The sequence below is a fragment of the Frigoribacterium faeni genome, from assembly GCF_007988805.1.
Classification (GTDB): domain Bacteria; phylum Actinomycetota; class Actinomycetes; order Actinomycetales; family Microbacteriaceae; genus Frigoribacterium; species Frigoribacterium faeni.
In genome coordinates this window covers 1-57,671 of record NZ_BJUV01000003.1, presented here as the reverse complement: position 1 = coordinate 57,671, position 57,671 = coordinate 1, and the positions used below count along the sequence as shown (strand labels likewise).

The 57,671-nt window shown below is 72.7% G+C and carries 49 protein-coding genes, 1 tRNA gene and 1 riboswitch (1 of these 51 running past the window's edge); of the genes, 23 read left to right on the top strand and 27 right to left on the bottom strand.

Features of this window, described 5'->3' with window-relative positions:
* Positions 1–754 carry the 5' portion of a DsbA family protein gene (locus FFA01_RS02155; protein ID WP_146852521.1) on the bottom strand. It extends 233 nt beyond the left edge of the window, so 754 of the gene's 987 nt are visible here — the first part of the coding sequence; its start codon is at positions 752–754; its stop codon lies off the left edge, out of view.
* Between the two features lie 280 nt (positions 755–1,034).
* Here FFA01_RS02155 and FFA01_RS02150 point away from each other — a divergent pair, with 280 nt between their 5' ends.
* Positions 1,035–2,135: an ABC transporter ATP-binding protein gene (locus FFA01_RS02150; protein ID WP_146852519.1), complete on the top strand. Its 1,101-nt coding sequence runs from the start codon at positions 1,035–1,037 to the stop codon at positions 2,133–2,135.
* A 137-nt stretch (positions 2,136–2,272) separates the two neighbouring features.
* Positions 2,273–3,559 (top strand): DUF4032 domain-containing protein, encoded by a 1,287-nt coding sequence (locus FFA01_RS02145; RefSeq protein WP_146852517.1) that lies wholly within the window; start codon positions 2,273–2,275, stop codon positions 3,557–3,559.
* Between the two features lie 66 nt (positions 3,560–3,625).
* Here the strand turns inward: FFA01_RS02145 and rlmB are convergent, their stop codons facing one another.
* The 4 genes from rlmB to FFA01_RS02125 are packed head-to-tail and all read right to left on the bottom strand — an operon-like array spanning position 3,626 to position 7,894.
* Positions 3,626–4,669, bottom strand: coding sequence for a 23S rRNA (guanosine(2251)-2'-O)-methyltransferase RlmB (gene rlmB, locus FFA01_RS02140; RefSeq protein WP_146852515.1), 1,044 nt, complete (start codon positions 4,667–4,669; stop codon positions 3,626–3,628).
* Complete coding sequence (gene cysS, locus FFA01_RS02135) at positions 4,666–6,084, bottom strand: cysteine--tRNA ligase (protein ID WP_146852513.1); 1,419 nt, start codon at positions 6,082–6,084, stop codon at positions 4,666–4,668. Before cysS ends, rlmB begins: the two co-directional genes overlap by 4 nt.
* Before the next feature lie 9 nt (positions 6,085–6,093).
* Positions 6,094–7,422 (bottom strand): 2-C-methyl-D-erythritol 4-phosphate cytidylyltransferase, encoded by a 1,329-nt coding sequence (gene ispD / locus FFA01_RS02130; protein ID WP_146852511.1) that lies wholly within the window; start codon positions 7,420–7,422, stop codon positions 6,094–6,096.
* Entirely contained in the window at positions 7,412–7,894 is a 483-nt protein-coding gene (locus FFA01_RS02125) for a CarD family transcriptional regulator (RefSeq protein ID WP_146852509.1), read from the bottom strand. The genes ispD and FFA01_RS02125 overlap by 11 nt, the downstream gene beginning before the upstream one ends.
* A 134-nt stretch (positions 7,895–8,028) precedes the next feature.
* On the opposite strand from FFA01_RS02125, the gene FFA01_RS02120 reads away from it, so the two are divergent.
* A complete protein-coding gene (locus tag FFA01_RS02120; RefSeq protein WP_146852506.1) occupies positions 8,029–8,673 on the top strand; it encodes a hypothetical protein in 645 nt (214 codons plus the stop codon).
* Between the two features lie 109 nt (positions 8,674–8,782).
* Here FFA01_RS02120 and FFA01_RS02115 read toward each other — a convergent pair whose 3' ends face one another.
* Together FFA01_RS02115 and FFA01_RS02110 are read right to left on the bottom strand one after the other, a co-directional pair.
* Positions 8,783–9,466, bottom strand: coding sequence for a winged helix-turn-helix domain-containing protein (locus FFA01_RS02115; protein WP_146852504.1), 684 nt, complete (start codon positions 9,464–9,466; stop codon positions 8,783–8,785).
* Positions 9,463–10,653: a sensor histidine kinase gene (locus tag FFA01_RS02110; RefSeq protein WP_146852502.1), complete on the bottom strand. Its 1,191-nt coding sequence runs from the start codon at positions 10,651–10,653 to the stop codon at positions 9,463–9,465. Before FFA01_RS02110 ends, FFA01_RS02115 begins: the two co-directional genes overlap by 4 nt.
* Positions 10,654–10,847: 194 nt before the next feature.
* Here FFA01_RS02110 and phoU point away from each other — a divergent pair, with 194 nt between their 5' ends.
* The gene (gene phoU / locus FFA01_RS02105; protein ID WP_146852500.1) at positions 10,848–11,501 is read left to right on the top strand and encodes a phosphate signaling complex protein PhoU; all 654 of its coding nucleotides are present in this window, start codon (positions 10,848–10,850) and stop codon (positions 11,499–11,501) included.
* Between the two features lie 76 nt (positions 11,502–11,577).
* Positions 11,578–12,111: a P-loop nucleotide/nucleoside kinase family protein gene (locus tag FFA01_RS02100; RefSeq protein ID WP_146852497.1), complete on the top strand. Its 534-nt coding sequence runs from the start codon at positions 11,578–11,580 to the stop codon at positions 12,109–12,111.
* A gap of 195 nt (positions 12,112–12,306) precedes the next feature.
* Here the strand turns inward: FFA01_RS02100 and FFA01_RS02095 are convergent, their stop codons facing one another.
* Entirely contained in the window at positions 12,307–13,050 is a 744-nt protein-coding gene (locus tag FFA01_RS02095; RefSeq protein ID WP_146852496.1) for a phosphoglyceromutase, read from the bottom strand.
* A 41-nt stretch (positions 13,051–13,091) separates the two neighbouring features.
* Between FFA01_RS02095 and FFA01_RS02090 the strand changes: the two genes are divergently transcribed.
* Positions 13,092–13,868 (top strand): class I SAM-dependent methyltransferase, encoded by a 777-nt coding sequence (locus tag FFA01_RS02090; RefSeq protein WP_146852493.1) that lies wholly within the window; start codon positions 13,092–13,094, stop codon positions 13,866–13,868.
* A 51-nt stretch (positions 13,869–13,919) separates the two neighbouring features.
* Here the strand turns inward: FFA01_RS02090 and FFA01_RS02085 are convergent, their stop codons facing one another.
* From FFA01_RS02085 to FFA01_RS02070, 4 genes are all read right to left on the bottom strand, one after another.
* The gene (locus tag FFA01_RS02085; RefSeq protein WP_146852491.1) at positions 13,920–15,050 is read right to left on the bottom strand and encodes an FUSC family protein; all 1,131 of its coding nucleotides are present in this window, start codon (positions 15,048–15,050) and stop codon (positions 13,920–13,922) included.
* Positions 15,051–15,057: 7 nt separating this feature from the next.
* Positions 15,058–16,227, bottom strand: a complete 1,170-nt coding sequence (gene ygfZ / locus FFA01_RS02080) for a CAF17-like 4Fe-4S cluster assembly/insertion protein YgfZ (protein WP_146852716.1) — start codon at positions 16,225–16,227, stop codon at positions 15,058–15,060.
* 67 nt (positions 16,228–16,294) lie between these two features.
* A complete protein-coding gene (locus FFA01_RS02075) occupies positions 16,295–16,930 on the bottom strand; it encodes a heme-binding beta-barrel domain-containing protein (RefSeq protein WP_146852489.1) in 636 nt (211 codons plus the stop codon).
* A 181-nt stretch (positions 16,931–17,111) separates the two neighbouring features.
* Complete coding sequence (locus tag FFA01_RS02070) at positions 17,112–17,405, bottom strand: hypothetical protein (protein ID WP_146852487.1); 294 nt, start codon at positions 17,403–17,405, stop codon at positions 17,112–17,114.
* 100 nt (positions 17,406–17,505) lie between these two features.
* Here FFA01_RS02070 and FFA01_RS02065 point away from each other — a divergent pair, with 100 nt between their 5' ends.
* Together FFA01_RS02065 and mshD are read left to right on the top strand one after the other, a co-directional pair.
* Positions 17,506–18,186, top strand: coding sequence for a winged helix-turn-helix domain-containing protein (locus FFA01_RS02065; RefSeq protein ID WP_146852485.1), 681 nt, complete (start codon positions 17,506–17,508; stop codon positions 18,184–18,186).
* Between the two features lie 2 nt (positions 18,187–18,188).
* Positions 18,189–19,031, top strand: a complete 843-nt coding sequence (gene mshD, locus FFA01_RS02060) for a mycothiol synthase (protein ID WP_146852483.1) — start codon at positions 18,189–18,191, stop codon at positions 19,029–19,031.
* On the opposite strand, the gene FFA01_RS16180 is transcribed toward mshD, so the two are convergent.
* The 3 genes from FFA01_RS16180 to FFA01_RS02040 are packed head-to-tail and all read right to left on the bottom strand — an operon-like array spanning position 19,032 to position 23,328.
* Positions 19,032–20,978 carry a glycosyltransferase gene (locus FFA01_RS16180; RefSeq protein ID WP_244289656.1) on the bottom strand — a complete coding sequence of 649 codons (1,947 nt, stop codon included), beginning with the start codon at positions 20,976–20,978 and terminating at the stop codon, positions 19,032–19,034.
* Positions 20,975–22,165, bottom strand: a complete 1,191-nt coding sequence (locus FFA01_RS02045; RefSeq protein ID WP_146852481.1) for a glycosyltransferase — start codon at positions 22,163–22,165, stop codon at positions 20,975–20,977. The genes FFA01_RS16180 and FFA01_RS02045 overlap by 4 nt, the downstream gene beginning before the upstream one ends.
* The gene (locus FFA01_RS02040; RefSeq protein ID WP_146852479.1) at positions 22,162–23,328 is read right to left on the bottom strand and encodes a glycosyltransferase; all 1,167 of its coding nucleotides are present in this window, start codon (positions 23,326–23,328) and stop codon (positions 22,162–22,164) included. The genes FFA01_RS02045 and FFA01_RS02040 overlap by 4 nt, the downstream gene beginning before the upstream one ends.
* Positions 23,329–23,461: 133 nt before the next feature.
* On the opposite strand from FFA01_RS02040, the gene FFA01_RS02035 reads away from it, so the two are divergent.
* The 9 genes from FFA01_RS02035 to pstB all read left to right on the top strand — a co-directional run bounded on the left by FFA01_RS02035 (position 23,462) and on the right by pstB (position 33,851).
* Positions 23,462–24,541, top strand: a complete 1,080-nt coding sequence (locus tag FFA01_RS02035; RefSeq protein ID WP_146852477.1) for a glycosyltransferase family protein — start codon at positions 23,462–23,464, stop codon at positions 24,539–24,541.
* Entirely contained in the window at positions 24,538–25,857 is a 1,320-nt protein-coding gene (locus FFA01_RS02030; RefSeq protein WP_146852476.1) for a glycosyltransferase family 2 protein, read from the top strand. Before FFA01_RS02035 ends, FFA01_RS02030 begins: the two co-directional genes overlap by 4 nt.
* A gap of 179 nt (positions 25,858–26,036) precedes the next feature.
* On the top strand, positions 26,037–26,255 hold the full coding sequence (locus FFA01_RS02025) for a hypothetical protein (protein WP_146852475.1): 219 nt from the start codon (positions 26,037–26,039) through the stop codon (positions 26,253–26,255).
* Between the two features lie 118 nt (positions 26,256–26,373).
* Positions 26,374–28,542, top strand: coding sequence for an RNA degradosome polyphosphate kinase (locus FFA01_RS02020; protein ID WP_146852474.1), 2,169 nt, complete (start codon positions 26,374–26,376; stop codon positions 28,540–28,542).
* Positions 28,539–29,480 (top strand): NUDIX hydrolase, encoded by a 942-nt coding sequence (locus FFA01_RS02015; protein ID WP_146852473.1) that lies wholly within the window; start codon positions 28,539–28,541, stop codon positions 29,478–29,480. Before FFA01_RS02020 ends, FFA01_RS02015 begins: the two co-directional genes overlap by 4 nt.
* Before the next feature lie 242 nt (positions 29,481–29,722).
* Entirely contained in the window at positions 29,723–30,820 is a 1,098-nt protein-coding gene (locus FFA01_RS02010) for a phosphate ABC transporter substrate-binding protein PstS (RefSeq protein WP_371859157.1), read from the top strand.
* Between the two features lie 163 nt (positions 30,821–30,983).
* Positions 30,984–31,946 carry a phosphate ABC transporter permease subunit PstC gene (gene pstC, locus FFA01_RS02005; RefSeq protein WP_146852471.1) on the top strand — a complete coding sequence of 321 codons (963 nt, stop codon included), beginning with the start codon at positions 30,984–30,986 and terminating at the stop codon, positions 31,944–31,946.
* Complete coding sequence (pstA, locus tag FFA01_RS02000) at positions 31,946–33,046, top strand: phosphate ABC transporter permease PstA (protein WP_146852469.1); 1,101 nt, start codon at positions 31,946–31,948, stop codon at positions 33,044–33,046. The genes pstC and pstA overlap by 1 nt, the downstream gene beginning before the upstream one ends.
* Positions 33,047–33,071: 25 nt before the next feature.
* Positions 33,072–33,851 carry a phosphate ABC transporter ATP-binding protein PstB gene (gene pstB / locus FFA01_RS01995; RefSeq protein WP_146852467.1) on the top strand — a complete coding sequence of 260 codons (780 nt, stop codon included), beginning with the start codon at positions 33,072–33,074 and terminating at the stop codon, positions 33,849–33,851.
* Positions 33,852–33,984: 133 nt separating this feature from the next.
* Here pstB and FFA01_RS01990 read toward each other — a convergent pair whose 3' ends face one another.
* From FFA01_RS01990 to FFA01_RS01980, 3 genes are all read right to left on the bottom strand, one after another.
* Positions 33,985–34,875, bottom strand: a complete 891-nt coding sequence (locus tag FFA01_RS01990; RefSeq protein ID WP_146852465.1) for an anti-sigma factor — start codon at positions 34,873–34,875, stop codon at positions 33,985–33,987.
* Positions 34,872–35,468: a sigma-70 family RNA polymerase sigma factor gene (locus tag FFA01_RS01985; RefSeq protein ID WP_146852710.1), complete on the bottom strand. Its 597-nt coding sequence runs from the start codon at positions 35,466–35,468 to the stop codon at positions 34,872–34,874. Before FFA01_RS01985 ends, FFA01_RS01990 begins: the two co-directional genes overlap by 4 nt.
* Positions 35,469–36,021: 553 nt before the next feature.
* The gene (locus FFA01_RS01980) at positions 36,022–36,651 is read right to left on the bottom strand and encodes a DNA-directed RNA polymerase subunit beta (protein ID WP_146852463.1); all 630 of its coding nucleotides are present in this window, start codon (positions 36,649–36,651) and stop codon (positions 36,022–36,024) included.
* A gap of 113 nt (positions 36,652–36,764) precedes the next feature.
* Here FFA01_RS01980 and FFA01_RS01975 point away from each other — a divergent pair.
* Positions 36,765–36,837: transfer RNA gene (locus FFA01_RS01975), tRNA-Lys, on the top strand.
* A gap of 310 nt (positions 36,838–37,147) precedes the next feature.
* Here the strand turns inward: FFA01_RS01975 and FFA01_RS01970 are convergent.
* On the bottom strand, positions 37,148–38,080 hold the full coding sequence (locus FFA01_RS01970) for an aldose 1-epimerase family protein (RefSeq protein WP_146852461.1): 933 nt from the start codon (positions 38,078–38,080) through the stop codon (positions 37,148–37,150).
* Positions 38,077–39,036, bottom strand: coding sequence for a DeoR/GlpR family DNA-binding transcription regulator (locus tag FFA01_RS01965; protein ID WP_244289655.1), 960 nt, complete (start codon positions 39,034–39,036; stop codon positions 38,077–38,079). Before FFA01_RS01965 ends, FFA01_RS01970 begins: the two co-directional genes overlap by 4 nt.
* Before the next feature lie 79 nt (positions 39,037–39,115).
* Here FFA01_RS01965 and galT point away from each other — a divergent pair, with 79 nt between their 5' ends.
* Positions 39,116–40,219, top strand: a complete 1,104-nt coding sequence (galT, locus tag FFA01_RS01960; protein WP_146852459.1) for a galactose-1-phosphate uridylyltransferase — start codon at positions 39,116–39,118, stop codon at positions 40,217–40,219.
* The gene (gene galK, locus FFA01_RS01955; RefSeq protein WP_146852457.1) at positions 40,216–41,421 is read left to right on the top strand and encodes a galactokinase; all 1,206 of its coding nucleotides are present in this window, start codon (positions 40,216–40,218) and stop codon (positions 41,419–41,421) included. The genes galT and galK overlap by 4 nt, the downstream gene beginning before the upstream one ends.
* Before the next feature lie 259 nt (positions 41,422–41,680).
* Here the strand turns inward: galK and FFA01_RS01950 are convergent, their stop codons facing one another.
* Both FFA01_RS01950 and glyA read right to left on the bottom strand, forming a co-directional pair.
* On the bottom strand, positions 41,681–42,592 hold the full coding sequence (locus FFA01_RS01950) for a bifunctional methylenetetrahydrofolate dehydrogenase/methenyltetrahydrofolate cyclohydrolase (protein WP_146852706.1): 912 nt from the start codon (positions 42,590–42,592) through the stop codon (positions 41,681–41,683).
* 86 nt (positions 42,593–42,678) lie between these two features.
* Entirely contained in the window at positions 42,679–43,956 is a 1,278-nt protein-coding gene (gene glyA / locus FFA01_RS01945; protein ID WP_146852455.1) for a serine hydroxymethyltransferase, read from the bottom strand.
* 38 nt (positions 43,957–43,994) lie between these two features.
* Positions 43,995–44,080, bottom strand: a riboswitch (ZMP/ZTP riboswitch).
* Between the two features lie 70 nt (positions 44,081–44,150).
* Here glyA and clpS point away from each other — a divergent pair.
* Both clpS and FFA01_RS01935 read left to right on the top strand, forming a co-directional pair.
* Positions 44,151–44,459: an ATP-dependent Clp protease adapter ClpS gene (gene clpS / locus FFA01_RS01940; RefSeq protein ID WP_146852453.1), complete on the top strand. Its 309-nt coding sequence runs from the start codon at positions 44,151–44,153 to the stop codon at positions 44,457–44,459.
* Positions 44,456–44,986: a DUF2017 family protein gene (locus tag FFA01_RS01935; RefSeq protein WP_146852451.1), complete on the top strand. Its 531-nt coding sequence runs from the start codon at positions 44,456–44,458 to the stop codon at positions 44,984–44,986. The genes clpS and FFA01_RS01935 overlap by 4 nt, the downstream gene beginning before the upstream one ends.
* Positions 44,987–45,028: 42 nt before the next feature.
* On the opposite strand, the gene FFA01_RS01930 is transcribed toward FFA01_RS01935, so the two are convergent.
* Positions 45,029–45,211 (bottom strand): PspC domain-containing protein, encoded by a 183-nt coding sequence (locus tag FFA01_RS01930; RefSeq protein WP_146852449.1) that lies wholly within the window; start codon positions 45,209–45,211, stop codon positions 45,029–45,031.
* Positions 45,212–45,349: 138 nt separating this feature from the next.
* Between FFA01_RS01930 and FFA01_RS01925 the strand changes: the two genes are divergently transcribed.
* A complete protein-coding gene (locus tag FFA01_RS01925) occupies positions 45,350–47,404 on the top strand; it encodes a serine/threonine-protein kinase (protein WP_146852447.1) in 2,055 nt (684 codons plus the stop codon).
* A gap of 163 nt (positions 47,405–47,567) precedes the next feature.
* Here the strand turns inward: FFA01_RS01925 and FFA01_RS01920 are convergent, their stop codons facing one another.
* The 4 genes from FFA01_RS01920 to FFA01_RS01905 form a co-directional block, all read right to left on the bottom strand.
* Positions 47,568–51,914: a type VII secretion EssC family protein gene (locus tag FFA01_RS01920; RefSeq protein WP_146852444.1), complete on the bottom strand. Its 4,347-nt coding sequence runs from the start codon at positions 51,912–51,914 to the stop codon at positions 47,568–47,570.
* An 11-nt stretch (positions 51,915–51,925) separates the two neighbouring features.
* A complete protein-coding gene (locus tag FFA01_RS01915) occupies positions 51,926–53,356 on the bottom strand; it encodes a type 1 periplasmic-binding domain-containing protein (protein ID WP_146852442.1) in 1,431 nt (476 codons plus the stop codon).
* Positions 53,353–56,328 (bottom strand): autotransporter outer membrane beta-barrel domain-containing protein, encoded by a 2,976-nt coding sequence (locus FFA01_RS01910; protein ID WP_146852440.1) that lies wholly within the window; start codon positions 56,326–56,328, stop codon positions 53,353–53,355. Before FFA01_RS01910 ends, FFA01_RS01915 begins: the two co-directional genes overlap by 4 nt.
* Before the next feature lie 174 nt (positions 56,329–56,502).
* Positions 56,503–57,381: a hypothetical protein gene (locus FFA01_RS01905; protein ID WP_146852438.1), complete on the bottom strand. Its 879-nt coding sequence runs from the start codon at positions 57,379–57,381 to the stop codon at positions 56,503–56,505.
* Positions 57,382–57,671: the final 290 nt, after the last annotated feature.

Genomic DNA, 57,671 nt, shown 5'->3' with positions numbered 1-57,671 from the left:
TGCTGTTCGGGATCGGCCCGTCGACCGCCCGCTGGGTGGCGGCCGTCACCCACGACGCGAACTCCTCGTCGTCGATGCAGGTCGTGATCCGGGCGGGGTCGGTCACGCCGTCGATGCCGGTGGCGATGCCCGCGAGGGCGGCGTCGTCGAGGCCGCGGGTGCCCTCCTCGGGCTGCTGCTCGAACATCGCCGTGTTGAAGTCGAAGTACGAGTCGGGCGAGTAGTTCGCCACGCAGGCCGCGGCGTTCGCCGCCCGGTTCGAGTACCGGGTGCCGACCGACGAGTTCGTGAGGATCGCCACCGGGTGGTACTCGACGGTGGCCGCGCCGGAGTCGACCAGGCCGGCGATGTAGTCGTTGTTGGCCGCCTCGAACTGGCCGCAGATCGGGCAGAGGTAGTCGAGGTAGACGACGATGTCGACCGTGTCGCTGGCCGCCGTCGTCTCGGACGCGACGGGCTCGTCGTCGGCCGCGAGGGCGGGCGTCGTCTCGGCGACGAAGCCCTGGCCGATGCGGATGCCGTCGCTGGCCATGTTGGCGGGGCCCGGGCCCGCCGGCCGGATGCTGTTGGTGATCACGAGCACGACCGCCACGACGACCGCGACGAGGACGAGCGCGAGGCCGCCCTGGATGAGCAGGCGACCGGTCTTCTGACGACGCTTCTGCTTCTTGCGCGCGAGCTGGGCCTTCTCGCGGGCCGCCGCGCGCCGCTGGTTCTTGCTGAGGCTCTTCTCGCCGGGGGCGTTGTCAGTCATGGAACGGGTTCTCCGATGCGCGACGGGAACACGACGTCGCGTCGTGGGGTGTGGGGAGGGGCTGCCGAGTTGCAGCACCCAGGAGATGGTACGAGGCGGGCCGTGGGGTTGTCCAAGCGCCCGTGTCGAAAACGATACCTTCCCCACCCCTGACCGGGGGTGAGAGGGACTCGTTTCAGTGCCATACTGTTCGGTGGTGGTCATCGCGGACCTCTTGGTCTGATCACCATCCATCACAACGGATCGTCCGGCACGTACCTGCCGGTGAAGGAGAAACATCATGGCGTCAGTCACGTTCAGCAAGGCCACCCGCCTCTACCCCGGCTCGACCCGAGCAGCGGTCGACGGCATCGACCTCGAGGTCGCCGACGGCGAGTTCCTCGTCCTGGTCGGCCCGTCCGGTTGCGGGAAGTCCACCACCCTGCGCATGCTCGCCGGCCTCGAAGAGGTCAACAGCGGCGACATCTTCATCGGCGACCGCAACGTCACCGACGTGCCGCCGAAGGACCGCGACATCGCGATGGTGTTCCAGAACTACGCGCTCTACCCGCACATGACCGTCGCCGAGAACATGGGCTTCGCGCTCAAGATCGCGGGCGTCGGCAAGGAGGAGCGCGCCAGCCGCGTGCTCGAGGCCGCCAAGCTGCTCGACCTCGAGCCCTACCTGGCCCGCAAGCCCAAGGCCCTCTCGGGTGGTCAGCGCCAGCGCGTCGCCATGGGCCGCGCCATCGTGCGTCAGCCCCAGGTGTTCCTCATGGACGAGCCCCTCTCGAACCTCGATGCCAAGCTCCGCGTGCAGACGCGCACTCAGATCGCATCGCTGCAGCGTCGACTCGGCGTCACCACCGTCTACGTCACCCACGACCAGACCGAGGCCCTCACCATGGGCGACCGGATCGCCGTGCTGAAGGACGGCATCCTGCAGCAGGTCGGCACCCCCCGCGACCTGTACGAGAAGCCGCAGAACGTCTTCGTCGCCGGCTTCATCGGCTCGCCCGCCATGAACCTGCTGCCCGCCGACGTCGTCGACGGCGGCATCCAGTTCGGCACCGCGGTCACCTCGGTCGACCGCGACACCGTGGGCCAGGCCACCGGCAAGAGCGTCACCGTGGGCGTCCGCCCCGAAGACGTCGTCGTCAACACGACCGGCGAGGGCCTGGCCGTCACGGTCGACGTCGTCGAGGAGCTCGGCGCCGACGGCTACCTCTACGGCCACACCGAGGTGAACGGCCAGCGCGTCGACATCGTCGTGCGGGTCGACGGTCGCAACCACCCCAAGCTGGGCGAGACCATCCACATCACCCCGCAGGCGCACCACGTGCACGTCTTCGACACCGAGAGCGGCGAGCGTCTCGGCGACAAGGCCGTCGTCAGCGCGTAGCAGCACCCCAGGTCGGCCCGTCGAGTCCGCTCGGAGCACGTCTCCGAACGACCGGCGGGCCGTCCGTCTTTTCCGCCCACCGCGCCTCCTCGGCTCGCCCTCCCCGCGACCCGAACGCCCCTGCCCCGGAAGGCCCCATGCCCGACTCCCTCAACATCACGTCCGCGACGGCCGACCCGGCGCTTCTCGACCTGCCGTGGTCGCTGCCCCTCGAGGAGTGGCCCGACGAGGCCATCGCGACGCTGCCGAAGGGCATCTCGCGCCACCTCGTGCGGTTCGCGCACCTGAGCGGATTCGTCATCGCGATCAAGGAGACCTCGGGCGAGATGGCGCGGGGCGAGTACGAGATGCTCCGCACCCTGCAGCGCATGGACATCCCGTGCGTCGATCCGCTGGCCGTCATCACCAACCGGCAGGACGCCGACGGCAGCCCGCTGAACCCCGTGCTGGTCACCCGGCATCTCAAGTTCTCGCTGCCGTACCGGGCGCTCTACTCGCAGACGCTCCGCCCCGACACGGCCAAGCGACTGGTCGACGCGCTCGCGCTGCTTCTCGTCCGGCTGCACATCATCGGCTTCTACTGGGGCGACGTCTCGCTGTCGAACACCCTGTTCCGTCGGGACGCCGGCGCGTTCGCCGCCTATCTGGTCGACGCCGAGACGGGCAAGCTCTACCCCGGCGGCCTGTCGAACGGACAGCGCGAGAACGACCTCGAGGTGGCCCGGGTCAACATCGCGGGCGAGCTGCTCGACCTCGAGGCCGGCGGCCGGCTCGACGACAACCTCGACGCCGTCGACGTCAGCAACGGCATCGTCGCCAAGTACCGCAGCCTCTGGACGGAGCTCACCGGCAGCGAGACCTTCTCGAGCTCGGAGCGCTGGCGCATCAACGACCGCGTCGAGCGCCTCAATGACCTCGGCTTCGACATCGAGGAGCTCGCCATCAAGACCGCCGAGGGCGGCACGCAGGTGAAGATCCAGCCCAAGGTCGTCGACGCCGGGCACCACTCGCGCCGGCTCCTCCGCCTGACCGGGCTCGACGTGGAGGAGAACCAGGCCCGCCGTCTGCTCAACGATCTCGACGCCTACCGGATGCGCACCGACCAGCTCGACAGCGACGAGGAGATGGCCGCCCACGAGTGGGCCGCCCGCGTCTTCGAGCCGGTCGTCCGTTCGATCCCCCGCGACCTGAGGGGACGGCTCGAGCCTGCCGAGGTGTTCCACCAGCTCCTCGAGCACCGCTGGTACCGGTCGCAGCAGGAGGACCGCGACGTGCCGATCGCCGAGGCGCTCACCTCGTACATCAACGAGGTGCTGCGCCACCGCCGCGACGAGCAGATGGTGATCGAGCCGCCCACCGAGTCGATCACGCTGCCCGAGGCCGCGCTGCTCGACGACGAGGACGACTGGCGCACGAAGGTCTGAGGCCGGACACGGAGGAGGCGCGGGTCGGGCTGGCAGCCGACCCGCGCCTCCTGATGGCCGTGCGCCCTACTTCTTGCGCTCCGCGCGCAGCTTCGAGATCTCGTAGAGGGTGACCGACGCCGCGATGCCGGCGTTCAGCGACTCGACGGCGCCGGTGATCGGCACCGAGACGATCGCGTCGCAGGTCTCGGCGACGATGCGGGACAGTCCCTTGCCCTCGCTGCCGACCACGACGACGATCGGGCGGTCCGCCAGCTCGAGGCCCGGCAGCATGACGTCGCCGTCGCCGTCGAGTCCGACGACGAAGACGCCCTGCTCCTTGAACGCCTTGAGGGTCTGGGTCAGGTTCGACGCCATCGCGACGGGGATGCGGGCCGCGGCGCCGGCCGAGGTCTTCCAGGCGGAGGCGGTCAGACCGACCGAGCGACGCTGGGGGACGATGACGCCCTGTCCGCCGAAGGCCGCGACCGAGCGGATGATCGCGCCCAGGTTGCGGGGGTCGGTGATCCCGTCGAGCGCGACGAAGAGCGGCTTCTGCTGACGCTTGACCGCGGCCTCGAGCATGTCGACCGGGTGCGCGTACTCGTACGGCGGCACCTTGAGCGCGACGCCCTGGTGCACGGAGTCGTGTCCGGTGATGCGGTCGAGCTCGGGTCGCATCACCTCGAGGATCGGCAGGCCGCGGCGGGTGGCGAGCTGCAGGATCTCCTTGGTGCGCTCGTCCATCTCGATGCGGGCCGCGATGTAGAGGGTCGTCGCCGGGATGCGCGTGCGCAGGGCCTCGACGACCGAGTTGCGCCCGGTGACCATCTCGTGGTCGTCGGACGACTTGGGGCGGCGGCGCTGCTCGCCGGCACCGCCGCGACCGGCGATCGGCGATCCGGCGCGGGGTCCGTTGCCGCCGCGACCGCGGGCGGCCTCCAGTCGCTCGCGCGCCGCCTTCGCCTTGCCGGCGGGGTGGTACGGACGGTCCTCTGCGGCGGGGGTGGGCTTCTTGCCCTCGAGGGCCTGTCGACCCTGCCCGCCGCTGCCGACCTGCTTGCCCTTGCTGCCCTGTCGGACGGCGCTGCCGCCGGGACGGCCCTTGCGTGCTCCGCTGGTGTTCTTCACTGTTCGAGGCTCCAATGCGACCCGCTGGGGGTGTCTTCGATGGTGATCCCGGCGCCCGAGAGGGTCGCGCGGATCTGGTCGGCCCGCGCGAAGTCGCGATCGGCCCGGGCGTGCTGGCGTTCGGCCAAGAGTACGTCGACCACGGCTCCGAGCGCGCGGTGCGCCGCGCCCTCGTCGTCGTCGCGCCACTCGGGGGCGAGCGGATCGATGCCGAGGACGGCGACCATGGCGGCCACGTGCTGCCACTCGCGGGCCGCCGTGTCGAGGTCGCCGTCGTCGAGCGCCGAGTTGCCGGAGCGCACGGCGTCGTGCAGCACGGCGATGGCCTGGGGGACGTTGAGGTCGTCGTCCATGGCGGCGGCGAAGTCGTCGGGGACGACCCGCGAGCCGACCGAGGCGAACCGGGTGTCGGCGAGCCGGCGCTCGGCGCGCGAGAGGAAGGTTTCGACCCGGTCGAGCGCCGCATCGGCCTCGGCGAGGGCGCCCTCGTGGTAGTCGATCGTCGAGCGGTAGTGCGCCGCGCTGAGGAAGTACCGGACCACGACGGGCCGGGCCTTCTCGAGGAACTCGGCGGCGAAGATCGAGTTGCCGAGCGACTTCGACATCTTCTGCCCGTCGACGTTGACGATGCCGTTGTGCAGCCAGTGGCGGGCGAAGGCGTCGCCCGCGGCGGTGGACTGCGCCAGCTCGTTCTCGTGGTGCGGGAACCGCAGGTCGAGTCCGCCGCCGTGGATGTCGAACTCCGACCCCAGGTAGCGCTTCGACATGGCCGAGCACTCGATGTGCCAGCCGGGCCGCCCGTCGCCCCAGGGCGACGGCCAGGCCGCCGAGGCGGGCTCGTCGGCCTTCGCGCCCTTCCACAGGGCGAAGTCGCGGGCCTCGCGCTTGCCGCGCGGGTCGGCGTCGGCGGCCGGTGCCATGTCGGCGATGTCCTGTCGCGTGAGGGCGCCGTAGGCGGGCCAGCTCGCGGTGTCGAAGTAGACGTCGCCCGAGTCGTCGGGGGCGGCGTAGGCGTGACCCCGCTCGATGAGCGACGCGATGATCTGCTGCATCTCGGCGATGCTCGCGGTCGCCCGCGGCTCGTAGGTCGGCGCGAGGATGCCCAGCGCCTGGTAGCCGGCGGTGAACTCGAGCTCGTAGCGGTAGGCCCTCGCCCACCACTCCTCGGCGGTGCCCGAGGCGAGAGCGAGGATCTTGTCGTCGATGTCGGTGACGTTGCGGACGAGCGTGACGTCGAGCCCGCGGTAGGTGAACCAGCGGCGCCAGAGATCGTAGACGAGCGCGGACCGCAGGTGCCCGACGTGCGGCGACGACTGCACGGTGGGCCCGCAGACGTACAGCCCCACCCGGCCGGGGACGAGGGGTTCGAAGTCGACGAGCGCCTGCGCGCGGGAGTCGTAGAGACGGATGGTCACGCGGTCAGCCTATTCAGTGGGGTCGGTGGTCGGAGGCAGATGACGAGGAGGCACGGAGCGCTCCCCCGGGTCGACCACGGCCACCAGCGCGGTCGCGATCGCCGTCACGCCCTCGCCCCGCCCGGTGAAGCCGAGCCCGTCCGTGGTGGTCGCCGAGACGCTCACCGGGGCGCCGACGACCTCGATGAGCCGCGCCTCCATCTGGAGACGACGGCGGGCCAGACGCGGGCGGTTGCCGATCACCTGCACGGCGACCGACACGACGTCGAAGCCGGCGTGGCTGAGACGCTCGAGGGTCGCGGTGAGGAACACCTCGCCGGAGGCACCGGCGAAGCGGGGGTCGTCGGTGCCGAACACCGTGCCGATGTCGCCGAGGCCGGCCGCCGAGAGGAGGGCGTCGACCACGGCGTGCGCGACGGCGTCGCCGTCGCTGTGCCCGGCGAGGCCGGGCTCGTCGGCGAAGTGCAGGAGGCCGAGGTGGAGCGGCTGACCGGCGTCGAAGCCGTGGACGTCGACACCGAGACCGGTGCGGAGCCGACGCGCGTCGGTCGACGCCGGGCGGGGCCGCCCGGCCTCGCCGTCGCCGCGGGAGTCGGCGTCGGCCCGGGCGATGGTCTCGGCGCGCCGGAGGTCCCACGGGGTGGTGATCTTGAAGGCCACGGGATCGCCCTCGACGACGATGACCCGGTGACCCCGTGCCGCGAAGAGCGCGGCGTCGTCGGTGTGCTCGGCCTCGGCGGCCGAGTAGGCCGCGTCGAGCGCGGCGCGCGGGAACCCCTGCGGGGTCTGCATCGCCACCAGCTCGGAGCGGTCGACGGTCTCGACGACCTCGGCGGTCGCGCTCACGCGCTTGATGGTGTCACTGACGGGCAGACCCGGGACGACGCCGTGCCCCGTCCGCTCGACCGTCGACGCGACGAGCTCGAACTGGGCGGCCGGGGTGAACGGACGAGCGCAGTCGTGCACGAGCACGGTCTCGACCGAGGGGACGATCTCGCGGAGACCGGCGGCCACCGACGCCTGTCGGGACGCCCCGCCGACGACGACCGCGACGTGGTCGCGGGCGGGTCCGGCGACGCGGGAGACGAGCAGGCGCGAGGGCGCGAGCATCGCCAGGGGGACGACCACGACGACCTGCATGGGCTCGGAGGTCGCGAAGATCGAGTCGAGCGAGCGTTCGAGGATGCTGCGGCCGGCTACCTCGACGAACGCCTTCGGCGCGCCCTGGGCGAGCCGGGTGCCGCTGCCGGCCGCGACGACGACGACCGCTCGAGCGACTCCGTCGAGCGGATCGCTCGGGGTGCCGGACGGGCGGTCGTCGGTGGCGTCAGGACGCAAGGACCTCGTCGAGCACGCTCGACGCCTTCTCTTCGTCGGTCTTCTCGGCGAGCGCCAGCTCGGACACGAGGATCTGACGGGCTTTGGCGAGCATGCGCTTCTCGCCGGCGGAGAGGCCGCGGTCCTGGTCGCGGCGCCAGAGGTCGCGGACGACCTCGGAGACCTTGATGACGTCGCCCGAGGCGAGCTTCTCGAGGTTGGCCTTGTACCGGCGCGACCAGTTGGTGGGCTCTTCGGTGAAGGGAGCGCGGAGGACGTCGAACACGCGGTCGAGGCCTTCTCGGCCGATCACGTCGCGGACGCCGACGAGGTCGACGTTGTCCGCCGGGACCTCGATGGTCAGATCGCCCTGAGTGACGCGGAGCGTGAGGTACAGCTTCTCTTCGCCCTTGACGATCCGCTTCTTGACCTCTGAGATGGTCGCTGCCCCGTGGTGCGGGTATACAACGGTCTCGCCTACCTCGAACTGCATGAATCAGGCTCCATTCTGCGACACCCAGGATACCATAGGGAGTTCTTGGTAAGGCTTCCCTTACACTCCCCTCCGCCCTGGCATCGCTAGGCTGGGGTAGACCTTTGCTCTGAACTGGATCCTGGAGGACACCCGTGCGAGACGGATCTGTGCTGAACCTTCGATCGGCGCTCGGTCGTCGCACCGTGGCGGCCACCGCCGTCGCCGTCGGCGTCGTGCTCGCCGCCGCCGGCTGCAACTTCATCAGCCCGCAGGCCACCCTCAAGCAGTACGACGCCAGCGACGGCACGAGCGTCAACGTCGGTGACATCGCGGTGCGCAACGCGATCGCCCTCACCGAGGACGGCACCGAGGCCAGCCTCAGCATGGTCGTCCTGAACACCGGCGACGACGCCGTCGACGTGTCGTTCCAGTACCCGACCGAGGCCGGTCAGCAGACCGAGACCGTCACGGTCGACGGCGACTCGCAGGTCCGCCGCGGCACGACCGAGGGCGACGACCAGCTGCTCATGACGGGCCTCGACGTCACGGTCGGCTCGCTCATCCCCGTCTACGTCCAGTACGGCACCGAGACCGGCAAGACCCTGCAGGTGCCCGTGCTCAACGGCGATCTGCCCGAGTACGCCACCCTGCTGCCCTCCCCCGCCACCAGCGACGAGCCGGGCACCGACTCGACGCCGCTGCCCGAGTCGAGCGCGAACCCCGAGGGCAACGACCGCCAGTCGGACGACGGCGCCACCCAGGAGGGCGCGACGCCGAGCGCCACGACGGCTCCGTAGACCGCACGCACCACCCCGAGAGGCCCGGTCCGCATCCGCGGTGCCGGGCCTCTCGTCGTCCCCGGCCGCGCCGCGCCTCCTCGGCTCTCTCCACGGCGGAGGGTCGGGGCTACGCCTCGATGCGGTAGCCGAGCCCCCGCACGGTGACGAGCGCCTTCGGCTCGGACGGCACGGCCTCGATCTTCGAGCGGATCCGTTTGATGTGCACGTCGAGCGTCTTGGTGTCGCCGAAGTAGTCGGCACCCCAGACCCGGTCGATCAGCTGCCCGCGGGTCAGCACCCGGCCGGCGTTGCGCATCAGCAGCTCGAGCAGCTCGAACTCCTTCAGCGGCATCGCGATGTCCTCGCCCCGCACGGTGACGACGTGGCGCTCGACGTCCATGCGGATGTCACCGGCCTCGAGCATCGTGTCGGAGAGGTCGTCGGTGTCGACCCGACGGCGGAGCACCGCCCGGATGCGCGCCAGCAGCTCGCGCGTCGAGTACGGCTTCGTGACGTAGTCGTCGGCGCCGAGCTCGAGCCCGACGACGATGTCGACCTCGCTGTCCTTCGCGGTCAGCATGACGATCGGCACCTGCGACTTCGTGCGCAGCACGCGGCAGACCTCGGTGCCCGGGATCCCCGGCAGCATCAGGTCGAGCAGCACCAGGTCCGCGCCGCCCTTGTCGAACGCGGCGACGGCGGCGAGACCGTCCTCGGCCACGGTCGTCGTGTAGCCCTCGCGCTCGAGGATGAACGCCAGCGGTTCGCTGAGCGACTCTTCGTCTTCGACGATCAGGATGTGGGTCGTCATCGTGCCTCTGTGTCTTGTCGGGTGGTGACCGGGATGGGGACGGACCGCGTGTCGGGCGCCGTGTGCGCCTCGGGCAGTCGGATGGTGAAGGTGGAGCCGTTGCCGACCTGCGACCAGACGCGCACGTCGCCGCCGTGGTTCTGCACCACGTGCTTGACGATGGCGAGGCCGAGGCCGGTGCCGCCGGTGCGACGCGACCGCGCCGGGTCGACCCGGTAGAAGCGCTCGAAGACGCGGTCGAGCTCGTCGTCGGGGATCCCGTAGCCCTGGTCGGTCACCGCGACCTCGACCGTCCCGGAGTCGTCGACGGTGGCCCCGATGCCGACCCGCGATCCGTCGGGCGAGTAGTTGATGGCGTTGGCGACGAGGTTGTCGACGGCGGTGACCAGCATCTGCTCGTCGCCGTGGACCGACGCGTGCCGGCCGCCCCGGACGACCAGCGAGATGCCGCGTGCGTCGGCCACGACGCGGTTGCGGTCGACGGCCGCGTCGACGACGTGCCGGACGTCGACGGGCTCGCTCGACTCGAGCGCGTCGGTGGCCTGCAGTCGCGACAGCTCGATGATGTCCTGGGTCAGACGCCCCAGCCGTCCGGCCTCGCGCGTGAGGCTCTTCGCGAAGTGCCGCACCTGCTCCGGATCCGCCGAGGCCGCCTCGAGGGCCTCGGCCAGGAGGCCGACGGCCCCGATCGGCGTCTTGAGCTCGTGGCTGATGTTGGCGACGAAGTCCCGGCGCATGTCGTCGAGACGCCGACCCTCGCTGCGGTCCTCCGCGAGCACGAGCACGTAGCGGCTGCCGAGCGGCGCCGCGCGCACGCCGAGCACGAAGGTCGCCTCGCTGCCGGGGAGGCGCGCCAGTGTCAGCTCGCCGGCCTGCGGTTCGCCCTCCCGCCGCGCCTCGGCCACGAGCGCCTCGATCTCGGGGTGGACGAGGTGCTGCTGCGCGGAGATCAGCCCCAGCTGGAGCGCGCCCTGCGACGCCTTCAGCACGTTGCCGGACGGGTCGACCACGACGCCCGCGGACTCGAGCGCGTCGAGCACGGCGTCGATCCCGTCGGGGAGGGACACCTCGACGAGCCGCGCCACCCGGACCGATCGCGAGTGCGCCGCCACCACGACGATGACGATCGCGGCGCCGACCACGGCCCCGAAGGCCAGCGAGACGGGCACCAACCAGGCGGAGTCCATGACCATCACGATAGTGACCCCCGAGGAGCAGGATGAACGGGAGGGGCCGGGACGGCCTGTACTTTGGTCAGTGTTCAGGCCGACGGCACCAGCCGTTAACCTTCACCCGTGAGGCTGGCCTGGACTGTGCGGGCGACTGTGCCCCGCTGCCGGGCGTCCACGCCGCCGCGAGCTACGAGAGGGTCGACAACGACATGCGCGAGGTATTCCAGCAAGAGCTGCAAGAGGTGCAAGAGCGTCTCGTCGAGATCTCGGGCATGGTCGCGGTCTCCATCCGCAACGCGACCACCGCCTTCAACGAGTCGAACGTGTCGCTCGCCGAGCAGGTCATCGCCGACGACGACGCCATCGACGAGCGAGCCATCGCCCTCGACGAGCTCGCCATCGACATCCTGGCCCGACAGAACCCCGTCGCCCGCGACCTCCGCATCGTGGTGAGCGCGCTGCGCATCAGCGCGTCGCTCGAGCGCATGGGCGACATGGCCGAGCACATCGCCCAGCTCGCCCGCTACCGGTTCCCCGAGAAGGTCGTGCCGAAGTCGCTGCGCCCCACCTTCAAGGAGCTCGGCGAGCTCGACGTCGCGATCGCCGAGAAGCTGACCGAGCTGCTGACCACGGAGGACGTCCGCCTGGCGGAGGAGATCCGCAACGACGACGACCGCATCGACGAGCTGCACCTCAGCGTCTTCGACAAGGTGCTCGGCGAGACCTGGAAGGGCGCGGCCGTCGACACGGTCGACTCCACCCTCGCCTCGCGCTACCACGAGCGCTTCGCCGACCACGCGGTGTCCATCGCCAAGAAGGTCCAGTACCTCGCCACCGGCGATTGGGTCGCCCCCGAGGTGTGATCCCTCCGGTGCCGAGGAGGCGCGGTGTCCGTTCGACGGGCACCGCGCCTCCCTCGTTCTCCGACAGGATGGGGGCATGGCTTCAGTCGCGATCCTCGTCAACGGTCTGCCCGGTTCGGGCAAGACCACCCTCTCGGCCACGCTCGCCGGCGTGCTCGGCTGCCCGCTGCTGGCCAAGGACCCGATCACGGAGGCGCTGGTCGACCTGGCCGGGCCGATGATCGACCCGCACGCCCTCGGCGGCATCGCGATGGACACCGTCTGGGCGATGGCGGGCGAGGTCGAGGCCGGCGTGGTCGTCGACTCGTTCTGGCACCGGGAGCGCGACCTCGAGTCCGCCCGGGCCGGCGTCGAGCGCGCCGGGTCGCCGCGCACGGTCGAGGTGTGGTGCGACGTCGACCCCGAGGTGGCCCTGCAGCGCGTCGTCGACCGGCTCGCGGCCGGCGGCCGACACCCGGCTCACGGCACCGTCGAGTCGGCCCGCGCGTCGTGGCCCGAGTGGGCCGGGGCGGCCGAGCCGCTCGGGCTGTGGCCGGTCATCCGCATCGACACGAGCACGCCGGTCGACATCGACGACCTGGTGATGCAGATCAGCGCTCAGTTCGTCTGAGCGCGGCGCTCGGACCGTGTCGGCGGGTTCTCCGCACCGGCGGCGGGTCAGCGCTGACCCGCCACCGGTGACGGGAACCCGCCGCCTCCACGGTTCTGGCACCGCGAACGCGAACGCGCCCCGCGGCCCGGGCTCGGGGCGCGGGGCGCGGGGCGTGCAGGTCAGAGCCCTGGGCGCGGAGCTCGGAGCTCGGAGCTACTTCTTGCCCTGGTTCGCGACGGCGGCGGCACCGGCGGCGGCGGCCTCGGGGTCGAGGTAGCGGCCCGGGCCGGTCGGCGAGAAGTCGTCGTCGAGCTCGTAGACGAGCGGGATCCCGGTGGGGATGTTCAGCTCGGCGATCTCGTCGTCGCTGATGCCGTCGAGGTGCTTGACCAGGGCGCGCAGCGAGTTGCCGTGCGCGACGACGAGGGTGACGTCGCCCGCGGCGAGGCTCTCGGTGATGTCGCTGTGCCAGTAGGGCAGCATGCGCTCGATCACGAGGGCGAGCGACTCGGTGCGCGGGGCGTCGACACCCAGCTCGGCGTAGCGCTTGTCGTGCGCCTGCGAGAACTCGCTGTCGTCGTCGAGCGGGGGCGGCGGCACGTCGAACGAACGACGCCAGGTCTGGAACTGCTCGGGACCGTACTGCTCGAGCGTCTGCGCTTTGTCCTTGCCCTGCAGCGCACCGTAGTGGCGCTCGTTGAGACGCCACGAGCGCTTGACGTCGATCCAGAGGCGGTCGGCCTCTTCGAGGGCGATGTCGGCGGTCTGGATCGCGCGGGTGAGACGCGACGTGTAGAGGATGTCGGGAAGCAGGTCGTGCTCGAGGAGCAGCTCGCCCGCGCGCTTGGCCTCGGCACGGCCCTGCTCGGTGAGCCGCACGTCGACCCATCCCGTGAACAGGTTCTTCGCGTTCCATTCGCTGTTGCCGTGACGCAGGAGGATGAGGGTCGAAGTCATGCCACCAGCGTATCGCTGCCCGCCGGTGTCAGACTTGGCGCATGCCCATCGGTTCGATCACGCGCGGCACGACCGGTGCCAACCGCCTCCGCCGCGTCGACCGGTGGATCGCCGCGCACCCGTCGTTCCGCCGAGCGGACGACCCGCTGGTGGTCGATCTGGGGTACGGGGCGAGCGCGACCACTCCCCTCGAACTGCACCAGCGCCTCCTGAAGGTCCGGTCCGACGTCGAGGTGATCGGCATCGAGATCGACCCGGAGCGCGTGCGCGTCGCGAACCTCTCGGCGCGGCCGGGCGTCGCCTTCCGACGCGGCGGGTTCGAGGTGCCGCTCGACGGCGACCGGCGACCGGCCGTGATCAGGGCGTTCAACGTGCTGCGTCAGTACGACGAGTCCCAGGTCGCCGACGCCTGGGCTCTCATGACGTCGCGGCTGCAGCCCGGCGGCGTGCTCATCGAGGGCACCTGCAACGAGGTCGGACGCGTGGCGAGCTGGGCGGACGTGACGCCCGAGGGCGCGCAGTCGTTCACGATCTCGTTGCGGCTGGCCGATCTCGACGTGCCGTCGATCGTGGCGGAACGACTGCCCAAGGCGCTGATCCATCGCAACGTGCCGGGCGAGCGGGTGCACGCGCTGCTCGTCGACCTCGACCGCCAGTGGGCCGTGGCGGCGCCCCTGTCGGTCTACGGGCCGGTGCAGCGATGGATCGCCACCGTGCAGGGGCTGCGCGACGCCGGATGGCCGGTGCGGCACGGGCGGTCGCGCTGGCGGCTCGGCGAGCTCTCGCTGCCGTGGGAGGCCGTGGCGCCTCGCGCCTGACCGGTCGCGGTGTGCCGTCGGGTCGGACCGGGCGGTAGGGCTCCCCGGCGATCAGACGGGCGCGAGCAGGGCGCGGGCCTCGTCGTGGTCGAGGCCGGTCGCCATCAGCAGGTCGACGAGCAGGGGCCGCATCATCAGGACGATCATCGCCTCGGTGACGGGAGCACCCGGCACGACGAGGGTCGGGTCGAGACGCCGGGCCACCGCGGTCAGGGCCTCGCGGGCGACGGGTCTCCTCTCGACGTCGTGCAGCGACTCGCCCAGCACGGCGACCGCCCGCGACGTGCTCTCGAGCAGATCGCCGACGGGGCGCCGGTCGACGCCGTCGCCGAGCGAGGTGTCGAGTCGCCGGGCGATGACCCGGAGGTTCCGGACGGCGAGGTCGACGTAGCGCCGCACCGCGGCCTGCTGCCGCAGGTGCGGCAGCCGCGAGCGGAGGAACGGCGAGAGACGCGCGATCGACTGCGCCGACTCGAGCGTCGACGCCCAGTCGTCGAGCAGCGGCTGGGTCGACCGCAGGCGACGCAGGGCGTCGTCGGCCCGGCGGACGTCGTCGGTGCGCACCGCGACGATGAGCGACGCGAACGCCCGCTCGACCTCGGCGAAGAGCTGGCGGGCGTCGGCTCGCGCCAGCCCGATCGGGTCGCGGGGCACGACCGCGGTGACGATGAGCGCGATGACACCGCCCACCGCCCCGTCGATGCTGCGCACGAACGGCCCGCCGTCGGGGTCGGGCAGCAGCATCACGAGCATCGACTGGGTCGCGGCCGCCACCGCGAACGCGCTGCTCGGCGAGAAGAACCGTCCGACGAGCAGCGCCGCGAAGAGCACGAGCGCGATCTGCCACAGCCCCTTGCCGACGACCATCAGCAGCACCTCGCTGAGCGCGATGCCGATCAGCACGCCGACCGCGTTCTCGAGCACCCGGCGCGGCCGGGCGTCCCGAGCGAGGCCCAGCGACGAGATCGTGATCGTCACGGCCAGCAGCGGGATGGCGTGCCCGAGGACGTAGTGGGTGACGGCGTACGACGCCGACGCGGCGAGCACGATCTGCACGACGGCCGGCCCGGACGCGAGGGTCCGCGCGGTCGCCGCTCGCGGATCGAATCCCCCGGAGGCGCGGCGGACGACGCGCCTCAGGCGCTGCGTCGTCGGCGCCTCGGGTCGCGCCCGGTCGGTCACGGGGTCGTCAGCGGCGGACGGCGCCGAGGCGCGGCAGCCGGGGCACGCCGGCGGCGGCGCCGGCCGTGGACGGCACGATGACCTCCTGAGCCGCGGCGACGACGACGCCGTCGGCCAGGACCGCGAGGGCCGCGGACTCGTCGGTGCCGCGCTTGACCAGCGCGAGGGCGATCGGACCGAGCTCGTGGTGCAGCGCGACGCTCGTGACGTGCCCCACCTGCTTGGGCTTGGCCGGTGCGGCGTCGGCCATCGCGTCGGCGGCGCCGTCGACGGGGGCCGCAGGCACCCCTCCGGCGAGGACGACCGCGTCGCCGCGTGCGGGCAGCACGCCGTCGCTGCCGTCGAGGTGCAGCATGACCAGCCGGCGCGGCGGGTGCCCGATGTTGTGCACCTTGGCGACGGTCTCCTGGCCGCGGTAGCAGCCCTTCGAGAGGTGCACGGCGCTCCGCATCCAGTCGAGCTCGTGCGGGATGCTCTTCTCGTCGACCTCGGTCGTCAGACGCGGCCGCCAGGCCTCGATCCGGAGGGCTTCGAGCGCCAGGGTGCCGGCGACGGCGAGCCGCTCGGTCGGCAGCGCGGCCAGGGCGGCCAGGGAGTCGCGGGCGACGAGCGTCTCGCGGTACGACCACTCGCGCCCCGGATGCGTCTCGGCGGCCGCGTAGCCGTGGCCGCCGACGGCGACCTCGTGCCACGGGTCGACCCAGACGATCGGCACGCCGTTCGACTCGAGCGCGGCGACGTCGGAGTCGGCGACGAGGTCGTGCATCGACCCGATCGTGGCGACGTCGGGGGTGCGGTCGGCGACCTCGACGCGGAGCATGAAGCGCATCCGGTCGAGCCAGGCGCGCAGCGGCTCGGTCTCGTCGCCGTCGACCAGGAGCCAGGCGGTCTCGCCGTCGTCGACGACCCGGGCCGCGTGCTCCAGCCGGCCGTTGGCGTCGAGCAGCAGGGTCTCGGTCGAGACCCCGGGGGCGAGACCGAGCAGGTGCTGACTGGTCAGCGAGTTGAGCCAGCTGAGCCGGTCGGGGCCCGTGACCGTCAGCACGCCGCGGTCCGACAGGTCGACGATCGCGCCGCCCCCGTGGAGCAGGCGCTGTTCGGCGACCAGTCGGCCGTAGTGCGCGGCCACGCCGGAGCCGTCGTCGACGAAGCCCTCACGGGCCGAGAACGGCGACACGGCCCCGGACGGCGCGTCGACGGAGGGCGAGGCCGAGGAGGCGGTCGTCGGGTGGTCGCCGGAGGTGTCAGTCAACGCGCGACAACCGCCCCGACGCGTGCGTGCGCAGCTCCTGGCCGAGCGCCGCGATGTCCCAGGCCCAGAGCAGGTCGTTCTCGACCAGCCCGTACATCCGCGTGGAGGCGCTGTGCTCCTTCGCGTTGCTCGATCGGAGCACCGCGTCGGTCGCGAGATCGATGCGAGGACCCTTGACCCGGCCGAGGTAGAGCTCGTTGACGCCCGTGGGGTGCACGATCTGCACCTCGAGGCCGAAGCCGTCGTCGGGGGTGCGGAGGATCTCGACGGCGCGGGCGCTCGTGTACGGCTGCACCCCGACGCCGGGCAGCATGCCCGGACCGCGGTCGCCCTCTTCCGCAGGGCGCTCGAGACGCCAGTAGCCCGTCTCGGTCGTCAGCGGCGTGTGCTCGTCGTCGAGCAGCCACGTGAACGAGCTGTAGTTGAGGAACGGCAGCCCGTCGTGGCTGAAGCTGATGCGCTGCCCGAACTCGTGGATGCGGCGTTCGGCCGGGGCGGCGCCGTCGGCGGGGAGGTCGGGGTCGCCGTCGCCGATCGTGTAGTCGACGACGCCGGTGCCCTCCCACACGCCGATCAACCAGGACAGGGGGACGAGCTCCGACGGCAGGTCGGTGGGGATGTCGATCAAGGTCAGCGCTGACCCTTGAAGAGCTTGACCAGCACGACGACCGACACGAACCCGATGCCGAGGGACGCCAGGGCGAGGAGGCCGACGAAGAACAACTCGAGAGCGAGCAAGGAATCCATGTCGCAACCCTACCTGCCGACCACCGACAACGGCAGGGGGAGCCGACGGTCGACGAGAGCGCTCAGCGGACGAGCACGACCGCCAGCGTGGCGACGGCGAGGATCACGAGGCTGCCGCAGAGCGAGAGCATGGTGCGCGAGACGAGGCCGTCCTTCTGGCTCACCGCCAGCTGCAGCACGAACGTCAGCACGATCGCTCCGCCGAGGGAGAGCGAGAGCCAGGTGAACGGGTCGTCGGCCGGCGCGAGGAGGACGATCAGCACGGCCGCGACGAGGGTCGCGAGCCACACGGGGACGATCGTCAGCGGCTTGAGCCGCGCCGTGTCGACCACGGGAGGGGTCGTGGGTTCTGACACTGTCGTGGTTCTCCGTTCGAGACCTGCCCTAGCATCGGGTGGTCGGGATGGGCCGTGCTCATGTTTTAGACTGCTCGACAGTACATTCACTGGAGGTCGTGTGGCGCAGCTCTTGGTACTGACCTCAGCGGGCGGACCCGATGTACTACCCGCGCTCGCACTCCTCAGCCACCGTACCCGCCAGATCCCGGCCGAGCCTGCTCAACTGGTGAACGCCCCCTCGAGCGACCTCATCTTCGTCGACGCCCGCAGCGACCTCGCCAGCGCCAAGTCGCTCTGCAAGATCCTCCGCACCACCGGTGTCACCGTGCCGATCGTCCTCGTGCTCACCGAAGGCGGCCTGACGGCCGTCAACGCCGAATGGGGCGTCGACGACGTCATCCTCGAGACGGCCGGCCCCGCCGAGGTCGACGCCCGCATCCGCCTCGTCACCGGTCGGCTCGCCCAGTCGCAGACCGGCTCGAAGATCCACGCCTCCGGCGTCGTCATCGACGAGGCCAGCTACTCCGCCAAGGTGCACGGCCGCCCGCTCGACCTCACCTTCAAGGAGTTCGAGCTGCTCCGCTTCTTCGCCACCCACCCGTCGCGCGTCTTCACCCGCGAGCAGCTGCTCAGCGAGGTCTGGGGCTACGACTATTTCGGCGGCACCCGCACCGTCGACGTGCACGTGCGGCGCCTGCGCGCCAAGCTCGGCGACCTCGAGTCGCTGATCGGCACCGTGCGCAACGTCGGCTACCGCTTCAACGTGTACGACGACGACACCGCCGCACCCGGGGCCTGACGGTGAGCCGCCCCGACGACGCGACCCGCGCCTCCTCGTCCGACGACGCCCGAGAGATCGAGTCGCTGGCGACCGCCGCCGCCGCGGTCGACGGCAGTCCGCCGTTCAACGACCAGACCCGCGTCGACGTGCGCTCGGGCGCGGCCCGGGTGCTCGGCGACCGCGAGGCCGCCGCCGTGATCGGCGACGGCGAGGCCGAGCTGGCCGTGCACCCCGATCGTCGGGGCGAGGGCCGCGGCACGCGCCTGACGCAGGCCGTGCTCGACGCGACCTCCGGCCCGATCGCGTTCTGGGCCCACGGCGACCTGCCGGCGTCCCGCGCCCTGGCCGCGCGGTTCGGCGCGGTCGAGACCCGTCGCCTGCTCCAGCAGCGTGCCGCGGTCACCGCGCGCGCACCCCGCCTCCGCGAGGGCGACCGGGTCGCGTCGTTCCGCCCCGGCGTCGACGACGCGGCCTGGCTCGACCTGAACTCCCGCGCGTTCGCCGACCACCCCGAGCAGGGCTCGCTCGACCAGGCCGACCTCGACGCGCGTCGGGGCGAGGCGTGGTTCGACGCCGACGACTTCGTCCTGCTCTGGCGGGGCGACGAGCTCATCGCCTTCTGCTGGCTGAAGCTCGAGGCCGGCCAGCCGGGCGAGTTCTACGCCGTCGGGGTCAGCCCCGACCACCAGGGCGAGGGCCTCGGAGGCGCGGTGGTCGACGCCGGTCTCGCCCGCCTCACCGAGAGGGGCGTCGAGACGGCCGCGCTCTACGTCGAGGGCGACAACACGGCCGCGCTGCGCCTGTACGCCGCGCGCGGGTTCACCGACCACGCCGTCGACGTCCAGTGGACGCTCTCGCGCTGATCAGCCGCCGACGCCGGCCCACTCGGGGACCGGCTCCCAGCCGCGGGGCCCGCGCCGCACGGCGCCGCCCCGCTCGAAGGCCTCGAGCCAGCCCGTCATCGGCCACTCGCCCCATCGCTCGGCGAACAGCCGTCCGTTGCGCAGCACGTCGTCGAGGTGCTGCCACGGCGGCGACGACGTCGGGTGGTGCTGGTGGTACGCGTGCGCTCCCCCGACCCAGGCGAGCGGGCGGCCGGCGCGGCGCAGGGCGTACGCGAAGTCGGTGTCCTCGCCGCCGTAGCCGACGAACTCCTCGTCGAACCGCGGCCCCGTGCTCCACGCCTCGGCGGTCAGGGCGAACGAGAGCGACCAGAAGAGGCGGTAGTCGTCGTCGCCGGCGCGGATCACGGCGCCCGCGGGAGGCGCGGGTCGGGCCGCGTGCGGAGCGGTCAGCCCGGCGAGCACGGCCGGGTCGTCGACGTCGACCCCGGGCGGCAGATAGGTGACCGGACCGCACAGGACGGCCTCGGGCTCGACCCGGGACGCGGCGAGATAGCGCTCGACGAGCTCGGGGGCGGGCACGCAGTCGGCGTCGAGGAACACCACCAGCTCGGCGCCGAGGGCGACCGCGGCGTCGGCGCCCGCGTTCCTCGCCGCGGCGAGCCGGAAGCCGTCGGCGGCGGGCGGGACGTGCAGCACGACGTCGACGCCGAGATCGGCCGGCGCGGGCTCCTCGTCGAGCCAGACGACGACCGTGCCGACGCGGGGCGCGTCGAGCCGGTCCGGCCCGGCGTCGCGCACGACCGCGGCGAGCTGGTGCCGCAGGTGGTCGAGCCGGGCGGTGGAGCAGAGCGTGACCACCGCGACGTGCGCTCGGGGGCGATCCGCGCCTCCTCGGCCGGCGATCGTCGGGGCGACGGCTCCGCGGGCGATCTCGTCGACGACGGCCGCGGCTCGGCGGGCGGCTCCGGCGACCTGCCAGCGCGACCAGTCGGGGCGGAGCTCGAGGGCTCGCGCGATCACGGACGGCCAGCGGTCGGCGGACGGCCACGACGTCTCGACGACGGCCAGCCCGGCGCGGTCGAGCGCCTCGGCGGTGGCGTGCTGCTCGTCGAACGGACGGCGCTGCGGCACGACGACGGCGCGCGCACCGGCGGCCGCGACGTCGGCGATCGCGTTCTGCCCGGCCCAGGTGATCACGACGTCGGCCTCGTGCAGCGCGGGCCACGGGTCGGCGGCGAGCACCGCGGGCCGACCGTCGACGCCGTCGATCCCGAGCACGGTCCAGCGGGTGCCCGGGGTGGCGGCGCGAGCGGACTCGACGTCGGCGGCGGTGACCTCGTGCCCTCCCCCGCCGGCCAGGACGAGCACCCGCACGTCGCCGTCGGCCGGAGCCGTCTCGGGCAGCGCTCGGCCGTCGTGTCGGCTGATTCCGCCGGTGTGGACCGTCGCCTCGGGGCGGAGCGCCAGGTGCGCGGGGGCCATCAGGTCGCCGGGCCACGGCGCCACGATCGCGGCGGCCACCCGTTCGACGAGGGCGTGCGGCGCGTCGTCGCGGTCGCCCGGCTGGGTGACGAGCACGACCGGGACGCCGAGGAGGCGCGCCAGCAGCCCGACCTCCGCGGAGACGTCGACGACGAGCGCGTCGATCCGCTCGCGGGCGACGGCCTCGGCGATCAGCGCCAACCGGTCGCGGTGTCCGCGGTGCCCGAGCGGAGCCCAGTGCAGGGCGCCCGAGGCGGTGGGGTCGGCACGGGTCGGATCGAGGAGGCTCCCGTCGGCCCGGGTCTCGGGGTCGGCGTCGTGCGGCAGCGTCGTCCAGCGGGTGTCCGCCGGCAGGTCGTCCGGCGCGGCGCGCGAGCTGAAGACGATCACGTCGGCGTCGACGTGCGGACGGACGGCGCGGAACCGCGCCACGTGCCCGCCCCCGTGGTGGTGCAGGTACCAGCCGACGACGGGTCTCGTCACGCCGCGACCTCGGGGCGGTCCGACCGACCGGCGCCGAGGCCGTCGGCGTCGCGGGCGTCGTCGGAGACGGGCGGACGACGGTCGGCGGCCTTCCGCACGGCCTCGCGCAGCACGGTCTCGAGGCGGTCGATGCGGGTCTCGAGGGAGAAGCGGGCCACCGCGCCCGCCCGGATGGCCTCCCGGCCGCCCGGACGACGCGACGCGGCGATCAGCTGCCGTGCGGCCTCGGCGAGCGCCCGCGGGTCGTCGTGCGGCACGGTCGTCATGCCGGTCGTGCCGCGGGCGATCTCGGTGAGCCCGCCGACGTCGTGGGCCGCGACCGGCGTGCCGGTCATCAGCGCCTCGGGGGCGACGAGGCCGAAGGGCTCGTCCCACACGGGGGTGACGAGCGAGCAGGCGCTCCGCCCGACCAGGTCGGCGAGCTCGGGCTGAGCGAGCGGTCCGACGTGGCGGATGCGATCGTCGAGCCCCGGGGCGACGGCCCGGTCGAAGTAGGCCTGGTCGCCGATGCGCCCGACGATGGTCAGGGGCAGGTCGAGCAGACGGGCGACCTCGAGGGCGAGGTGGGTGCCCTTCTCGGGGACGAGGCGTCCGAACCAGACCAGACCCGCGCCTCCTCGGCCCAGGGGCCACAGGTCGGCGTCGACGCCGTTGGGCAGCACGACCGAGTCGACCCCGGCGGACGCCCACTCGCCGGCGGTGTGCCGGCTGACCGAGAGGTAGGAGCTGCGGCCGCCGTCGGAGGCGGCGTCGGCGGCGACGAGCTCGGGGATGACCGGGGTGTGCAGCGTCGAGACGACCGGGACGCCGAGCGACCCGGCGCGCTCGAGCGGGAGGCCGTGCAGGCAGTGGTTGACGACCACGTCGTAGTCGGCGGCGTGACGTCGCACGCGGTCGAGCGCGGCGTCGAGGTCGGGCAGGGCCCGGTCGAGGTAACCCCTCGGGTAGGTGTCATCGGCGGCGATCTCGTCGTCGGCCCACTCGACGGGCGGCAGGACGTAGGCGCGCGGCCCGCCGGCCATGAAGTCCGACCCGCGCGGCGCGATGAGGTCCACCCGGTGCCCCCGGCTCCGCAGCGTCGCGACCTCGTTCCACAGCGCCGACTCGACGCCGCCGGCATGCGGCTGGCGGATCGGGAAGCGGACGGGAGCGATCGCGGCGATGCGCAGAGGTCGGGGCGGTGTCACGCAGGGGTCCTCTCGGTGGGGATGACGGGAAGATCGGAGACGGAGGCGGAGGCGGGGACGGCGGCGCCGGGGGCCCGCTCGCCGACGGCGGCGCGGTAGACCCCCACGTGCCGTCGTACCACCGCGGCGTCGACGACGGCCCGTTCGGCCAGGCGGTCGACGATCACGTCGCGTCGGGCGGCGGAGCCGGAGGGCGATCCGGCGGCCAGCACCCGTCCGAGGGCGTCGGCGAGGGCGACCCCGTCGGCGGCGAACGGCACGGCCTCGACCGTGGGGTCGACGTGCTGACTCGCGTAGTGGCCCGTGGCCGGGGCGACCACCGGCACGCCGAGGTCCCAGCAGAGCTCGAGCCAGCCCGAGTGGGTGCCGTGCCGGTAGGGCAGCACGCAGGCGTCCAGACGCGCGAGACCCGCGGCGAGCGCGGCGTCGTCGAGCCGGTCGTGCTCGACCAGCACGACGGACTCCGACGTGGCGCAGATCCGACGGACCTCGTCGCGGGCGTCGGCGTCGCGCACCGACCGGTGCAGACGCACCTCGGCGGCGGCGAGCACCCCGCGGGAGCGGAGCGCGGCGACCGCCGCGACCAGGGCGGACACGGCGCCGGGTCCGTCGACGCCGGGGCGCAGGTCCTTGAGGTGCATCCCGATCAGCGGTTCGTCGCGGCTCAGGCCGATCGGAGCCCGGTCGGCCGTGACCTCGGCGCCGAGGAGGCGCGGGTGCGGCAGCACCACGGCCTCCCGCCCCCAGCGGCGCGCGATCTCGGACGCGGCCCCCTCGGTCAGCGTCAGGACGACGTCGACGATCGGGAGCAGGGCGTCGAGCTGGGCGAGGTAGCGGGCCTGGTCCGACCCGGCGAGCTGCGGGTGGTCGAGGTCGTGGACGGTCTGCACGACGGGCCAGCCCACCGCGTGGGCGGCCTCGACGGCCGCGACCAGGTGCGCGACGTCGAACGACTCGGTGCCGAAGTGCACGTGCAGCAGATCGGCCTCGTCGGCGTGGGCGCGGATCCACGCGGCGTCGAGGGCGACCGGCGGCCACCAGACGCCGGGGCCGGCGCCCTCGGGGCGCGGGTCGTCGATGAGGGTGATCGCGTCGTCGGCGGTCACGGTCCGCACGTAGGGATGCGAAGCGGGGACGGCGACGACGCGCAAGGGGCGCGTCATGCTTCCTCCGCTTCTCGGGCCCCTCGTCGTTCACGACAGGAGGCGTCGTGTGGACCGTACTCCCCGACCGGGCCGACGCGCTCATCGGGACCACCCCCTTGACGAGACGCCGGCCGCGTGTAACGTCGCGAGGATGCCCGCACCTCTCTGCCTCGTCGTCGGACCACCGCCTCACGGGGTCACGGCCTACGCCGCCGATCTCGCGGACGCCGTCGTCCGCGCCGACCCCGCCGTGGCCCGGATGGACCTCGCCACCGCCGACCTGGCCGAGGCCGAGATCGGCCGCGGCGTCCACCCCCGCGTGCACCTGCACGTCACCGACAAGCTGTTCGGCGCCTCCCTCGAGGCCGCCGCCGACCGCATCGAGCGCCTGGCGGCCCTCACCTCGCTGACGATCACGCTGCACGACCTCCCGCAGCCCTCGGACGGCGAGACCGCGGTCCACCGGCGCGCCGCCGCGTACCGGCGCATGGCCCGGGCGGCCCGAGGGGTGGTCGTCAGCAGCGAGCACGAGCGGGCGCTGCTCGCCGAGCACGTCGACGACGACCTGCCCCGGGTGCTCGTCTCGCCCCTCGGCACCCGCCCCGGGGCGCCGTTCGCCGCGCCGACGAGCGAGGCCGGCGGCGCGACCGGCTCCCCCGCGCCTCCCTCGTCCTCCGCGGGGCCCGAGCTGCGGGTGGCGATCGCCGGGTACGTGTATCCGGGCAAGGGGCACGACGACGCGATCGCCGCGTGCGGGGACCTCGTGCGGCGCGGCGAGCTCGCCTCGGCCACCGTGGTCGCCCTGGGCGGGCCGTCGCCGGGGCACGAGCGCGACGTCGACGTGCTGACGGCGACCGCGCACGGGCTCGGCGTCGGCTTCGAGGCGACCGGCCGACTCGACGACGCCGCGTACGCCGCCGCGTTCCACTCCCCCGTCGTGCCGCTCGTGGCCCACCGGCACTGGTCGGCGTCGCGCTCGCTGCTCGACTGGGCCGAGCAGGGGCGCCGGGCCGTCGTGGCCGACACCCGCTACACCCGCGAGATGGACGCCCTGCGCCCCGGCAGCATGGCCCTCTACGACCCCGAGGCGCCCGGCGCGCTGGCCGAGGCGATCCTCGCCGCCCACCGCGACCCCGCCTCGACCGGCCTGCCCTCGGGCACGTCGTTGAGCCCGACGCTCGACGACGCCGCGGCCGCCCACCTCTCCTGGTGGCGCGAGGTCGCCCCGTGACGCGAGCCGTCGACCTCGGCCCCGCGCCCCGGCCCGGGCACGGGCGGGCGCTGCCGGGGAACCGCTGGGACCTCCTCGACGGGATCACGCCGCCCGCGCCTCCCTCGGTCACCGTCGTCGTCGCCCACTACCGCCAGCAGGCGCAGCTCGACCGGACGCTGCTCGCCCTGTCGCGGCAGGACCACCCCGCCTCGCGTCTCGAGGTCGTGGTCGTCGACGACGGGTCGCCCGAGCCGCCGCGGGTGCCGCCGGGCGTGCGCCTCGTCGTGCAGGAGGACCGCGGGTTCCGCCTGTCCGCCGCCCGGAACCTCGGGGCGTCGGTGGCCGACGGCGACGTGCTGTGCTTCCTCGACGCCGACACCGCGCCCGAGCCGTCGTACGTGCGAGAGCTCACGCGGCTGCCGGCGCTGAGCTCCGACGTCGTCACGGCCGGCCGACGCCGGCACGCCGCCCTCGAGGGGGTGGCCGAGGAGGCGCGGGTCGAGCAGGTCGCGCCTGCTCTCGAACTCGACGAACCCGCCTGGCTGCGCCGCGCCCACGTCGAGAGCAGGAACCTGCTCGACGCCGACGACCGCTCGTACCGGTTCGTCATCGGCGCCGTGACGGCCTGCTCCGCCGACTTCTTCGCCGACACCGGCGGCTACGACGAGGGGTTCACCCGCTACGGCGGGGAGGACTGGGAGTGGGCGTACCGCGCCTGGCTGGCGGGCGGCGTGCTCGCCCACGTGCCCGCCGCGGTCGCCTGGCACGACGGGCCCGAGTGGTCCGGCCGCGACCTCGACGAGCGACAGCGGGCCAAGAACGCCGAGACGCTGCTGCTGGCCGAGCTCATCCCCGTGCCCGGCTCGAGGGGGCACGGGGTGCGGGGACGACACGCGGACGTCGCGCTGCACGGGCCGACGTCGGGCGGCGACGCCGCACGGTTCGTCTGCCTCGACTCGATCGCGGCGGAGCTGCCCGAGGCCGTGCCGGTCGACGGCGGGGTCGCGGGCGGGGTCGACGGCGGGCGGGCCGACGGGGGCGCGGTCGTCGACCGGGTGCGCCTCGACGTCGTGGTGGCCGACGCCCCGGTGCGGGTCCGCGACGGGGAGCTCCGCCGCGCGGTCGACGAGGTGGGCGCCCGCGGGCTGGCCTCGATCACCTTCGTCGACGACGAGGGGGTCGAGCTGCTCGCCGTCCGGTCGCGTCGGGCCGCGGCACGGGCCCGCAGATGGGGTGACGAGACGGTGTTCGAGGCCGTGGTCCGGCGCAGCCCGTCGATCGCCCGCGTCGTGGCCGAACCCGACCTGGAGGGGTACGTCGGCGGCTGGGGATGACCGGCGTCGTGCGGACGCCCGGAGGGCGAGGGGTACAGATCGGGGTACGGATGCGGCCGTCCGCCCTTTACTCCCGCGGGGGTCGGCCGCCTGCCACGTCGCTCTCAGCACCATGGAGTGGATTGAGGTGCACCGTCACGAAGCCCCGCCCCACCACGATCGCACCACAGGAGACCACCATGAACCCCGTCAAATTCATCTCGGACCTCGGCGTCCAGAGCAAGCACGCCTACTGGGGCGGATTCGCCTCCATCGTCATCGCGCTCGTCGCCTGGCTGGCCTCGCAGGGCAAGGACTCGTCCGACAAGGCGCAGTCCGACCGCTGGGGCATCTTCATCGGCCACTGGGCCCCCACCTTCTTCGCTCTCGGCCTCGCCCTGAAGCAGGAAGAGAAGTAGGCGGGACGGCCGGGCGGGGAGGCGCGCGCGTCTCCTCCCCCGGCCCACCGCGCACGTCGTCATCCACCGTTTACCTCGGCGGCGTCGGAAGTGGCGTCGGCGGTGGCACGATAGGACGATGGACAGCGAACCACGCGTCGACGGCGCCGGCGTCACCCCCGACTTCCTCGACGACTTCGACGAGATCGTCAGCTTCGAGGACGGCACCCTGCCGGCGGAGAGGTACCTCGACCGCGAGCTGAGCTGGCTCTCGTTCAACCAGCGGGTGCTCGAGCTGGCCGAGGACCCCACGACGCCGCTGCTCGAGCGGGCGAACTTCCTGGCCATCTTCGCGAGCAACCTCGACGAGTTCTTCATGGTCCGCGTCGCCGGGCTCAAGCGTCGCATCGCGACCGGGCTCGCCGTCCCCACCAACGTCGGCCGGGGGCCGAACGAGGTGCTCGCCGACATCAGCGCCAAGGCGCACGAGCTGCAGGAGCGCCACGCGCGGGCGTTCCTCGATCTGGTCAAACCCGACCTCGACGACGCCGGCATCCACGTCGAGAAGTGGTCCGACCTCGACGAGGCCGACCGGGTCCGCATGCGCGAGATCTTCACCGAGCAGATCTTCCCGGTGCTGATGCCCCTCGCGGTCGACCCGGCCCACCCGTTCCCGTACATCTCGGGCCTGTCGCTGAACCTGTCGATCCGCGTACGCAACCCCAAGACGATGCGACAGGAGTTCGCGCGCCTCAAGGTGCCGCAGATGCTCCCGCGCTTCGTGCAGCTGCCCGACGACGAGAGCGGCCGGGTGCGGTTCATCCCGCTCGAGGACCTCATCGCCAACCACCTCCAGGACCTCTTCCCGGGCATGGAGGTCGTCGAGCACCACGTGTTCCGCGTGACCCGCAACGAGGACGTCGAGGTCGACGAGGACGAGTCCGAGAACCTGATCCAGGCGCTCGAGCGCGAGCTCCTGCGGCGCCGCTTCGGGCCGCCGATCCGCCTCGAGATCACCGACGACATGGACCCGGTCACCCTCGAGCTGCTCGTCCGCGAGCTCGACGTCACCGACCAGGAGGTCTACAAGCTCCCGGCGCCCCTCGACCTCGCCGGCCTCTTCGAGATCACCAAGATGCCGCGTGCCGATCTCAAGTACCCCAAGCACCTCCCCACCACGGCCGTTCAGCTGCAGCCGACCGAGCCGAATATGAAGCCCGACATGTTCGCCAGCATCGCCCGCCAGGACGTCCTGGTGCACCACCCCTACGAGTCGTTCGCGACCAGCGTGCAGGCGTTCCTCGAACAGGCCGCCGCCGACCCCAACGTGCTCGCCATCAAGCAGACGCTCTACCGCACGAGCGGCGACTCGCCGATCATCGAGGCGCTGATCGACGCCGCCGAGTCGGGCAAGCAGGTGCTCGCCCTGGTCGAGGTCAAGGCGCGCTTCGACGAGCAGAACAACATCACCTGGGCCCGCAAGCTCGAGAAGGCCGGCGTGCACGTCGTCTACGGTCTCGTCGGGCTCAAGACCCACTGCAAGCTCGCCCTCGTCATCCGCCAGGAGAAGGGCACGCTCAAGCACTACACGCACATCGGCACGGGCAACTACAACCCCAAGACCAGCCGCATCTACGAGGACATGGGGCTCTTCACCGCCGACGACCAGGTCGGGAAAGACCTGACCCGGCTGTTCAACGAGCTCTCGGGCTACGCCATCGAGAAGAAGTTCAAGCGCCTCCTCGTCGCGCCCCGCTACCTCCGTCGCGGTCTGCTCAAGCAGATCCAGAACGAGATCGAGAACGCGCAGGCCGGTCGCCCCTCCGGCATCAAGATCAAGATCAACTCGATCGTCGACGAGCAGATCATCGACGCGCTCTACAAGGCCAGCCAGGCCGGGGTGCCGGTCGACGTCTGGGTGCGCGGCATCTGCACGATCAAGCCCGGCCAGCCGGGTCTGAGCGAGACCATCCGCGTCCGGTCGATCCTCGGCCGATACCTCGAGCACTCGCGACTCTTCTGGTTCGCCAACGACGGCGACCCGCAGCTGTTCATCGGCAGCGCCGACATGATGCACCGCAACCTCGACCGCCGGGTCGAGGCGCTCGTGCGGCTGACCCAGCAGAACCACCTCGACGAGGTCGCGTCGCTGTTCGAACGCGCCATGAGCGACGAGACCGCCTCGTGGTGGCTCGAGTCCGACGGCACCTGGACGCGCCATGCCCGCGACGAGTCCGGCCGTCCTCTGGTCGATCTGCAGAACGCCCTGATGAAGCAGATCAACCAGCGCAAGAGGAGCAGCCGGTGAGCATCACCTCGACCACCGTCGTGGCCGCGGGGGCCGTCCTCTTCCGCTTCGTCGACGGCAAGTCGCGCGTGCTGCTGATCCATCGCGACCACCACGGCGACGTCTCGCTGCCCAAGGGCAAGGTCGACCCGGGCGAGTCCACCCCCCAGGCCGCCGTCCGCGAGATCCGCGAGGAGACCGGCTACCGCGTCTCGCTCGGCGCACCGCTCGGCCACGTCGAGTACGTCATGCCCGGCGGACGCGACAAGATCGTCCACTACTGGGCCGCCGAGGTCACCGACGAGGCCTTCACGGCCGCGGGAGACTTCACCCCGAACAGCGAGGTGGGCGCGATCGAGTGGGTCTCGATCGACAAGGCGCGCACCAAGCTGACCTACGAACGCGACGCCGAGGTGCTCGACAGGTTCGCCGACCGCGTCGCGACCAAGCGGGCGCGCACCTTCGCCCTCGTCGCCCTGCGCCACGCCAAGACGACCTCGCCCGGCGACTGGGACGGCTCCGACGCGACCCGCCCGCTGCTGCCCGCCGGCCGCAAGCAGGCCAAGTCGATCGCCCCCGGCATCGCCGCCTGGGCTCCGCAGCGCATCGTCAGCAGCACGGCCGCCCGATGCCTCGCGACCCTCGAGCCGCTGTCCGCCCTGACCCGGGTCGGCGTCAAGCAGACCGACTCGATCAGCCAGGACGCCTTCGAGCGCGGCACGGACGACGTCGCGGGCGTGGTCGCGAAGCGCCTCAAGAAGCGCGCCAGCGCCGTGCTCTGCAGCCACGGCCCGGTGCTGCCCGAGCTGATCCGTCAGATCGCGCTGGGCACCAAGGGGGGCGACCGGCTCGACCTGCGCCGCGCCTCCTCGCTGTCCACCGGCGAGTACACCGTGCTGCACGTCTCCGTCGACGACGCCTCGCTCGTCGCCGTCGAGACGCACGGCCCCGTCGCCTGACGCCCGCCCTCCTTGATCGCTCGGGCTGAGGCCCGGGCTCGGGCTCGGGCTCGGGCTCGGGCTCGGGCGGGTGTACCCCGGCGTGCCCCGGCGCCCACGGGCGGACACGGCCGATGTTCCCCTCGCGTTAACCTGCCGTTCACCGAGACGGGCGACCGTGGTTAACCCCTGGACGTAGCGTCTCGCAGGGGCCGGCACCTGGCCCACAGCACCCAGTCATCACCTCCCGAAAAGGAACCCCTGTGAACTTCAAGCGCACCGGCAGCATCGTTGCCATCGCCGCGGTCAGCACCATGCTCCTCGCATCCTGCGCGAGCAACGAAGGCCCCTCGTCGGGCAGCTCCGAGGGCGGCTCGGACCTCTCCGGCTCGCTCGTCGGCATCGGCGCGACCTCGCAGCAGGCCGCTCAGGAAGCCTGGGTCGCCGGCTACCAGACGGCGAACGACGGCGTGGACGTCAGCTACGACCCCCAGGGCTCGGGCGGCGGCCGCGAGAGCTTCATCTCCGGCGCAGCCGACTTCGCCGGTTCGGACCGCGCGTTCACCACCGACGAGATCTCGTCCAGCACCTTCGCCGGCTGCACGCCCGACACCGGCATCGTCGAGCTGCCCGCCTACGTCTCGCCCATCGCGGTCGTCTTCAACCTCGACGGCGTCGACGAGCTCAACCTGTCGCCCGCCACCCTCGCCGGCATCTTCAACGGCTCCATCACCACGTGGGACGCCGACGAGATCAAGGCCGACAACCCCGACGCCGACCTGCCCAGCACCGGCATCACCGCCGTGCACCGCTCGGACGACTCGGGCACGACCGAGAACTTCACCGACTACCTGAACAAGACGGCCTCCGACGTCTGGACCGAAGAGGCCGACGGCACCTGGCCCACCGCCTTCGGCGGCGAGGGCGCCTCAGGCACGACCGGCGTGATCGACGCCGTCACCAACGGCACCGGGACCATCGGCTACGCCGACGCGTCGCGCGCCGGTGACCTCGGCGTCGCCAAGGTCAAGGTCGGCGACGAGTTCGTCGGCTTCTCGGCCGAGGCCGCCGCCGCCATCGTCGACGAGTCCCCCGAGGAGGAGGGCCGCACCGACGGCGACATCGCCATCGCGCTCGACCGCACCTCCGAGGCCGCGGGCGTCTACCCGATCGTCCTGGTCAGCTACCTGATCGCCTGCGAGTCGTACGAGGACGCCGCCAAGGGCGAGCTCGTCAAGTCGTACCTCTCGTACGTGACCAGCGACGAGGGCCAGCAGGTCGCGGCCGACGCCGCCGGCTCGGCTCCCATCTCGAGCACCCTCTCGGGTCAGGTCGCCGACGCGATCGCGCTCATCAAGTAACACGGCACCACCCGGGCCCGGGAACGCACCCTGTGCGTTCCCGGGCCGTCGGCCTGACAGGGCCTCTCCGCTCCACCCCCGAGACCCCGTAGCATCCAGAAGCACCGGCACCAGCCCGCACCGCGCACATCCCCCCACCCGAACCTCCGGAGGATCCCGTCTGATGACCGCCCCCGCCACGACGTCGGCCACCACCGGCGCCCCGAAGCCCACGAGACGACCTGCCGATCGGATCTTCTCGGGCAGCACCGTCGTCGCGGGCGGTCTCATCCTCGCCATCCTCGCCGCGGTCGCGCTGTTCCTGATCGTCCAGAGCATCCCGGCGCTGACGGCGGACGCCGACGACGTCTCGCTCTCGGGCTACCCCGGGTCGTTCTTTCAGTACGTCGGGCCGCTCGCCTTCGGAACGGTCTACGCCGCCGCCCTGGCGCTCCTGATGGCCCTGCCCGTCGCCATCGGCATCGCCCTCTTCATCTCGCACTACGCCCCGCGCAAGCTCGCGCAGGGCCTCGGCTACGTGGTCGACCTGCTGGCCGCCGTGCCCTCGGTCGTCTTCGGCCTCTGGGGCAGCATCGTGCTCGCGCCGGCGATCCAGCCCTTCTACGGCTGGCTCGTCGACACGTTCGGCTGGTTCCCGCTGTTCGCCGGCCCCGTCTCGGGCACCGGCCGCACCCTGCTCACCGCCTCGATCGTGCTCGCCGTGATGATCCTGCCGATCATCACCGCCCTCAGCCGCGAGGTCTTCCTGCAGACGCCGACGCTGCACGAGGAGGCGGCGCTGGCCCTCGGCGCCACGCGCTGGGAGATGATCCAGATCGCGGTGCTGCCGTTCGGCCGCCCCGGCGTCATCTCCGCCGCCATGCTCGGCCTCGGCCGCGCCCTCGGCGAGACGATGGCCGTCGCGCTCGTGCTCTCTCCCGCTCTCGTGATCAACCCGGCGATCCTCACCTCGACGAACTCGTCGACGATCGCGGCGAACATCGCACTGAGGTTCCCCGAGGCGCACGACATCGGCATCAACACGCTGATCGCCACCGGCCTCGTCCTCTTCGTCATCACGCTGATCGTGAACTCGATCGCCCGATACGTCATCAACCGCCGCAAGGCCTTCTCGGGAGCGAACTGATGGCCACGACCGCCACCACCACCGACGTCCGCCGCACGGGAGCCTCCGTCAACGCGCTCACGACCGGCCGACTGCCCAAGGGCTCCCCGGTCGCCATCCTGCTCGGCAGCTGGGTGATCATGGGCGTCGTCTTCGGTCTGCTGAACGCCGCCGGCGTCACCGACGGCTTCAACTGGGTCGGGGCGATCATCCTCGGCACCGTGCTGTACGCCGTGCTCGTCTTCGTCGTCGCGATGCAGGTCGAGGGGATCCGCCGCGCGAAGGACCGCGTCGTCACGACGGCCGTCAGCGCCGCCTTCATCATCGCCCTCGTGCCCCTCGTGTCGCTGCTCTTCACCGTCGTCACCTCGGGAGCCAACCGGTTCGACGTCGGCTTCTTCTCGATGTCGATGCGCAACGTGGTCGGAGCCGGCGGCGGCGGACTGCACGCCATCACCGGGACCCTCCTGATCACGGCCCTCGCCGCGGTGATCTCGGTGCCGATCGGCCTCCTCACCGCCATCTACCTGGTCGAGTACGGCCGGGGTCGCCTCGCCCGGGCGATCACGTTCTTCGTCGACGTCATGACCGGCATCCCCTCGATCGTCGCCGGCCTCTTCGCCTACGCGCTGTTCGTCATCTTCTTCGGACCCGGGGTCCGCATGGGCGCGGCCGGCTCGGTCGCTCTGGCGGTGCTGATGATCCCGGTCGTCGTGCGCAGCACCGAGGAGATGCTGAAGCTCGTGCCGAACGAGCTGCGCGAGGCCGCCTACGCCCTCGGCGTGCCGAAGTGGCTGACGATCGTGAAGGTCGTGATCCCGACCTCGATCGCCGGCATCACGACCGGCGTCATGCTCGCCATCGCCCGCATCATCGGCGAGACCGCGCCGCTGCTGATCACGGCCGGATTCACCGCGAGCATGAACTACAACCTCTTCGACGGGCGCATGCAGTCGCTGCCGGTGTTCGCCTACAGCTCGTACGTCAGCCAGGGCACCGACGCGGCGGCCTTCATCGACCGCGCCTGGACCTCGGCGCTCACGCTCATCCTCATCGTCATGGCGCTCAACCTGCTCGCCCGGCTGATCGCCCGCATCTTCGCCCCCAAGCTCGGCCGCTGAGGCCAGGAACCACCCGGAGGAACCCATGTCCAAGCGCATCGAGGTCAACGACCTCAACGTCTACTACAGCAAGTTCAAGGCCGTCGAAGACGTCAACATCACCATCGAGCCCCGCACGGTCACCGCGTTCATCGGGCCGTCGGGCTGCGGCAAGTCGACCTTCCTCCGCACGCTGAACCGCATGCACGAGGTGATCCCCGGAGCCTACGTCGACGGCCAGGTGCTCATCGACGGCAACGACCTCTACAGCCCCGGCGTCGACCCCGTGCTCGTCCGCCGTCAGGTCGGCATGGTGTTCCAGCGACCGAACCCGTTCCCGACGATGAGCATCCGCGACAACGTGCTCGCCGGTGTGAAGCTCAACAACCGCCGCATGTCGCGAGGCGACCAGGACTCGCTCGTCGAGTCGTCCCTCCAGGGCGCCAACCTCTGGAACGAGGTCAAGGACCGCCTCGACAAGCCCGGCTCGGGCCTCTCGGGCGGCCAGCAGCAGCGTCTCTGCATCGCGCGCGCCATCGCCGTCTCCCCCGACGTCGTGCTGATGGACGAGCCGTGCTCGGCCCTCGACCCGATCTCGACGCTGGCCATCGAGGACCTCATCGAGGAGCTCAAGCAGCAGTACACGATCGTCATCGTGACCCACAACATGCAGCAGGCCAGCCGCGTCAGCGACAAGACCGCGTTCTTCAACATCGCGGGAACCGGCAAGCCCGGCAAGCTGATCGAGTACGACGACACCGCCAAGATGTTCTCCAACCCGAGCGTCCAGGCGACCGAGGACTACGTCTCGGGTCGCTTCGGCTGATCCCGCCCGCGACGGATCCCCGTCGCACCCGTCCGGACCACGGACACGAAGGAGGCGCCCCACCGGCCGGTGGGGCGCCTCCTGTCGTCGAGCCGGTCGCGTCGCGCTCCGCGACCGACCGGGACGTCGGCCGTCAGGCGCTCGGCAGAGCCACGATCGGGTCGCTGGTCGGCTGGTCGGAGCCGCCGGTCGGCTCGACGGTGACGCCGATCACGTCGCCGGGCGACATCTCGCCCTTGAGCACCTGGGTGACGGTCGAGTCGGACGACGTGTCGAAGGTGCCGGCCGGGATGGCGCCGTCGTCTCCGATGTACCAGAGCTCGTACGTCTGGTCGCCGGGCAGCGACGTCAGGCCGTCGGCCACGATGGCGCTGCGCTTCAGGTCGTTCGACCAGACGAGCGTGGCGGTGCCGCCCGTGCTGACCTCCGCGACGGTGCGCTGGAAGTCGCTGGCCGCGTAGATCTCGTCGAGAGCCGAGGCGGTGGCCTCCTGCGACTGGCCCGGGCCGCTGATCGCGGACACCAGGGCTCCGCCGCCGAAGAACAGGCCGGCGGCGGCCGCTGCGGCGCCGAGGATGGCGACCGGGCGCGTGAACCAGCGGCGCTGAGCGGCACCCGTGGGGTGCAGCACGCGGGCCTCGGACTCGGTGGGCTCCATCTCGGGGACCGGGCGACGCCGGGGGGCGACGCGCTCGTGCTCGTCACCCGCGCCTCCTGCGGTCTCGGGGCCGGGCGCCTGCTCGGCGGTCGTCTGCGACGGCAGCTGAGCCGTGCGGGCGATCTTGTCCATGATGGAGTCGCGAAGACCGGCGGAGGGCGTCACGGGCGTCGCCGCGTGAGCGAGCAGGAGTGCTGTCTCGCGCAATTCGGCCACTTCCTTCCTGATGTCCTCGGACCCGTCGAGGATCTCCTCGAACGAGCGTCGTTCTTCTTCTGTCAGTGCGTTGAGCACGTAGGCGCCGGAGAGGTTCTCCGTCGCGTCGCCGACACCGTCGGTGCCGGTGGGTTCGTCGCGGTCGTTCACGAGGCAACCCCCATCTCGTCTCGAAGTCGGATCATTCCGTCGCGGAGCCGGGTCTTGACGGTGCCGATGGGCACCCCCAGCATGGTCGCCACCTCACTGTGGCTGTAGCCGCCGTAGTAGGCGAGCTTCACCGCCTGGCGTTGCAGCTCGGTCAGACGGCCGAGCGCCCGTTCGACCCGCTCGTGCTCGATGCGGATCTCGACCGACTCGGTGACCGAGTCGTACTCGGGCGAGAGGTCGCGGACGCCGATCTTGAGGTCGCGGTCGCGGCCGGACTGCGAGGCCCGGACCCGGTCGACCGCGCGGCGGTGCGCCATCGTCAGCATCCAGCTCGCGGCGCTGCCCCGGGTCGTGTCGAACCGGGAGGCGGTCTGCCAGATCTCGAGGAACACCTCCTGGGCGACCTCCTCGGACTGGGCGTGGTCTTTGAGGAGGCGCTTGATCAGCCCCAGGACACGAGGCGCCGTCTGGTCGTACAGCTCGCCGAAAGCGACCTGATCTCCGGCGGCGACCCTCTGCAGCAGGTCGTCGGGCGACGCCGGATGCGCCGCAGCGTCGGGAGTCTCGATGTCTCGGGTCACGAGCTTCAGCATGTCAGGGTTCACCTCGATTCGCTTGTCCGCCGTCAGGCCGGTCTGTGGAGTGAGCGCTCCCCCCGCGAGATGCTCCGTCTGGGATGGTGTTCAGGTCCGGATCGCCGCGGAGGGAACGGACCGCGCGGGCCGGTCCAGGGAGACCGGTTCGTGCGGAGGATCATGCGATCCCTCACGTCAATGGTTCGGCACGAGCCCATCGCCGGATTGGGCGAGTTTTGCTCACCGCGCAGGGTCTGGGAGACGCGGCTGCGTGGCCCGGCGAGACGCGGCGGATCGGCGTGGTGCGGTGGTGCGCGGCGCTCAGCTGCGCGGCGGCGGCTCGGCTGCGCCGCGGCGGGAAACACGCCGACACGAGCGAGGAGAGGAGGTGCCGAGCCGCAGAAACGCCTCTCGGCGCGAGGCCGCTCGAAGCGGCTAAATTTGGAGCCCGGGGTTACTGCGGCCCGACAGTGATCGAGTTTAGCCGCTGCGCGCGATGCTCGCCTCAGCGTTCGCCGGGTGCGAAACCGGGGTGCGCCTCTTCGGTGGATGCGCTGTCGGGTCTGCTCGGTCAGTCGAGGCTGTCGCTGCGCCAGAGGTGGGCGCAGGCGACGAGGTCGACGCCGAGCTCGGAGAGGCGCAGGGCCCTGCGGGTGAGCTCGGAGGCGCGCTCGGAGCCGACCGCGTCGTGGTCGTCGGCGAGGCTGGTGGCCCCGGCGGAGGCGAGACGGCAGAAGGCGGCCCCGCGCTCGAGAGCGGTCGCGAAGTCGCCCACGAAGACGCCCCGCAGGATGAGGTCGGCGAGCTCGACGATCTCGTCGGGGCTGGCCGGGGCCGGGGCGCCGGCGACGACCGGGTCGATGGTCGACGACGATTCGACGCCGCGTTCGAAGAGGAACGTGATCTCGACCGGGTTCTGCCGGATCACCGCGCGCACGAGGTAGATGCGCCAGAGAGCGCCCGGGAGGGTGTGGGCGGGTGCCCGCGCCCAGAGCTCGGCGACCGCGTCGATGCCGTGCAGGTCGGTGAACGTGACGAGCCGGTCGAGGATCTCGGGCGACGGGTCGTTCTTCACGCGCGCCACGAGGGCGGCGGCGGACTCGTGGGCGACGCGGTTGATCGTCGCCGGGTCGTCTCCGCCCTGGAAGGCCTCGAACTCGGCGCCGGAGAACTGCGTGGGGCGGTGGAAGTCTCTGGGCATCGCGTCGATGATAGGCGCGACCCCCGACAGCCGCGCCCCCCGCCGGCCCCTTCTTCGCTCACCGCGTAGGGCGACGCGAACGCGCCCGGCGATCCCGTATTGTTGTCCGACGAGGGCCTCTAGCTCAGTTGGTAGAGCATCGGACTTTTAATCCGCGGGTCATGGGTTCGAGCCCCATGGGGCCCACCCCTACTTCTCTTCCTCGCAGCCCTGTCGTCACGTCGGGCCGGGGCTCACGCCGCGCGCCAGGACCGCCGGCCCGCCGCGAGAAGGACCGCGCCCCCTGCTCCGGCGCGCTGGGCACCGGTGCAGGGGGCACGGTGCGCCGAGTAGACGGGGCCGCCATTCGGATCAGGAAAAGAGCGGCCGCCAGAGCAATTCGACGACGAGCGTCCGGTAACCAGCCGAACGCCTGCTCACGCTAGCGTGAATCGCGCCCGAGGGAAATCGTTCTCAGGATTCTGCGTAAAAAGGACAGTGCCGAGACGTTTCGGGGTCAGTCACGGGTCCGCCGAATGCCCCACGCGGCCGTCCACGACTCGCCCTCGTCGAGCCAGACGAGGCCCTCGCCGGTCGCCAGCGCGTTGGCCGGGGCCGTCATCGGCTCGGCGGCCACGGCCAGCCCCTCGACGCCGTCGCGCGGGAAGTTCCGCGGCGTGAAGACCTGCACGTAGCCGAACGAGGCGTCCTGCCAGAGCTCGGTCGACCAGCCGTCGGGGGCGGTCAGCCTCGTGCGCCGGACGCCGTGCTCGTCGGCGACGACGTCGCGGTACCCCGTGTCGAGGTCGAGGTCGCCCACCAGCGGCCCTCCACGGAGGTCGACGTCGGTGCCGGCGACGGGGGCGGTGCCCGTCGGGATGCTCCGCTCGTCGACCTCGAACCGGGTCGCGGCGTCGAGGGTCACCCGCAGGGTGGCCGGGTCGTGGTCGCCCACCCGGAGGAACGGGTGCGAGCCGACCGCGAACGGCGCCCGCCCGCGACCGACGTTCTCGACCGTGTGGGTCACGACCATGCCGTCGGCGACGAGCTCGTGCCGCACGGTCGTCGCGAGCTGGAACGGCCAGCCGTGCTGCGGGAACACCGTCGCACCGAGGGTCACGGCGTGCGGCTCGACGACGATCGGCCGGTACGCCGTGTAGCGCAGCAGACCATGGCTGGCGTTGCCCTTGGCCGGCTCGGTGAGGTCGAGCTGCTGCTCGACGCCGTCGAGCGTCCATCGACCTCCGTCGACCCGGTTCGGCCAGGGGAAGAGCGTGATGCCGCACGCGGACGGCGGGGTCTCGTGCTCGGCGAACGTCTCGGTCAGGGCTGCACCGTCGACCTCGAGGGCGCGGATGCCCGCGGCCACCTCGGTGACGATCGCGGTGACGCGACGCCCGTCGGCGTCGAGCTCGAGGTGGAACTGGCTGCCGGTCGGTGCTGCGGTCATCGGTGGTCTCCTCGTGTCCGGTCGACGCCGACCGTCGCGGCGTCGGTCTCAGTGTCGTCCCCGGCGACGGCGTCAGCGTCGGCGTCGGCGTCGGCGTCGTCGCGGGCGTGGCCGGCCTCGCCGCCGCCGACCTCGCCGAGGCCGGTGGCGTCGATGTCGTCGGCCTCGACCACGGCCAGCCCCGCGGCCCGGAGCTCGTCGACGTGCGCCGGGTCGGCGCCGGCCGTGATCAGCGCCTCGAAGGTGGCGAGGGGCGCGATCACCCCGAGATGGGCGTCGGACAGCTTGGCCCCGTCGGCGACGAGGTACGAGCGTCGTGCGGTCTGCGTCATGAGGCGCTTGAGGTCGGTCTCGGGCAGGTTCACGTTGGTCGCGCCGTGCGCGACGTCGACCCCGGTGCAGCCGATGAAGGCGACGTCGGCCGTGATGCTCGAGAAGACGCTCGTCGCCAGCGGGTTGACGAGTGAGTGCTGCAGCGGCCGCAGCGTGCCGCCGGACACGATCACCGTGAACCGCGGGACGGCCTGCTCGAGGGCGAGGGCGATCGTCAACCCGTTGGTGACGACGACGACCCCCTCGAGGTCGTGCCGCTCGAGGAGGGCGAGCGCGATCTGGGTCGTGGTCGTGCCGACGTCGAGCACGACGCAGTCTCCGGAGCGGACCAGCGACGCCGCGGCCACCCCGATCGCCCGCTTCGCCTCGATGCCGATCGAGCTCTCCTCCTCGAACGGGCGCTCGACCACCGGACGGTCGAGGGAGAGAGCCCCGCCGTGCACGCGCGACAGCAGGCCGTCGGCGGCGAGGCTCTCGAGGTCGGTGCGGATCGTCACCTCGGAGAGCCGGAACTCGCGGGCGAGCTCGGCCGTCCGCACGAAGCCGCGTCGACCGACCAGGTCGGCGATGCGATCGCGCCGACGCTCGCCCGGCAGCTGCGGATCGTTCGGGTTGGCGTTCACGGCTCCAGTTTCGTATGCTTTCAGGTGCTTTCGCAAATGCAAATCACCTGACGCGGGGGCGCGACCGAGGAGGCTCCACATGGCGGCGATCGCCACCCGAACGACGTTGCTCGCCGACGGGCGAGAACTCATCTACTTCGACGACGCCGACACGACGCTCGGCCCCGACCGTCGCGCCGACGCCCGCACGCTCGACCCCCGTCCCGACACCGCCACGATGCGGCAGGACGTCCTGACCGGCGACTGGGTCTCGATCGCCGCCTCCCGCCAGAACCGCGTGTTCCTGCCGCCGGCCGAGCTCGACCCGCTGGCTCCCGCGTCGCCGACCAACCCGTCCGAGATCCCCGACGTCTACGACGTCGCGGTCTTCGAGAACCGCTCGCCGTCGTTCGGCCCGCTCCTCACCGACGAGAACGCGCCCGAGGGCGTCGACGACCTCGGGAACCTCGGCATGGGTCGCACGCGCCGCAGCGTCGGCCGCTGCGAGGTCGTCTGCTTCAGCCCCGAGCACGAGGGCTCGTTCGCGGACCTCAGCGAGTCGCGCGCCCGCACCGTGGTCGAGGCCTGGGCGCACCGCACCGCCGCCCTGTCGGCGATGCCCGGCATCGAGCAGGTGTTCCCGTTCGAGAACCGCGGTCAGGCGATCGGCGTCACGCTGCACCACCCGCACGGCCAGATCTACGCCTACCCGTACGTCACGCCCCGCACCACGAGCCTGCTGCGCAGCATCGAGTCCTACGGCCCGACGCTCTTCGCCGACCTGCTCGAGAACGAGCGCGGCGGACCCCGCGTCGTCCTCGCGGGCGAGCACTTCACGGCGTTCGTGCCGTTCGCGGCCCGCTGGCCGATCGAGATCCACCTGCTGCCGCACCGCCACGTGCCCGACTTCGCCGGGCTGACCGACGACGAACGCGACGAGCTCGCGATCATGTACCGGCGCCTCCTGCGGGGCGTCGACGCCCTGTACGGCGATCCGACCCCCTACATCTCGGCCTGGCACCAGGCACCCGTCAACGTCGGCCGCGACACCGTGCGGCTGATGCTGCAGATCACCTCGCCCCGGCGGGCCGAGACGAGACTGAAGTTCCTGGCGGGCTCCGAGGCGGCGATGGGAGCCTGGATCGGCGACCTCGTCCCCGAGGCGCAGGCCGACCTGATCCGAGAGGCGATCGAGCGCTCATGACCGACACCACCACTCCCCGCGGCTTCGCCGACGTCTTCGACACCGAGGTCGTCGGCCGCTGGTCGGCCCCCGGCCGCGTCAACCTGATCGGCGAGCACACCGACTACAACGACGGCTTCGTGCTGCCGTTCGCCATCGATCGCCGCACCACGGTGACGGTCGGCCGACGCGACGACCGACTGCTGCGCATCTCCTCGACCTTCGAGGAGGGGGTGCACGAGATCTCGCTCGACGCGCTCGACCCCGCGTCGATGTCGGGCTGGTCCACCTACGCCTTCGGCATCGCCTGGGCCCTGTCGGTCGCGGCGCAGCACTCCGACTCCCCCGCGTTCGCCGCCGCCGGCGGAGACCTGACGACCATCGACCTCTCGACCGCCCGCGGCCTCGACCTGTTCGTCGACTCCGAGGTGCCGGTCGGCGCCGGGCTGTCGTCGTCGGCGGCCCTCGAGTGCGCCGTCGCGGTCGCCTTCGCCGAGCTCTGGTCGATCGACGTCAACCGGTCGACGCTGGCCGCCGTCGGACAGCTCGCCGAGAACGACGCCGTCGGTGCGCCGACGGGCATCATGGACCAGTCCGCCTCGTTGCTCGGCCAGGCCGACTCGGGTGTGTTCCTCGACTGCCGCAGCCTCGACGCCGACGTCGTCGACCTCGGCTTCGCCGCCGCCGGCCTCGAGGTGCTCGTGATCGACACCAACGTCGAGCACGCCCACGCCACCGGAGGGTACGTCGAGCGTCGCTCCTCGTGCGAGAAGGGCGCGGCCGCGCTGGGCGTCACGTCGCTGCGCGACCTCGACGCGGGCGACCTCGAACGCGCCGAGGAGACCCTCGACGACGAGACCTTCCGCCGCGTGCGCCACGTGATCACCGAGAACCAGCGGGTGCTCGACACCGTCCGCACGCTGCGCACCGAGGGCCCGCTCGCCATCGGCCGGCTGCTCGACGCCTCGCACGTGTCGATGCGCGACGACTTCGAGATCTCGGTCCCCGAGCTCGACCTCGCCGTCGCGACCGCTCAGGCCACGGGTGCGCTCGGCGCCCGGATGACGGGCGGCGGCTTCGGCGGATCGGCCATCGCGCTGGTGCCCGCCGAGGCGCGGGCGGCCGTCGAGGCCGCTGTCGTCGCCGCCTTCGCCGACGCCGCCTACACGGCCCCGACGCTCTTCACCGTCAACGCCGCCGAGGGCGCCCGCCGCGACGGCTGACGCCTGCGGCGCGCGGCGCGCCGTCGCGCCGTCGCACCCGCACAGCGCCACGAGGTGGGCACGGCACCAGGGAAAAGCCTGGTGCCGTGCCCATCTCCTGGCGTGGTGGCGATGCCCGCACTCCCCACCCGAGCCACAGTCGAGGCCCGCCGCCCGCCTCACCGCACCCGCATCCCCCCACAGCACCACGAAGTGGGCACGGCACCAGGCGAAGACCTGGCGCCGTGCCCACTTCCTGGTGTCGTAGCGACTCGGCGGCTCAGCGCCGCTCGGCCGCCTCGACCACGTTCTTCAGCAGCATCGCGCGTGTCATCGGCCCGACGCCGCCGGGCACCGGCGACTGGAACCCGGCCACCGACGCGACCGCCGGGTCGACGTCGCCGCGCAGCCGGTACCTGCCGGTCTCCTCGTTCAGCACGCGGGTGATCCCGACGTCGATGACGGCGGCCCCCGGTGCGACCCAGTCGGGCTCGACCAGCCCCGCCACGCCCGCCGCCGCGACGACGATGTCGGCGCGCCGCACCTCCGCGGCCACGTCGACCGTGCGCGAGTGCGTCAGGGTCGCCGTCGCCTCGAGCCGCGTCAGCAGGAGCCCCAGGGGGCGCCCGACGGTCAGCCCCTGGCCGATGATCGTCACGTGCCGCCCGGCGATGGGGATGTCGTAGGCCCGCAGCATCTCGACGATGCCCCGCGGCGTGCACGGCAGCGGGGTGTCGATCGACCCCTTGCCACCCGGCACCGCGAGCACGAGCTCGCCGAGGTTGACCGGGTGCAGACCGTCGGCGTCCTTGGCCGGATCCATCAGCTCGAGCATCGCGGTCGGGTCGATGCCGACCGGCAGGGGCAGCTGGATGATGAACGCCGTGACCGCCGGGTTCGCGTTCATGGACTCGATGGCGGCGCGGATCTCGTCCTCCGACGCGGTGTCCGGCAGGTCGAGGCGGATCGACTCGATGCCGACCTCGGCGCAGTCACGGTGCTTGCCCGCCACGTACGAGAGCGAGCCGGGGTTCGCACCGACCAGGATCGTGCCGAGACCCGGCACGATGCCCCGAGCCTTCAGCGCGTCGACCCGCACCCGCAGGTCGTCCTTCACCGCCGCGGCGAGCGCCGTGCCGTCGATCCTGATCGCCGTCGAGTCGTCGCCCGCGACGAAGCGCTCGCGCGGCACCGCCCGCCCGGCCGCGGCCGCAGCACCGGCCCCGGCACTGCCGGAGTCGGCCGAGGAGGCGCGGGTCGGTTCGGTCAGCCCCTCGCTCACGCGTAGAGCGGGAACGCGTCGGTGAGCGCCTTCACGCGGGCGGCGAGCGCGGCGATGTCGGGGTCGGGCATCAGCGCGAGACCGATGATGTCGGCGACCTCGGTGAACTCAGCGTCGTCGAAGCCGCGCGTGGCGAGGGCCGACGTGCCGATGCGGACGCCGGAGGTGACCATCGGGGGGCGAGGGTCCCACGGGACGGAGTTGCGGTTGACGGTGATGCCGACGTCGTGCAGGAGGTTCTCGGCCTGCTTGCCGTCGACCTCGCTGGCGCGCAGGTCGACGAGCACCAGGTGCACGTCGGTGCCGCCGGTGAGGACGTCGATGCCGGCGGCCTTCGCGTCGGGAGCCGTCAGACGGGCGGCGAGCAGCTGGGCGCCGCGGATCGTGCGCTCCTGGCGGTCCTTGAACTCGGGCTCGGCCGCGAGCTTGAACGCCGTCGCCTTGGCGGCGATGACGTGCATCAGCGGGCCGCCCTGCTGGCCGGGGAACACGGCCGAGTTGAGCTTCTTGAACAGGGGCTCGTGGTTCGAGAGGATGACACCGGAGCGGGGGCCGGCGAGGGTCTTGTGCACGGTCGACGAGACGACGTGGGCGTGCGGCACCGGCGACGGGTGCAGCCCGGCGGCGACGAGGCCGGCGAAGTGGGCCATGTCGACCCAGAGGTAGGCGCCCACCTCGTCGGCGATGGCGCGGAACGCCTCGAAGTCGAGCTGGCGCGGGTAGGCCGACCAGCCGGCGATGATGACCTTCGGCTTGTGCTCGATCGCCTGGCGACGGACGACGTCCATGTCGATCAGGTAGGTCTCGGGGTCGACCTCGTAGGCGACGGCCTTGTACATCTTGCCCGAGAAGTTGAGCTTCATGCCGTGGGTGAGGTGGCCGCCGTGCGACAGCTCGAGGCCGAGGATCGTGTCGCCGATGTCGGCGAGCGCGGCGAGGACGGCGGCGTTGGCCTGCGCGCCGGAGTGCGGCTGGACGTTGGCGAAGTCGGCGCCGAAGAGCGACTTGGCGCGCTCGATGGCGAGGTTCTCGGCGACGTCGACGAACTCGCAGCCGCCGTAGTAGCGGCGGCCCGGGTAGCCCTCGGCGTACTTGTTGGTCAGCACGGAGCCCTGCGACTCGAGCACGGCGCGCGGCACGAAGTTCTCGGACGCGATCATCTCGAGGTAGTCGCGCTGACGGCCGAGCTCCTGCTCGAGCACGGCGGCGATCTCGGGGTCGACGACCGAGAGCGGCTCGTTGAAGGTCGACGGGAGTTTCTGGTCATGGGTCATGGGACTGCTCCTCGGCACACGGGACGGACGGGATCTGGTGTCGTGGCCCAGGCGTACGGCCACCAACCGTGTGTCAGTCGCTCCCCGATGGTCGACCATCTGAACGCCAGTCGCGACCGACTCAGCATAACGCGACGCCCCGCCGGCGGAAAGCGTCCGGCGCGCTCCCCGGCCCGGCGTGGCACCCTGGGTGCGTGAGCACCGCCCTCGACGACAATCGCACCGGCACCGAGGCCGAAGGCGACCTGCGCCTCCTCGCGGCCCCGGACACCCCGTGGGTGACCCTGGTGTGGGACGACCCGGTGAACCTGATGTCGTACGTGACGTACGTCTTCCAGACCTACTTCGGGTACCCGAAGGGGCGGTGCGAGCGGCTCATGATGCAGGTGCACACCACCGGCAAGGCGGCCGTCGCGACGGGACTGCGCGAAGCCATGGAGCGCCACGTCGAGGCCCTCCACGACTTCGGGCTCCGGGCCACCGTGTCGAAGGCCGACGAGTGATCCCGTTCCGCCGCGACGGCGACGCCCTCGTGCTGTCGCTGCGCGACCACGAACGCGGCCTGCTGACCGACCTGACCACGCAGCTCGTGCAGCTGCTCGAGGGCGGCGACCCCGGGGATCCGGCCGTCGCGCGCCTCCTGCCGTCGGCCTATCCCGACGACGCCGACGCCGCCGCCGAGTTCCGCCGCTTCACGGCCGACGATCTCACGACCCGGAAGATCGCCAACGCCCGGGCGGTGCTGGCCACGCTCGCGGACGACCCGGCGGGCGACGAGGCCGCCGACGAGCCGAGGAGGCGCGGTGCCGGTCGACGGAACCGGGCGCACGACGAGCGTCGCCTCGACACCGCGGCGCAGCAGTCGTGGCTGCGGAGCCTCACCGACCTGCGGCTGACCCTCGGGACGCGCCTGGGGGTCACCGACGAGGGGTTCCCCGAAGGGCACGAGGCACCCCAGCGCGTGATGCACGACGTGTACGACTGGCTCGGGTACCTGCAGGAGTCGCTCGTCCAGACGCTGACCCGCTGACGGCGCCGTCCGGGCGCGGCCGGCGGGTCGGACCGTGTCGGCCTACTTCTCTTTGGGGAACAGGAACCAGAGCACGACGTAGAGCAGCACCTGCGGGCCGGGCAGCACGATCGAGATCACGAACAGCAGCCGGACCAGGAACGGGCTGATGTTGAAGCGGTTGGCGAGGGCGGCGCAGACGCCGGCGATGACCTTGCCGCGACGGGGACGAGTGAGGGTAGCCATGACCCGAGCATGCCAGTCGGGCCTGACCGACGCCCGACGAGCCCCCGTCCGGCCGCCGCGTCCGCACCGCCCCCGGGGTCACTACGATGAACCCCAGAACGCCCCGGCGCGGGGTCCGGGCGTGCAAGAGGGGGAATCGTGGCGCAGTCGCGGTCCGGCGAGGCTCTGGGGGCCTCCTACCGGCTGGTCGAGCTGATCGGCACCGGCGCGGTCGGTGAGGTCTGGCGCGTCTCGGTCGCGGGCGCAGGCGAGACCGAGGGCGAGGCCGCGAGCGGCGAGGCGGCCGCGAAGCTCCTGAAGCCCGAGCACGCCGACGACTCGGCCCTGGTCGAGCGCTTCGTGCGCGAGCGCTCGGTGCTGCTGTCGCTGCGCCACCCCGGCATCGTGCGGGTGCGCGACCTCGTCGTCGAGGGCGACCGGCTCGCCATCGTCATGGACCTCGTGCCCGGCGGCTCGGTCGGCGACCTCCTCGCGCGGAGCGGCCCGCTGCCGGCCCGGGACGCCCTCACGCTCGCGGCCGAGGTCTTCGACGCCCTCTCGGCCGCCCATGCCCGCCAGGTGACCCACCGCGACGTCAAGCCCGACAACGTGCTCCTCGCCGAGCCCTGGCGCCCGGGCCTGACGGGTGCCGTGCGGGTCGGCGACTTCGGCATCGCGTCCGTGGTCGACGAGAAGCTCAGGCAGACGACGGGCCTCCTCGGCACCCCGCAGTACATGTCGCCCGAGCTGATCAGCCAGGGGCGCTCCGGGGCCGCGGGCGACGTCTACGCCACCGGCGTCATGCTCTACGAGCTGCTCGCGGGTCGCACGCCGTTCGCCGGCCCCGGCACCGACTTCACGGTCGCCTACCGGCACGTCACCTCGACTCCCCCGCGGCTCGATCTCCCCGACGATCTCTGGGCGGCCCTCGAGTCGCTGCTGTCGAAGGACCCCGCGGTCCGGCCCTCCGCCGCCGACGCCGCCAGCACCGTGCGCAGCCTCGCCGGTGCGCACGCCGGCCTCGCGGCCCTCCCCGCCGCCGTCGCACCCGATGGGTTCGCCGACGTCGAGCGTCCCGCGACGATCGTGCGGGGCGCGGCCGCCGGAGCGGTGACCCCCGGGACGATCCCGGGGGGCGCGAGCTCCGCACCGCAGACACCTGCCGGCGCCGACGACGCGGCCACCGCGACCCCGCCGGCCGAGCCGCTGCCCGACCTCGGCAGCGCGGGCTCGGCGACGATCGTGCGACCCCTGCGCCGTCCCGTCGGCGCCCCGGCGTCACGACCGGACACGGCCGAGGAGGCGCGCTCGGGTCGGCGTCCCGCCTGGCTGACGAACAGGACCATCGCGCTCGCGGCCGTCGGCGTCGTGCTCGTCGCGGCTCTCGTTGTCGGCCTGGTCTGGCTGCTGCCGAGCGGCGAGCCCGAGGCGACGCCGACCGCCCCCCACGCGGCGACGGCGAGCCAGCGCGACCCCGCGCTGCCGACCGGCCTCTCGATCACCCGCGACGCGAGCTACGACCCCGCCGAGGGCACCGTCGCCCTGACCCTCGACTACGCCGCCCAGAGCGCCCCGCTGACCGGCCCGCTGCTCGAGGTCGTGCCCGGGGTCGCCGACGGCGACGGCTGCCCGCCCGTGACCTGGACGGGCGCCACGGCGACGCGCAACCAGCCGTCGGTCACCGGGGTCACGGCCGACTGCGCCTGGACCCTGACCGGCGTGGACGTCCCCGCGGGCGGCCAGGTCGAGATCACCGCGACGCTGCCGGCGACCTTCGCGGACGGCGCCGCCCTCGACGCCTGGCTCGACGGCGCGGCCGCCGCGACCACGGAGGCGACCACCGACGAGACCGTGACCGGGACCTCGTATCCGGCCCAGCGCCTCCTCGGGGTCCAGGTCGTGACCCCCTCGCGGACGGTCAGCCAGACGCCGCTGACCGTCACGCTGGTGCCCGTCTGGGCCGGCGGGCCCGACGAGCTGAACCCGCTGTACTCGAGCCCGAGCACGGGGTCGCCGTCGCAGATGCTGGTCGACGTCGCCGGAGGGGAGGCCGGGGTCCGGTTCGCGGACGGCTGCGCCGGCGCCCTCGCGGTCTCGTCGGACGGGCTCGTCGTCACGGCCCTGTCCGTGGCGCCGTCGTGCGTGCTGAGGGCCACGGTCGGCAACTTCACGAACCTCGAGAGCTCGCCCTTCAGCATCACGACCCGCGAGTAGCCCGCGAGCGGGCTCGTCCGACCCGGCAGCGAGATCGAGTGGTCGGAAGATGCTCTTCGGAGCGCGACGACGAGCATCTTCCGACCACTCGATCGGCCACGAGCGCGAGTGCGAGCTGGCGAGAGCGCGCGCGAGCGCGAGCGAGGGCCCGAGGAGGCGCGGGTCAGGCGGTCCGCGCCGGCTCGGCCGCGCTCGGGCTCATCGCCTGCACGAGGCGCACGGCGCCGCCGACGCCGAGGTAGCCCCGCCCCTGGGTGAGGGCGACCGGCGCCCGCCGGGGCAGGGTCACGCCGAGCAGCTCTCCGTCGTAGTCGACGTCGGGCTGCAGCAGCACGCCGCAGCGCGACTTGCGGAGGGTCTTCGTCCAGTGGCTGTAGAGCGTCCGCAGATCCGCCGAGCGGCCGGCGGCGATCACGCAGAGGCCCGGCCGGTTGGCGGCGAGGAGCGACGCGATCGCCTGGTCCGTGTCGTCGAACCGCTCGGCGTCGTCGATCAGCAGCACCACCGGTCCGCGCTCGAGCCGCAGGGCCGCGAGCAGGGCCGGCACCTCGTCGGCGCCGACGGCGACCCGGTCGAGGGCGGCGTGCACGAGCGGCGAGCGGCGGTCGCCGATGCCCCAGACGACCGGACGCGCCGACCCCGAGGCCGTGCGCACCGACTCCGCGAGGGCCAGCAGCAGCGTCGACTTGCCCGACCGGGCGGGGCCGGCGACGAGCACGTGCTCGCCCTCGTAGACCTCGAGCAGGGCGGGCGTGAGGTCGTCCTCGCCGATGCCGACCGGCAGGCGCCAGGGCTCGCCGTCGAACGTCGGCGCGACGCCGAGCTCGTCGACGCGGATGTCGTCGGGCAGCTGTCCGATGGCGTTGGCCTTCGGCGCCGCGCCCTTCCAGGTCTCCGCCACGTGGGCGACGGCCTCGGCCAGCGACCCGCCGGGCGTGGCCACGTGCATCTGCAGGCGGCTCGTGACGTCGACGAGCCGGCCGGGCACCGGCGCGGGGATCGCCTTCGCCCGCACGCCCAGCGAGGCGTAGTCGTAGGGATCGGCGAGGCGGAACAGCCACTTCTGCGTCGTGACCTCGTCCATCGCCGAGGGCACCGCCTTGGCGCGGGTGGTCGACACGGCGAACGAGAGCCCGAGGGCGGGACCGTCGGCGTAGACCCGGTAGAGCAGGTCGAGCAGCTGCTGCCCCTCGTAGTCCTGCAGCTCATCGCGCAGCGCGGCGAGCCCGTCGAGCAGCACCACGGCACGGCGGCGGCCGAGGGGCTGCGCGCGCCGCTGCTCCAGCTCGGTGCGCAGGTGGCGGAGGAACCGCGCCTGCTGCTCCTTGGCCCCGCCGCCGGCGCCGACGTAGGCGACGGTGTGCGGCAGGTCGGCGAGCGGCGCGAGGTCGCGCGAGCCGAGGTCGAGCACGTAGAGGTCGAGGTCGTCCGGCGCGGTCTCGCGGGCGAGCGTGAGGCCGATGGTGGCGAGCGTGGTGCTCGTGCCGCTGCCCGGGATCCCCATCACGAGCAGGTTGCCCTGGTCGAGGTCCCACCCGGCCGGGCTCTGCCGCTGCAGGTCGGGCTCGTCGGCCAGCGCCACCGTGACCCGATCGCCCTGCACGCCGCCGACGACGGGCGCGGCGACGATCGACCGGCCGCCGTCCGACGCGACGCCCTCGTCCGGCGCGGCGCCCTCGTCCGGAGCCTGGTCCGTCGGGAAGCCCGCCAGCGCGACCCGCTCGCCGAGCGCCTCCGGCCAGACCTGCCGAGGAGGCGCGAAGCCGGCCTCCGCGTCGGCCGCCACGACCGCGTCGATGAGCTCGTCGAGGTCGGTCGCGTCCTTCGCCGAGGCGCGCGGACCGGCTGGACGGGGCGCCGGCACGCCGAACATGCCGATCTCGCGCACGCTGACGGCCTCGGCCGTCGCCGCCTGGGCGCGGCCCGTGACGAGAGCGGTCTGCACCGGCGTGATGTCGTCCTGCCCGAGCTTCACGTACGCGCGTCCGGTCTGCGCCCGCGAGATTCCCGCGGCGGCCGGCACGCCGATCACGTTGCTGCTGTCCTCGCGGCTCTGCACCCGCAGCGCGACGCGGAGGTTGGTGTTGGCGAGGATGTCGTCGTTGACGACGCCCGCGGGCCGCTGCGTCGCGAGGATCATGTGCACGCCGAGCGTGCGCCCGACGGCGGCGACGCTGACCAGCGAGCTCAGCACGTCGGGGAAGTCCTTCGCGAGCATCGCGAACTCGTCGACGACGAGGAGGAGGCGCGGCATCGGCTCCGCGGGCGACGTCGCCAGGTACGCCTCGAGGTTGTCGATGTCGTCGCCGGCCTCGGCGAACACGCGCTGACGCCGCTGCATCTCGGCCTCGAGCGAGCGGAGCGCCCGGTCGGCGAGCTGCTCGTCGAGGTTGCTGATGGTGCCGATGGTGTGCGGCAGCCGCTCGCAGGCGGCGAACGCGGCGCCGCCCTTGAAGTCGATGAGGATGAAGTTCAGGCGGGTCGGGTCGTTGCGGGCCGCGAGTCCGGCGACCAGCGAGCGGAGGAACTCGCTCTTGCCCGAGCCGGTGGTGCCGCCGACGAGGCCGTGCGGGCCGTCGGCCACGAGGTCGAGGGTCAGCACGCCCGACTCGGACGACCCGATCGGGGTCGAGACGCCGGACGGCTGGCGCCACATCGTGCGGACGGCCTCGGCGTCGAGCCGGGGCGCACCGAGCAGCTCGGGCAGCCGCACGAGCGAGGGCAGCGAGGCGCCGGGCACGATGAGCTCGGGGTCGTCGAAGTGCGCGAGGTGCCGGGCGCAGGTCTCGGCGGTGGCGACGTCGACCCCGGCGAGCACGACGTCGTCGACCCGGGTGCGGTCCTCGGGCCGGTGCACGGTCGCGGCGGCGTCCTCGCCGACGACCACGACGGTGGTGCACGAGGCGGGCAGCTGCTCCTCGGAGGTGGCGATGACGATGCCGCTCACCCGGACCGTCCGTTCGTTCGTGCGGAGCGACGACCCCGACACCGAGCGACCGTGGCCGAGGATGGCGCGGGCGGGCGCGTCGCGGCCCTCGGTCAGCACCTCGGAGTCGAGGACGACCAGGAGCGCGGGGGTCGGCAGCTCGTCGACCGTCTCGCGGAGGCCGCGCAGCATCGACACGCTCGCCTCGCGGCGAGCCGACATCCAGCGGTCGCCCGTGCTGCTGCCGACCTGGCGGGTGTGCGGCAGCCACGAGGCCCACTCCCAGTCGCCGTCGCGACCGGGGTCGCAGAACGTGCCGATGGTCAGGTCGGCGGGGCCGCAGTGCACGGCGGCCTGGGCCAGCAGGCTGCGGGCGAGCGCGAGCGCCCCCGCACGATCGCCGACGATGCCGACGACGCCCGCGTCGGTGAGATCGACGACCACCGGGGCCGCGGACAGGCGGCCGGCGGCGAGGGCCTCCTTGACGACGTCGTCGAGACGGGTCGACCCGCGGTCGTCGACCTGGGGCCGCCAGGGCACGTCTCCGGTGCCGGCGTGCAGGGCGAGGAAGTCGTCGGCGCCGACCCGACGCTGCCAGAGGAGCGTGGTCGGCAGCTCCGGGCGACGCAGCACCGTGGCGGGGTCGGGCACGAGATCGTGGCGGCGCCGCGCCTCCTCGGCTGCGGCCTCGGCGATCTCGGCACGGAATCCGTCGACCGCCGTCGAGAAGCGCTCCTCCTCCTCCGTCAGGTTCTTCGAGCGACGGTGCTTCTGCTCGAGCCACATGCCGATGGCCGTGACCGGGCTGAGCAGCGCGAAGAGCGCGAAGCGGGCGTCGCCGAGCAGGGCGACCATCGCGCCGGCCAGCAGCAGCGGGGCCAGCACGGTGATGTAGCTGAACTTCGACGCCGGCGGCACCTCCTTGCGCGCGGGCGGCTGCACGGGCTCGCCGTCGTCGGTGCGACCGGGTCGGGGCGGCCGGTTGAAGGGAGCCGTGGAGGCGGGGGTCAGATTGCGCAGGGAGCCGGGCGCGGGCACCGTGGTCTCGACCAGGGCGGGCCGCACGAGCAGCACGGCGCCGCCGACGATCACGGTCGTCGACTCGGTGATCACGACCCCCTCGGCGTCGACGCGCTCCCCGTCGATCAGGGTGCCGTTCGTCGATCCGGCGTCGCGGATCCGCACGCCCTCGTCGTCGTGCTCGACGGTGCAGTGCTCCCACGAGGCGCTGGCGGTGGGCAGGACGAGGTCGGCCTGCGGCGCCCGTCCGACGACGAGCCTGCGCGTGCGGGGCACCTCGACGACCTGGCCGGCGGTGAGCCCGCCGGCGAGGGTGACGCTCCAGTCCGTCACCCGGCGGCGGCGTGCGCCCGGGGTGCGGGCGATGCGCGAGCCCTCGAGCAGCACGAGCTCGTCGAGCGGGGTGTCGAGCGGCACGGCCGCCTCGTCGACGAACAGGTCGGCGTCGCCGGCGAGCGGGGTGCCGCGCGCGGCGGTCACGAGCTCTCCGAGGGTCGCCGACGGCTGCCAGCGGTCGACGTCGATGCTCCGACGGTCGCCGTCGAGGTCGATCAGCACGCGCATCGTGGGCCTCGTCAGCCGTCGGTCGGTTCGGCGAACCAGATCAGGCGGGCGGCGCCGCCGTCGGAGGCGGGTCGGAGGCCGAGGTCCTGCGGCGACGCGGTGAGTGCGACGACGCCGGCGGTGAGAGCCTGGGGCGCCGTGAAGTCGAGCTCGGGCCCGGCGACGCCGTCGGCGGCGCCGAGGCTCAGCGTGGACAGCGCGTCGGCGACGGCGCCCGGCTCGACGGAGTCGGCCGCGCCGACCGCGCGCACCAGGGCGACGACGGCGTCGTGGCTGCGCGCGTCGGCGGCGCCCGCGACGGCCGAGAACGGCTGGTCGCCGGTCAGGTTGGTCGCGTCGGCGTCCTGCGCCAGGACGCGGACCCCGCCGAGGAACGCCGAGAGCGAGCGCCCGGCGGCGTCGCCGCGGAGGGCGACGGCGTCGTCGGTCTCGACGCCGACCGTCACGAGCGAGCCGGACAGGCTGGCGCCGTCCTCCCTCAGCGCGGTCGAGAAGGCCGGGCTGGTGGCTTCGGGCGTGAGCACGACGGGCACGGCGAGGTCGGCGGTCTGCAGGGCGGCGACGACCGCCGCCTGCCGGGTGGCGGAGCCGCTGACGACGACGGCGTCGGCCGGGTCGGTCACCGGCTCGGTCTCGGCCTCGGTCGCCGAGGAGGCGCTGGTCGCGTCGTCCCCGCCGGTGGCGGTCGTCGACGGCGCCCCGGTCAGGCGCGCGACCTCGGTGCCGAGCTCGCCGTCGGCGGCGCTCGACGTGGCGTTGAGGGTGCGGGCGAACTCCACGCCGACGGGCGCTCCGCCCCCGGCGTCGATCAGCAGGGTGCGGGCGGAGTCGGCCAGGGCCGCGGTCAGGGCGGAGCCGACCCGGTCGGCCGCGGGGGCCGTCGACCAGACGCCCCCGTCGACGCCGTCGGGCACGGCCTCGTAGGGCAGGACCACGGGGATGCCGGCGTCGGCCGCGGCGTCGACGGCCCCGGCCACGTGGGGGCCCGAGCTCGCGACGACGATGCCGGCGACGCCCTGCTGCGCGAGGGCCTCGACGGCCTCGCGCGCACCGGTCTCGGTGCCGCCGTCGTTCTCGGTGACGACGGAGACGTCTCCCCCGCCGAGCTCGAGACGACGCTCGGCGACGAGGGCGCCCTGGGCGGCGCCGTTCCAGTCGGCTCCCTCGGCCCCGGGGCCGAGGGTCAGCACGACGCCGACGGTCGTGCCGTCGGGCACGCCCGAGGCGTCGAGGGCGACGGGCACGGTGGCGGCGACGGGCTCGCCGACGGGCTGGTCGTCGTTCCGGACGACGACGACGGCGATCACGACGGCGGCGGCCACGACGACGGCTCCGGCCGCGAGGCCGATGGCGAGTCCGCGGCGGCGCGGGCGGCGGGGTCGGGTGTCGGCGGCGGTCACGTCGGCCGCCTCGGGCTCGGTGCCGCGGGTCTCGTCGCTCATCGTGCGCCTCCGATCCGGAAGGCGTAGAGCGTGGTCGACGTCGCGCCGGACGGCACGTCGAGGTGGAACGCCGGCAGGGCCGTCGCAGCCTCGAGCGACGCGGTGAACTGGGCCTGGCGCAGCATGATGCCCGCGATGTCGTCGGCGCGCACGTTGGCGTAGCCGGCGGCGTTCTGCGAGGCGAGCGCGAGCTGGAAGTCGGCCGTGTCGGCCTTCGCCGCACTGGTCGCCATGGCTCCGAGGATCCCCGACCCCTCGACCTCGCGGTCGCCCAGGTCGAGCATGACCTTGGCGAGGTCGCCGGCGAGCAGCGTCGAGGCTCCCTCGACGTCGCGGGTCGAGTTCTGCGTGCTCTGGGCGATGCGCTCGAGCGTCGACGCGGTCTGCTCGTCCACAGCGGCGGCGAGACCGGAGGTCTGCTCGCCGAGGTCGGCGCGCTGACCCTCGATGGTCTCCTTCGCGTCCCCGACGACGACGTCCGACGTCGACGACAGCCCGGCCACCGAACGGTCGAAGGCGTCGATCACGGATTCGCGGCTGACGGCGCCCTGAGCGGAGACCACCCGGACCTGCGAGCGGATCAGGCCCTCGATCTCCGTCGACGCCTCGGTCGACGCGTCGGCGAAGGCGTCCTCGACCTGGTCGGCGAGGGCGTCCTGCTGGCTCTTCAGCGCGGCGAGCCGGGTGCTCACCTCGATGCTCTGCTCCTGGGCCTCGTCGACCGTCGACTGCAGGGCGGCGATGGAGGACTCCAGTCCGCCGTTCCCCGCCTGGATCGTGCGTTCGAGCTGATCGATCGCCTCGTCGAGGTTGTCGGTCGTCGTCTGGAACGTCGCGATCGTGTCGCCGATGCCGCCGGGCTGGCGGTCGCGGTCGACGTCGGTCGCCGTGATGAGGGCCTCCCACGCGGTTGCCTGGTCGGTGAGACGGTCGCTCATCGGGTCGGAGTAAGGGAACGGAGCCCGCAGGTCCTGCGTGCTCGCGCCTCCTGCGCTCTCGTCGCCGATCGACGCGGGGGCGATCGTCGGGTCGACGGTCGGCTCGGCGGTCGGCTCGGCGGTCGGTTCCGCCGTGGGGCTCGCCGTCGGGGCCGTGGTCGGCGTGGCGGTGGGCTCCGGGGTCGGGGTGGATCCGTCGCCGTCGCCGCCGCCGTTGTCGTCGGGGACGTCGCAGGGGACGTCGGTCAGGTAGGAGCGCAGGTACTCGACCTCGGAGCGCGAGAGGCCGTCGCCGAAGCCGCTGCCGATGACGTCGCAGAGCTCGTCGGCCAGCTTGGCGTTCTGCCCCTGCATCGTGAGCGAGCGGAAGGGATCGTCGGCGTCGGGCGCGTTGCCGATCCGGTCGCGCGCCTGCTGGGCGCGGTCGTGGACCCCGCTGACCTGGTCGCGCAGCGTCGGGACGCCGACGGACACGGAGTCGGCGGTCGCTCGCAGCGCCTCGAGGGCGCGGGCGACGTCGTCCTCGGAGGCGTCGTCGGACAGCGCGGCGAGCTGGGCGTCGAGCTCGCCGAGATCGCCGGCGAGGAGGTCGTTGCTCTCGATGGCCTGCTGGGCCAGCTCGGGCTGGAGCTGGTCGGCCAGCTCGGTGCCATCGCTGACGAGGCCGATGAGGGCCGCGGTCACGGTGACCGACGAGGCGTACAGCGAGCAGGTCAGCGATGCGGCCGTGGCGCAGCTCTCGGCATCGGGTTCGGCCGGGCCGACGGTGCGCTGCAGCTCGGCGGCGACCTGGTCGCGGCAGCCGACGGTCGACTGCGCGTAGCCGTCGAGCTGGGCGGAGACCTGCAGCAGGCTGCCGTAGACGCTGGAGGCCTCGCCGGGCGGCGAGACGACCGCGGCGCAGCCGGCGCCGTCGATGGTCACGGTCGGCGCGGTGGCCGAGGTGTCGCCGAGCAGGGAGTCGACGCTCGACACGGTCTGCTGCAGCTGCGACAGGACGACGGACTGCGTGCCGCTGACCGTCGAGCTGAGGTCGGTCTCGAGCGAGCCGAGCTGTCCGTTGAGGCCGTCCATGGTGGCGGCGAGCGACGAGCTGCTCTCGGCGAGCTGCTCGGACGTGCGGACGCCGAGGGTCTCGGAGGTGCTCTCGAGGTTGGTGCGGACCTCGGTGATGGTCTCGCCCGCGCGGCTGAGCACGGTGTTGACGTCGGAGACCAGGTCGATCGTGCGCTGCTGGAGGGCGAGCTCGGAGGTGGTGCTCGAGTCGAAGGCCGATCCGAGCACGCCGTCGACGGTGAGGTCGGTGGAGATTCCCGGCTGGGCGGCGAGGTCGATGGTCGGGGTGGCGAAGTCGGTGACGTCGGCGACGAGGCGCAGCGTGGTGCTCGCACCCGAGCGGGGCGGGGCCAGCACGGCGGCCCACTGGACGACGGCGTCGCCGTCGTCGGTGGTGCTGACGATGCCGTCGGTGCCGGAGCTCGTGCCGTCGCCGGCCGAGTCGGTGACGATCTGGCTGGGCGAGACGCCCTCGAGCACGGTCGAGGCGGCGAGGCTGAGCGGGGCCCCGACGAGAGCCGAGTCGGTGCGCGAGCTGCCGGCGACGTCGTAGGTGAGCGTCTTCGGTGCGACCGTGAGGTTCTCGACCGTCAGGTCGATCTCGATGCGGCCGTCGTAGCCGTCGAGGTCGGCCAGGTCGGTGCCGGTGGCGTCGTCGGTGCGGTACTGGGTGCTGACCCGGATGGGCAGGTCGCCGGCGACGTCGGCGGGCGCGTGCTCGGCCGTGGCGGTCGAGGAGGTGCCGGCTGCGTCGTCGACGGAGATGGTCGTGCTCGAGACGGCTGTGATCGACCCGTCGGAGGCGAGCGCGGTGTCGACCGTCTGCAGGATCTTCGAGGGGTTGTCCACCTCGGTGTCGCCCGAGGTGCAGGCCGTCGCGAGCAGCACGACCACCCCCACGGTGGCGATGGCGCCGAGCGCCCGTCCCCCACGTCGTGTTCGCAGAGCTGTGCCGTTTGTGTTGTCACCCCTGGCCATGAAGACCGATCCCCCTCGTACGTGCTTCCCTTCGAGCATGATAGGGGCCCTGCGAGCCCTCCGTCACCGTCGCCCTGTCCCCCAACCGGGTCGTGGGCGGGCCCTGACACAGACGGATCGGTGCACGGGCGCGGATCGGTGGCTGTCGGGCGTCGGATCGGAGGGCACGATCCCTCATCGCTCCCGGCGTGACCAGAGGCGGCGGCGGGGGCGGACGGCCTCACGGGTGATCTCCCGTTCCCGGGCGAAGTCGTCGCCGTCGATGGAGCGCGCCAGCGTGCGCCAGGCGAGGTGGGTGACCACCGCCTCCCCGGTGGTCAGGCTGCCGTCCCGGGGGTCGGCCGAGGGGGGACGCGGGATGCCGCGGGCGAGGAGCCGTCCGACGCTCGGATCGAACGCGGACTCGGGGGTCGGCGTGATCATCACGTGCAGCAGAGGCCGCACCCGGGGAGGCCGGTCGAGCGGGGTGATGGCCTCGCGATCGGTGTGGAGGACGGGGGCGGTCGCCAGGAGGTGCGGTGACGGCAGCGTGCCGTCGTCGTCCCAGAGCAGGACCTCCACCAGCGGCGACCGGTCGGCGGTTCCGCCGTGGCCGACCACGACCGCGACGGCGCGTGCACCGGACGGGGCGGTGAGGACGACCGCGTCGCCGACCTCGAAGCGGACTCCGTGGTCGATCCGTCGGGCGGGCGGTGCCGGCGCGGGCTGCGGGCCCGTCAGCTCGACGCGGAGGCGTTCGAGCTCGACCTGGCGTTCGGCGGCGAGGTCGGCGTCCTCGTCGGCCCAGCGGGAGACGTCGCCGCCGCGGGCGATCAGGTCGAGGGCCGTCGCCTGGACCTCGGGCTGGAGCAGCCCGGTCTCGTGCTGCGACGCGGCGAGCGCCAGCCAGAACACGATGGACGACTCCGGGCCGGCGTCGAGGAGGGTGTGGGCGTCGATCAGCCGAGTGGAGAGGGTCGCCGGCTCGACCCCGTCGGCGATCCCCGCGAGCCAGTCGTCGCGCACGTCGGCGGCGAGATCGTCCGCGAAGATCTCCGTACCCCAGGCCCCCATGCGCCCGACCCTACTGCGGCCGCGCTCGTGCTGCTGCCGCTGTCGCAGTTGCTGTTGCTGTTGCTGTCGCCGTCGCCGTCGCCGTCGCCGTCGCGACGACATGTGTTCGCTTCGGACCTATTACGCATCCATGCGTAAGACATGTGTTCGCTTCGGACCTATTACGCATCCATGCGTAATAGGTGGGCGACGATGACGGGGTCCGTGGCACCCGACACCGTCGCGGGGACGGCACCAGCGCGACAGTGCGGCATCAGCAGGATCATGCGGTGCGGGCGGGATCGTGCGGC

Excerpts from the sequence above, each read along its gene's own strand:
- FFA01_RS02090 (WP_146852493.1), top strand. The coding sequence starts at position 13,092 with ATGCCCATCGGTTCGATCACGCGCGGCACGACCGGTGCCAACCGCCTC.
- glyA (WP_146852455.1), bottom strand. The coding sequence starts at position 43,956 with ATGACCCATGACCAGAAACTCCCGTCGACCTTCAACGAGCCGCTCTCG.
- FFA01_RS02040 (WP_146852479.1), bottom strand. The coding sequence starts at position 23,328 with ATGACGCGCCCCTTGCGCGTCGTCGCCGTCCCCGCTTCGCATCCCTAC.
- FFA01_RS02100 (WP_146852497.1), top strand. The coding sequence starts at position 11,578 with ATGGCTTCAGTCGCGATCCTCGTCAACGGTCTGCCCGGTTCGGGCAAG.
- FFA01_RS02020 (WP_146852474.1), top strand. The coding sequence starts at position 26,374 with ATGGACAGCGAACCACGCGTCGACGGCGCCGGCGTCACCCCCGACTTC.
- FFA01_RS01910 (WP_146852440.1), bottom strand. The coding sequence starts at position 56,328 with ATGGCCAGGGGTGACAACACAAACGGCACAGCTCTGCGAACACGACGT.
- FFA01_RS02035 (WP_146852477.1), top strand. The coding sequence starts at position 23,462 with ATGCCCGCACCTCTCTGCCTCGTCGTCGGACCACCGCCTCACGGGGTC.
- pstC (WP_146852471.1), top strand. The coding sequence starts at position 30,984 with ATGACCGCCCCCGCCACGACGTCGGCCACCACCGGCGCCCCGAAGCCC.
- FFA01_RS02115 (WP_146852504.1), bottom strand. The coding sequence starts at position 9,466 with ATGACGACCCACATCCTGATCGTCGAAGACGAAGAGTCGCTCAGCGAA.
- galT (WP_146852459.1), top strand. The coding sequence starts at position 39,116 with ATGGCGGCGATCGCCACCCGAACGACGTTGCTCGCCGACGGGCGAGAA.
- FFA01_RS01920 (WP_146852444.1), bottom strand. The coding sequence starts at position 51,914 with ATGCGCGTGCTGATCGACCTCGACGGCGACCGTCGGAGCATCGACGTC.
- FFA01_RS02025 (WP_146852475.1), top strand. The coding sequence starts at position 26,037 with ATGAACCCCGTCAAATTCATCTCGGACCTCGGCGTCCAGAGCAAGCAC.
- pstA (WP_146852469.1), top strand. The coding sequence starts at position 31,946 with ATGGCCACGACCGCCACCACCACCGACGTCCGCCGCACGGGAGCCTCC.
- FFA01_RS01905 (WP_146852438.1), bottom strand. The coding sequence starts at position 57,381 with ATGGGGGCCTGGGGTACGGAGATCTTCGCGGACGATCTCGCCGCCGAC.
- FFA01_RS01985 (WP_146852710.1), bottom strand. The coding sequence starts at position 35,468 with ATGCTGAAGCTCGTGACCCGAGACATCGAGACTCCCGACGCTGCGGCG.
- FFA01_RS01970 (WP_146852461.1), bottom strand. The coding sequence starts at position 38,080 with ATGACCGCAGCACCGACCGGCAGCCAGTTCCACCTCGAGCTCGACGCC.
- FFA01_RS01930 (WP_146852449.1), bottom strand. The coding sequence starts at position 45,211 with ATGGCTACCCTCACTCGTCCCCGTCGCGGCAAGGTCATCGCCGGCGTC.
- FFA01_RS02150 (WP_146852519.1), top strand. The coding sequence starts at position 1,035 with ATGGCGTCAGTCACGTTCAGCAAGGCCACCCGCCTCTACCCCGGCTCG.
- pstB (WP_146852467.1), top strand. The coding sequence starts at position 33,072 with ATGTCCAAGCGCATCGAGGTCAACGACCTCAACGTCTACTACAGCAAG.
- FFA01_RS01980 (WP_146852463.1), bottom strand. The coding sequence starts at position 36,651 with ATGCCCAGAGACTTCCACCGCCCCACGCAGTTCTCCGGCGCCGAGTTC.
- phoU (WP_146852500.1), top strand. The coding sequence starts at position 10,848 with ATGCGCGAGGTATTCCAGCAAGAGCTGCAAGAGGTGCAAGAGCGTCTC.
- FFA01_RS02125 (WP_146852509.1), bottom strand. The coding sequence starts at position 7,894 with ATGCAGTTCGAGGTAGGCGAGACCGTTGTATACCCGCACCACGGGGCA.
- galK (WP_146852457.1), top strand. The coding sequence starts at position 40,216 with ATGACCGACACCACCACTCCCCGCGGCTTCGCCGACGTCTTCGACACC.
- FFA01_RS02110 (WP_146852502.1), bottom strand. The coding sequence starts at position 10,653 with ATGGACTCCGCCTGGTTGGTGCCCGTCTCGCTGGCCTTCGGGGCCGTG.
- FFA01_RS02145 (WP_146852517.1), top strand. The coding sequence starts at position 2,273 with ATGCCCGACTCCCTCAACATCACGTCCGCGACGGCCGACCCGGCGCTT.
- FFA01_RS01915 (WP_146852442.1), bottom strand. The coding sequence starts at position 53,356 with ATGAGCGACGAGACCCGCGGCACCGAGCCCGAGGCGGCCGACGTGACC.
- FFA01_RS02095 (WP_146852496.1), bottom strand. The coding sequence starts at position 13,050 with ATGACTTCGACCCTCATCCTCCTGCGTCACGGCAACAGCGAATGGAAC.